Origin of the sequence: Halospina denitrificans (assembly GCF_004364635.1) — a bacterium.
Taxonomy (GTDB): Bacteria; Pseudomonadota; Gammaproteobacteria; order Pseudomonadales; family Oleiphilaceae; genus Halospina; species Halospina denitrificans.
Genome location: NZ_SOAX01000001.1, coordinates 227,146 through 281,390, shown reverse-complemented (window position 1 = coordinate 281,390; position 54,245 = coordinate 227,146). Strand labels below are relative to the sequence as shown.

The 54,245-nt window shown below is 60.6% G+C and carries 63 protein-coding genes and 2 pseudogenes (2 of these 65 only partly in view); 34 read left to right on the top strand and 31 right to left on the bottom strand.

All coding sequences use genetic code 11. The annotated features are described in order from the left end of the window. Positions 1-110, bottom strand: the start of a protein-coding gene (locus DES49_RS01360) for a putative bifunctional diguanylate cyclase/phosphodiesterase (RefSeq protein WP_133734586.1). The gene continues 1,894 nt to the left of window position 1, outside the view; 110 of the gene's 2,004 nt are visible here — the first part of the coding sequence; its start codon is at positions 108-110; the stop codon falls past the left edge of the window. Between the two features lie 12 nt (positions 111-122). Beyond that, a complete protein-coding gene (locus tag DES49_RS01355; protein ID WP_133734585.1) occupies positions 123-1,943 on the bottom strand; it encodes an ExeM/NucH family extracellular endonuclease in 1,821 nt (606 codons plus the stop codon). A gap of 315 nt (positions 1,944-2,258) precedes the next feature. Here DES49_RS01355 and DES49_RS01350 point away from each other — a divergent pair, with 315 nt between their 5' ends. Then, positions 2,259-2,720, top strand: a complete 462-nt coding sequence (locus DES49_RS01350) for a MarR family transcriptional regulator (protein WP_133735009.1) — start codon at positions 2,259-2,261, stop codon at positions 2,718-2,720. 2 nt (positions 2,721-2,722) lie between these two features. Then, positions 2,723-3,643: a L,D-transpeptidase family protein gene (locus DES49_RS01345; RefSeq protein ID WP_133734584.1), complete on the top strand. Its 921-nt coding sequence runs from the start codon at positions 2,723-2,725 to the stop codon at positions 3,641-3,643. Here the strand turns inward: DES49_RS01345 and yfbR are convergent. Beyond that, entirely contained in the window at positions 3,640-4,245 is a 606-nt protein-coding gene (yfbR, locus tag DES49_RS01340) for a 5'-deoxynucleotidase (RefSeq protein ID WP_133734583.1), read from the bottom strand. The two genes, DES49_RS01345 and yfbR, sit on opposite strands and share 4 nt — an antisense overlap. Then, entirely contained in the window at positions 4,235-4,993 is a 759-nt protein-coding gene (gene modA, locus DES49_RS01335; RefSeq protein ID WP_166645950.1) for a molybdate ABC transporter substrate-binding protein, read from the bottom strand. Before modA ends, yfbR begins: the two co-directional genes overlap by 11 nt. Positions 4,994-5,144: 151 nt before the next feature. Between modA and pdxH the strand changes: the two genes are divergently transcribed. The 7 genes from pdxH (at position 5,145) to DES49_RS01305 (ending at position 8,521) form a co-directional block, all read left to right on the top strand. After that, the gene (pdxH, locus tag DES49_RS01330; RefSeq protein WP_133734581.1) at positions 5,145-5,780 is read left to right on the top strand and encodes a pyridoxamine 5'-phosphate oxidase; all 636 of its coding nucleotides are present in this window, start codon (positions 5,145-5,147) and stop codon (positions 5,778-5,780) included. Next, complete coding sequence (locus DES49_RS01325) at positions 5,777-6,490, top strand: 4'-phosphopantetheinyl transferase family protein (RefSeq protein ID WP_133734580.1); 714 nt, start codon at positions 5,777-5,779, stop codon at positions 6,488-6,490. The genes pdxH and DES49_RS01325 overlap by 4 nt, the downstream gene beginning before the upstream one ends. A gap of 10 nt (positions 6,491-6,500) precedes the next feature. Next, positions 6,501-7,097 carry a DNA-3-methyladenine glycosylase I gene (locus DES49_RS01320; RefSeq protein WP_133734579.1) on the top strand — a complete coding sequence of 199 codons (597 nt, stop codon included), beginning with the start codon at positions 6,501-6,503 and terminating at the stop codon, positions 7,095-7,097. After that, positions 7,094-7,477: a fluoride efflux transporter FluC gene (locus DES49_RS01315; protein ID WP_133734578.1), complete on the top strand. Its 384-nt coding sequence runs from the start codon at positions 7,094-7,096 to the stop codon at positions 7,475-7,477. The genes DES49_RS01320 and DES49_RS01315 overlap by 4 nt, the downstream gene beginning before the upstream one ends. Next, the gene (locus DES49_RS01310) at positions 7,474-7,881 is read left to right on the top strand and encodes a fluoride efflux transporter FluC (RefSeq protein WP_133734577.1); all 408 of its coding nucleotides are present in this window, start codon (positions 7,474-7,476) and stop codon (positions 7,879-7,881) included. Before DES49_RS01315 ends, DES49_RS01310 begins: the two co-directional genes overlap by 4 nt. Positions 7,882-7,961: 80 nt before the next feature. Then, on the top strand, positions 7,962-8,072 hold the full coding sequence (locus DES49_RS15575; RefSeq protein ID WP_243864798.1) for a DUF6482 family protein: 111 nt from the start codon (positions 7,962-7,964) through the stop codon (positions 8,070-8,072). Continuing rightward, positions 8,072-8,521, top strand: coding sequence for a DUF3429 domain-containing protein (locus tag DES49_RS01305; protein WP_133734576.1), 450 nt, complete (start codon positions 8,072-8,074; stop codon positions 8,519-8,521). The genes DES49_RS15575 and DES49_RS01305 overlap by 1 nt, the downstream gene beginning before the upstream one ends. Positions 8,522-8,688: 167 nt before the next feature. On the opposite strand, the gene DES49_RS01300 is transcribed toward DES49_RS01305, so the two are convergent. From DES49_RS01300 to ectA, 3 genes are all read right to left on the bottom strand, one after another. Then, positions 8,689-9,762, bottom strand: coding sequence for a sigma-70 family RNA polymerase sigma factor (locus DES49_RS01300; protein WP_243864796.1), 1,074 nt, complete (start codon positions 9,760-9,762; stop codon positions 8,689-8,691). A gap of 209 nt (positions 9,763-9,971) precedes the next feature. Then, positions 9,972-11,408 carry an aspartate kinase gene (locus DES49_RS01295; RefSeq protein WP_133734575.1) on the bottom strand — a complete coding sequence of 479 codons (1,437 nt, stop codon included), beginning with the start codon at positions 11,406-11,408 and terminating at the stop codon, positions 9,972-9,974. A gap of 96 nt (positions 11,409-11,504) precedes the next feature. Next, positions 11,505-12,023, bottom strand: a complete 519-nt coding sequence (gene ectA / locus DES49_RS01290) for a diaminobutyrate acetyltransferase (RefSeq protein WP_133734574.1) — start codon at positions 12,021-12,023, stop codon at positions 11,505-11,507. A 222-nt stretch (positions 12,024-12,245) separates the two neighbouring features. Here ectA and DES49_RS01285 point away from each other — a divergent pair, with 222 nt between their 5' ends. Together DES49_RS01285 and DES49_RS01280 are read left to right on the top strand one after the other, a co-directional pair. Beyond that, a complete protein-coding gene (locus tag DES49_RS01285) occupies positions 12,246-13,616 on the top strand; it encodes a WS/DGAT/MGAT family O-acyltransferase (RefSeq protein WP_133734573.1) in 1,371 nt (456 codons plus the stop codon). A 74-nt stretch (positions 13,617-13,690) separates the two neighbouring features. Next, positions 13,691-14,488: a nucleoside phosphorylase gene (locus tag DES49_RS01280; RefSeq protein WP_133735007.1), complete on the top strand. Its 798-nt coding sequence runs from the start codon at positions 13,691-13,693 to the stop codon at positions 14,486-14,488. A 16-nt stretch (positions 14,489-14,504) separates the two neighbouring features. On the opposite strand, the gene DES49_RS01275 is transcribed toward DES49_RS01280, so the two are convergent. Together DES49_RS01275 and DES49_RS01270 are read right to left on the bottom strand one after the other, a co-directional pair. After that, positions 14,505-16,649 carry an FAD-dependent oxidoreductase gene (locus tag DES49_RS01275; protein ID WP_133734572.1) on the bottom strand — a complete coding sequence of 715 codons (2,145 nt, stop codon included), beginning with the start codon at positions 16,647-16,649 and terminating at the stop codon, positions 14,505-14,507. 57 nt (positions 16,650-16,706) lie between these two features. Beyond that, positions 16,707-17,312 carry a TetR/AcrR family transcriptional regulator gene (locus DES49_RS01270; protein WP_133734571.1) on the bottom strand — a complete coding sequence of 202 codons (606 nt, stop codon included), beginning with the start codon at positions 17,310-17,312 and terminating at the stop codon, positions 16,707-16,709. A gap of 144 nt (positions 17,313-17,456) precedes the next feature. On the opposite strand from DES49_RS01270, the gene DES49_RS01265 reads away from it, so the two are divergent. The 6 genes from DES49_RS01265 (at position 17,457) to DES49_RS01240 (ending at position 20,454) form a co-directional block, all read left to right on the top strand. Next, a complete protein-coding gene (locus tag DES49_RS01265) occupies positions 17,457-18,008 on the top strand; it encodes a carboxymuconolactone decarboxylase family protein (RefSeq protein WP_133734570.1) in 552 nt (183 codons plus the stop codon). Positions 18,009-18,033: 25 nt separating this feature from the next. Beyond that, complete coding sequence (locus DES49_RS01260; RefSeq protein ID WP_133734569.1) at positions 18,034-18,717, top strand: haloacid dehalogenase type II; 684 nt, start codon at positions 18,034-18,036, stop codon at positions 18,715-18,717. Positions 18,718-18,811: 94 nt separating this feature from the next. Then, positions 18,812-19,438, top strand: coding sequence for an RNA polymerase sigma factor (locus tag DES49_RS01255; protein WP_243864794.1), 627 nt, complete (start codon positions 18,812-18,814; stop codon positions 19,436-19,438). Next, complete coding sequence (locus tag DES49_RS01250; protein WP_133734568.1) at positions 19,432-19,689, top strand: anti-sigma factor family protein; 258 nt, start codon at positions 19,432-19,434, stop codon at positions 19,687-19,689. Before DES49_RS01255 ends, DES49_RS01250 begins: the two co-directional genes overlap by 7 nt. Before the next feature lie 141 nt (positions 19,690-19,830). Next, positions 19,831-20,091 (top strand): zf-HC2 domain-containing protein, encoded by a 261-nt coding sequence (locus DES49_RS01245; protein ID WP_133734567.1) that lies wholly within the window; start codon positions 19,831-19,833, stop codon positions 20,089-20,091. A 12-nt stretch (positions 20,092-20,103) separates the two neighbouring features. Beyond that, positions 20,104-20,454: a glutaredoxin family protein gene (locus tag DES49_RS01240; RefSeq protein ID WP_133734566.1), complete on the top strand. Its 351-nt coding sequence runs from the start codon at positions 20,104-20,106 to the stop codon at positions 20,452-20,454. A 92-nt stretch (positions 20,455-20,546) separates the two neighbouring features. On the opposite strand, the gene DES49_RS01235 is transcribed toward DES49_RS01240, so the two are convergent. After that, positions 20,547-21,410: a DUF547 domain-containing protein gene (locus tag DES49_RS01235; RefSeq protein WP_133734565.1), complete on the bottom strand. Its 864-nt coding sequence runs from the start codon at positions 21,408-21,410 to the stop codon at positions 20,547-20,549. A 172-nt stretch (positions 21,411-21,582) separates the two neighbouring features. On the opposite strand from DES49_RS01235, the pseudogene DES49_RS15785 reads away from it, so the two are divergent. From DES49_RS15785 to nrtS, 6 genes and pseudogenes are all read left to right on the top strand, one after another. Further along, positions 21,583-21,852, top strand: a pseudogene (locus DES49_RS15785) (transporter substrate-binding domain-containing protein); the annotation flags it as partial. A gap of 27 nt (positions 21,853-21,879) precedes the next feature. Then, positions 21,880-22,329 carry a hypothetical protein gene (locus DES49_RS15780; protein WP_424955214.1) on the top strand — a complete coding sequence of 150 codons (450 nt, stop codon included), beginning with the start codon at positions 21,880-21,882 and terminating at the stop codon, positions 22,327-22,329. Between the two features lie 671 nt (positions 22,330-23,000). Continuing rightward, positions 23,001-23,372 (top strand): annotated as a pseudogene (locus DES49_RS15565) (cytochrome C peroxidase); the annotation flags it as partial. 54 nt (positions 23,373-23,426) lie between these two features. Beyond that, positions 23,427-24,200, top strand: a complete 774-nt coding sequence (locus DES49_RS01220; protein WP_208296998.1) for a DUF6969 family protein — start codon at positions 23,427-23,429, stop codon at positions 24,198-24,200. Between the two features lie 22 nt (positions 24,201-24,222). Then, positions 24,223-24,636: a hypothetical protein gene (locus DES49_RS01215; RefSeq protein WP_133734563.1), complete on the top strand. Its 414-nt coding sequence runs from the start codon at positions 24,223-24,225 to the stop codon at positions 24,634-24,636. A gap of 11 nt (positions 24,637-24,647) precedes the next feature. After that, positions 24,648-24,890: a nitrate/nitrite transporter NrtS gene (nrtS, locus tag DES49_RS01210; RefSeq protein ID WP_133734562.1), complete on the top strand. Its 243-nt coding sequence runs from the start codon at positions 24,648-24,650 to the stop codon at positions 24,888-24,890. On the opposite strand, the gene DES49_RS01205 is transcribed toward nrtS, so the two are convergent. Continuing rightward, positions 24,891-25,427 (bottom strand): macro domain-containing protein, encoded by a 537-nt coding sequence (locus DES49_RS01205; protein WP_133735005.1) that lies wholly within the window; start codon positions 25,425-25,427, stop codon positions 24,891-24,893. 75 nt (positions 25,428-25,502) lie between these two features. Next, complete coding sequence (locus tag DES49_RS01200; RefSeq protein ID WP_133734561.1) at positions 25,503-25,709, bottom strand: DUF2905 domain-containing protein; 207 nt, start codon at positions 25,707-25,709, stop codon at positions 25,503-25,505. 81 nt (positions 25,710-25,790) lie between these two features. Here DES49_RS01200 and bluB point away from each other — a divergent pair, with 81 nt between their 5' ends. Beyond that, complete coding sequence (gene bluB / locus DES49_RS01195; RefSeq protein WP_133734560.1) at positions 25,791-26,447, top strand: 5,6-dimethylbenzimidazole synthase; 657 nt, start codon at positions 25,791-25,793, stop codon at positions 26,445-26,447. 3 nt (positions 26,448-26,450) lie between these two features. Beyond that, complete coding sequence (locus DES49_RS01190) at positions 26,451-27,347, top strand: haloalkane dehalogenase (RefSeq protein ID WP_133734559.1); 897 nt, start codon at positions 26,451-26,453, stop codon at positions 27,345-27,347. Between the two features lie 17 nt (positions 27,348-27,364). On the opposite strand, the gene DES49_RS01185 is transcribed toward DES49_RS01190, so the two are convergent. From DES49_RS01185 to DES49_RS01175, 3 genes are read right to left on the bottom strand one after another with little or no spacing between them, the layout of a single operon-like run. Next, on the bottom strand, positions 27,365-27,808 hold the full coding sequence (locus DES49_RS01185) for a YiiD C-terminal domain-containing protein (RefSeq protein ID WP_133734558.1): 444 nt from the start codon (positions 27,806-27,808) through the stop codon (positions 27,365-27,367). A 44-nt stretch (positions 27,809-27,852) separates the two neighbouring features. Further along, the gene (locus tag DES49_RS01180) at positions 27,853-28,290 is read right to left on the bottom strand and encodes an acyl-CoA thioesterase (RefSeq protein WP_133734557.1); all 438 of its coding nucleotides are present in this window, start codon (positions 28,288-28,290) and stop codon (positions 27,853-27,855) included. Continuing rightward, positions 28,290-29,423, bottom strand: a complete 1,134-nt coding sequence (locus DES49_RS01175) for an iron-containing alcohol dehydrogenase (protein WP_133734556.1) — start codon at positions 29,421-29,423, stop codon at positions 28,290-28,292. The genes DES49_RS01180 and DES49_RS01175 overlap by 1 nt, the downstream gene beginning before the upstream one ends. A 74-nt stretch (positions 29,424-29,497) precedes the next feature. Here DES49_RS01175 and DES49_RS01170 point away from each other — a divergent pair, with 74 nt between their 5' ends. Further along, on the top strand, positions 29,498-30,094 hold the full coding sequence (locus DES49_RS01170; protein ID WP_133734555.1) for a DUF938 domain-containing protein: 597 nt from the start codon (positions 29,498-29,500) through the stop codon (positions 30,092-30,094). On the opposite strand, the gene DES49_RS01165 is transcribed toward DES49_RS01170, so the two are convergent. Genes DES49_RS01165 through DES49_RS01150 form a run of 4 tightly spaced genes read right to left on the bottom strand, consistent with a single transcriptional unit; the run spans position 30,091 to position 33,951 of the window. After that, a complete protein-coding gene (locus DES49_RS01165) occupies positions 30,091-30,714 on the bottom strand; it encodes a YbhB/YbcL family Raf kinase inhibitor-like protein (protein ID WP_133734554.1) in 624 nt (207 codons plus the stop codon). The two genes, DES49_RS01170 and DES49_RS01165, sit on opposite strands and share 4 nt — an antisense overlap. Positions 30,715-30,773: 59 nt before the next feature. Further along, positions 30,774-31,751, bottom strand: a complete 978-nt coding sequence (locus DES49_RS01160; protein ID WP_243864791.1) for a CobW family GTP-binding protein — start codon at positions 31,749-31,751, stop codon at positions 30,774-30,776. Beyond that, positions 31,751-32,215: a cupin domain-containing protein gene (locus DES49_RS01155; RefSeq protein WP_133734552.1), complete on the bottom strand. Its 465-nt coding sequence runs from the start codon at positions 32,213-32,215 to the stop codon at positions 31,751-31,753. The genes DES49_RS01160 and DES49_RS01155 overlap by 1 nt, the downstream gene beginning before the upstream one ends. Next, a complete protein-coding gene (locus DES49_RS01150) occupies positions 32,212-33,951 on the bottom strand; it encodes a potassium/proton antiporter (protein WP_133734551.1) in 1,740 nt (579 codons plus the stop codon). The genes DES49_RS01155 and DES49_RS01150 overlap by 4 nt, the downstream gene beginning before the upstream one ends. 195 nt (positions 33,952-34,146) lie before the next feature. On the opposite strand from DES49_RS01150, the gene DES49_RS01145 reads away from it, so the two are divergent. From DES49_RS01145 to DES49_RS01130, 4 genes are all read left to right on the top strand, one after another. Next, positions 34,147-34,533, top strand: a complete 387-nt coding sequence (locus DES49_RS01145; RefSeq protein WP_133734550.1) for a hypothetical protein — start codon at positions 34,147-34,149, stop codon at positions 34,531-34,533. Positions 34,534-34,593: 60 nt separating this feature from the next. Next, the gene (locus DES49_RS01140; protein WP_133734549.1) at positions 34,594-35,307 is read left to right on the top strand and encodes a metallophosphoesterase; all 714 of its coding nucleotides are present in this window, start codon (positions 34,594-34,596) and stop codon (positions 35,305-35,307) included. Between the two features lie 24 nt (positions 35,308-35,331). Beyond that, the gene (locus DES49_RS01135; protein WP_133734548.1) at positions 35,332-35,847 is read left to right on the top strand and encodes a L,D-transpeptidase family protein; all 516 of its coding nucleotides are present in this window, start codon (positions 35,332-35,334) and stop codon (positions 35,845-35,847) included. A gap of 77 nt (positions 35,848-35,924) precedes the next feature. After that, complete coding sequence (locus DES49_RS01130; protein ID WP_133734547.1) at positions 35,925-36,221, top strand: Lpp/OprI family alanine-zipper lipoprotein; 297 nt, start codon at positions 35,925-35,927, stop codon at positions 36,219-36,221. Positions 36,222-36,297: 76 nt separating this feature from the next. On the opposite strand, the gene queE is transcribed toward DES49_RS01130, so the two are convergent. Both queE and queC read right to left on the bottom strand, forming a co-directional pair. Continuing rightward, positions 36,298-36,960, bottom strand: a complete 663-nt coding sequence (gene queE, locus DES49_RS01125; protein WP_133734546.1) for a 7-carboxy-7-deazaguanine synthase — start codon at positions 36,958-36,960, stop codon at positions 36,298-36,300. Beyond that, positions 36,960-37,622, bottom strand: coding sequence for a 7-cyano-7-deazaguanine synthase QueC (gene queC / locus DES49_RS01120; RefSeq protein WP_133734545.1), 663 nt, complete (start codon positions 37,620-37,622; stop codon positions 36,960-36,962). Before queC ends, queE begins: the two co-directional genes overlap by 1 nt. A gap of 339 nt (positions 37,623-37,961) precedes the next feature. Here queC and DES49_RS01115 point away from each other — a divergent pair, with 339 nt between their 5' ends. Further along, on the top strand, positions 37,962-38,216 hold the full coding sequence (locus DES49_RS01115; RefSeq protein WP_133734544.1) for a hypothetical protein: 255 nt from the start codon (positions 37,962-37,964) through the stop codon (positions 38,214-38,216). A 44-nt stretch (positions 38,217-38,260) separates the two neighbouring features. On the opposite strand, the gene DES49_RS01110 is transcribed toward DES49_RS01115, so the two are convergent. From DES49_RS01110 to DES49_RS01100, 3 genes are all read right to left on the bottom strand, one after another. Beyond that, on the bottom strand, positions 38,261-38,644 hold the full coding sequence (locus DES49_RS01110; RefSeq protein ID WP_133734543.1) for a response regulator: 384 nt from the start codon (positions 38,642-38,644) through the stop codon (positions 38,261-38,263). A gap of 116 nt (positions 38,645-38,760) precedes the next feature. Continuing rightward, positions 38,761-39,312, bottom strand: coding sequence for a hypothetical protein (locus DES49_RS01105; RefSeq protein WP_133734542.1), 552 nt, complete (start codon positions 39,310-39,312; stop codon positions 38,761-38,763). Between the two features lie 23 nt (positions 39,313-39,335). Further along, on the bottom strand, positions 39,336-42,857 hold the full coding sequence (locus DES49_RS01100; protein WP_243864789.1) for a response regulator: 3,522 nt from the start codon (positions 42,855-42,857) through the stop codon (positions 39,336-39,338). Positions 42,858-42,948: 91 nt separating this feature from the next. On the opposite strand from DES49_RS01100, the gene DES49_RS01095 reads away from it, so the two are divergent. Next, the gene (locus DES49_RS01095) at positions 42,949-44,079 is read left to right on the top strand and encodes a hypothetical protein (RefSeq protein ID WP_133734541.1); all 1,131 of its coding nucleotides are present in this window, start codon (positions 42,949-42,951) and stop codon (positions 44,077-44,079) included. Between the two features lie 184 nt (positions 44,080-44,263). Here the strand turns inward: DES49_RS01095 and DES49_RS01090 are convergent, their stop codons facing one another. The 3 genes from DES49_RS01090 to DES49_RS01080 all read right to left on the bottom strand — a co-directional run bounded on the left by DES49_RS01090 (position 44,264) and on the right by DES49_RS01080 (position 46,829). Further along, positions 44,264-44,542 (bottom strand): hypothetical protein, encoded by a 279-nt coding sequence (locus DES49_RS01090; protein WP_133734540.1) that lies wholly within the window; start codon positions 44,540-44,542, stop codon positions 44,264-44,266. Positions 44,543-44,626: 84 nt separating this feature from the next. Continuing rightward, complete coding sequence (locus tag DES49_RS01085; RefSeq protein ID WP_133734539.1) at positions 44,627-45,934, bottom strand: serine hydrolase domain-containing protein; 1,308 nt, start codon at positions 45,932-45,934, stop codon at positions 44,627-44,629. Between the two features lie 55 nt (positions 45,935-45,989). Next, the gene (locus tag DES49_RS01080) at positions 45,990-46,829 is read right to left on the bottom strand and encodes an ion transporter (RefSeq protein ID WP_133734538.1); all 840 of its coding nucleotides are present in this window, start codon (positions 46,827-46,829) and stop codon (positions 45,990-45,992) included. Positions 46,830-46,939: 110 nt separating this feature from the next. On the opposite strand from DES49_RS01080, the gene DES49_RS01075 reads away from it, so the two are divergent. Beyond that, positions 46,940-47,551 (top strand): TetR/AcrR family transcriptional regulator, encoded by a 612-nt coding sequence (locus DES49_RS01075; RefSeq protein WP_133734537.1) that lies wholly within the window; start codon positions 46,940-46,942, stop codon positions 47,549-47,551. Positions 47,552-47,585: 34 nt separating this feature from the next. Beyond that, complete coding sequence (locus DES49_RS01070) at positions 47,586-48,815, top strand: NADH:flavin oxidoreductase/NADH oxidase family protein (RefSeq protein WP_133734536.1); 1,230 nt, start codon at positions 47,586-47,588, stop codon at positions 48,813-48,815. A gap of 23 nt (positions 48,816-48,838) precedes the next feature. On the opposite strand, the gene DES49_RS01065 is transcribed toward DES49_RS01070, so the two are convergent. The 4 genes in view from DES49_RS01065 to DES49_RS01050 are tightly spaced (at most 6 nt apart) and all read right to left on the bottom strand, a layout consistent with a single transcriptional unit that may run on beyond the window. Continuing rightward, positions 48,839-49,741 carry an alpha/beta fold hydrolase gene (locus DES49_RS01065; RefSeq protein ID WP_133734535.1) on the bottom strand — a complete coding sequence of 301 codons (903 nt, stop codon included), beginning with the start codon at positions 49,739-49,741 and terminating at the stop codon, positions 48,839-48,841. Further along, entirely contained in the window at positions 49,734-52,805 is a 3,072-nt protein-coding gene (locus DES49_RS01060; RefSeq protein WP_133734534.1) for an efflux RND transporter permease subunit, read from the bottom strand. The genes DES49_RS01065 and DES49_RS01060 overlap by 8 nt, the downstream gene beginning before the upstream one ends. Before the next feature lie 6 nt (positions 52,806-52,811). Beyond that, positions 52,812-53,900, bottom strand: a complete 1,089-nt coding sequence (locus DES49_RS01055) for an efflux RND transporter periplasmic adaptor subunit (protein WP_133734533.1) — start codon at positions 53,898-53,900, stop codon at positions 52,812-52,814. Further along, positions 53,897-54,245, bottom strand: the 3' portion of a protein-coding gene (locus DES49_RS01050) for a TetR/AcrR family transcriptional regulator (protein ID WP_133734532.1). It continues 305 nt past the right edge of the window; 349 of the gene's 654 nt are visible here — the last part of the coding sequence; the start codon falls outside the window, past its right edge; its stop codon occupies positions 53,897-53,899. The genes DES49_RS01055 and DES49_RS01050 overlap by 4 nt, the downstream gene beginning before the upstream one ends.

Sequence of the window (54,245 nt, the reverse complement as noted above, 5' to 3'; positions counted from 1 at the left end):
ACCATCGCATAAAGCAATGCAATAAGCAGCGGCCCACGCCTGAGCAGCACCGGCCAGTGGCTGAGCGGATCGCGCGCCTCCTGTGCCTCACGCCGGGTCCGTTCCTTCATTGCAGCTCCCAATCAGTTGCCATCGGGGGCACCAAGGTCAATATCCACCCAGGTTGGGTCATGGTCCGAGGAGCGCCAGGGATCCCCGTCCTGGATAATTGATGTCGGGACGTCATGCCGGTTCTCCCTATCGTAATACAGCAGCGGTGGCTCGTCCGCGTTGATCGGAAAAACACCCGCTCTTTGAATCGAGTCCTTCAGGGCTCCCGTTGCTAGAATATAGTCGAGCGTTCCCGATTCTGCCCGGTATATATAGCCGCTGGCCGGCAGGGGACGATGACCACTGAGGACATTTCGGAACCCGGCTTCTCTCAGGTGTACCATCGGATCCTCGCGGGCATAGGCATTGAAGTCTCCCAACAACAGGACCCTGTCATCGCCGTGATCGGCCGCCAGGACCTCTACCCATTCAACCAGCCTGTTGGCCGCTTTAACCCTCAGGGGATTCCAGCATCCCTGGCCATCGTCCTGCGCCCGGTTTGCGTCGACGGCTCCCCCGCAGCGCTTGCTCTTGAAATGGTTAACGACCACCCAGAACGTCGCGCCCGTGCCCAGATGACGGAATCGCTGTGCCAGCGGAGGTCGGTTGTAGTGTGCAAAAGGGCCGTTGAGAAGCGTGTGCGCCTGCCCCAGAGGCTGAACGCGCTCTGCCCGGTAGAGCATTCCGACGGCAATGGCGTCACTTCCAAGGCGTTGACGCTCCGGCCTTGCGTAATCCCAGTCCCCTTCCAATCCTCCCGTCAGTTCGGCCAGGGCGCTGTCGCGTCCATAGCCATCGTTCTCGACCTCAATCACGCCAATCACATCCGCCGCCAAAGCGGCAATCGCATTAACCAGGCGCAGGTGCTGACGTTCAAACGCCTCGGGCTCGGAGGCGCCGCGCTCGGTGGGAAAACCGCCCCCGTGGCCATCGCCGTTGAAATAATTCTGCAGATTGAAACTCGCCACACGAATCCGGTTTTCCGGCGGCCGAACCAACGGCTCGGGCCGTGCATTGGCGGTCCTTACGGACGGCGGCTCCAGCGGCTGCAACCGCCAGTGCTCATAGCGATAATCCAGGATACCCTCAACGGCGGCCAGCTGGTCTCCCACCCTGAGACTCTGCCCAGCCCCAAATACGTCGCTGACCCAACCGGGCAGGGCCGGATCCCGCCGCTTACTGCCATCGTCGATGCGCAGCAGGCGTTGCTGGTTCTCTGCGGCCTGTTGCCTGGCTTTCGTACCGGGTCTGTGAACCTGCGTCGGGGTGTAGAGGCGTTCGTCCGCGACCGCAACAACCCCGTAACGACCCAACTCATAAAGCCCGGTAACCGCCAGTGGCGGTTCAAGGCGCAGCTTCATGCCCTGGAGTCGATGCCGTTCCCGCTCGGTCAAAGGGAGTTTGACGGTAACGGGCGCCACCTCCTCTCCACGCCCACAACGGGCACGCAGGCGTACATCACTGATCTGGGTCATGCCGTAATATTCACCGGCCTCGCCATCAAGCAGCAGACGTTCACCCGGGCTGACCTCCATCCCCGGGGCATAAACGAAGAGTCCACTGGACGCCTCACCGGAGTCCGATGCCCCCACACCCTCCTGCTGAACAAAAAAACCGCCCAGCTCCTCCTCGCCCGTGAAATCACCACTGACCACGCCACGTATCAGCACGCGCTCCCCATCCATAGGGGTCACCCCGGTGCGTCCCTGAACGTCGGTTATCGGGGTTGTGGTTGCCCGGCACCCGCTTTCAGCGGCATCGGGTAGTGGCCAGAACAGAAAGCTCAGAAGGTAGAAGCCGGCGACCGCCCCAATCACCGCGGGTACCCCCAAACGTTTCCGATTCTTCTTCATCCAAGGTGCTCCTGCCGTATTGCCGGCCTGTTTCCTGCGGGTACCCCTTATAGGGCCATGGCGGGGATCATTCTAGACTATTGGGTTAATTCGATGGGAACTATAGCGGATCTTCATCCTCCTGGTGCAGAATACCCCCGCTCCATGCCAGGGGATTGCCCAATCCCCTCGGAAAAGGCTCATTCCGGTTACATGAACCCCGGCATGCGGGGCTGCGTACGCAGTTAACAGGATGACACCTTTAACTTACTGTTCTGGCAACGGAAGATTGATAGTATGGTCGGCAGCCTTAATAAATGGAGCCCGGAGCGAATGATGCGCCGCCAATTCCCGTTCAGTGTCGCGCGCCTCGCGCGGCGCTGGCGCAAACTGCTCGATGAACGCCTCAAGGACCTGGGGGTAACCCAGGCCCGCTGGAGTACCATGGTCGCCCTTCACCGGGGTGGTGAAGGCGTCACTCAGAGGGAGTTGGCGGAGCTCATGTCGATTGAGAACCCCACCCTGGTGCGACTCCTGGATAACCTGGAAGCACAGAAGCTCATCGAACGCCGCCCCTGCGAGCAGGACCGGCGCGCGCGCCGACTGCACCTGACGCCCAGAGGCGAATCCTTCATCGAACAGCTGGATGCGCGGGCAGAAGGTCTTCGGGACCAGCTTCTGAAGGACATCACGGACAGGGAGTTGGAAACCTGCCTGGATGTCTTCGACAGAATTCTGGACAATGCGGATAAGGTTGGCCGGGAATCGGCCGAAAGTACCTCCTCCAATAACGGATAATCATGCGCCTGAAACACTGTGTCTGTCTGCTGCTTCTGGCAACCCTGCCGGGGTTGTCCCCCGCACAGAGTTTCGAATGGCAGGCCGGAGACCGGGTCATTGGCACCCCCACCTGGACCACGACGGAGTACGAGGACACTTTTGCCAGCATTGGCGAGGAACACGGCTTTGGGTTCCTCGAACTGGTACGCGCGAACCCGGAGGTCGATCCCTGGCTCCCCGGCGACGGCACCCGTATCCGGTTGCCGTCCAGACACCTCCTCCCCTCGGGGCCCCATGAAGGCATTGTCATCAACCTAGCCGAGTACCGTCTCTATCATTTCAGGGGGGGCCAGGTTGTCACCTACCCGGTGGGCATCGGCAACACGAACAACCCTTCCCCCCTGACCAGGACCAGCATCCGGATGCGCCTGGAATCGCCTGCCTGGTACCCGCCGGAGTCCATCCGCACAGAGGCCCGCAACGAAGGCAATCCACTGCCAGCAGTGATACCGCCGGGACCGGCAAATCCGCTTGGCCCTTTTGCGCTCCAGCTTGAGGAAGACGGTTACCTCATCCATGGCACCAACAAGCGTTTCGGTGTCGGGCAGCAGGTGAGCCATGGCTGCATTCGGATGTTCAACGACCACATCGAGGAACTGGTCTGGGAAGTCGAGAAGGGCAGCAGCGTGCGCATTGTCGAGGAACCGGTGAAAACCGCCGTCTCGAACGGTACCGTCTGGCTGCAGATCCATGGCCAGCGGGAGTCGCTGACCGAATCGGACCGTGATGAACTCTGGCGAAAGGCCGAGAAAGCGACCCAGAGGGTGCGCGACAGGCACCCGGGCGTCGAGATCAACCGCAAGCGGCTCCTGGAGGCCGTTGAGCAGGCAGACGGTATTGCCCGGCGTGTGGGGATGGTAACCGGAATCTCGCCCGGCTAGTCCTGGCTTCGGTCCAGGAGATAATCCAGGCTGGTTCCGTAATCCGGGGCAAAGACCTCCAGGAAATACTGCACTTCCGGAAGGCCATCCGATTCAAGACGTTCACGGATCTGGCTGGCCGCCTGTTCAAATTCCGTATTACCCGCACGCAGCTCGGCCTCACACTTGAGAAGCGCCGCCAGCCGATCAGCGGCCTTGACCAGTTCCCGGGTCTGGGGCTCCCATTCCTCTTCCCGGATATACCCATCAAAGGTCGCGCGCAGCGTCTCCGGCAGCAGATCCAGAAGCTCTTTCTGGGCCTTGTCTTCCACGTCCGCGAACGCATTGCGCATAACGCTGGAATAGTATTTCACCGGTGTGGGCATATCCCCGGTTATTACTTCCGCCGCATCATGGTAGAGGGCAACGGCGGCAACCGTGTCCGGATTGATCTCGCCGCCGAAACAGGTTCTCCGGATACTGGCCAGGGCATGTGCCAGAACGGATACCTCCCAGGAGTGGGTCGCCACATCCTCTTCAATGGCATTGCGCATCAGGCCCCAGCGCCGTATCCAGCGCAGGCGCCCGATATAGGCAAAAAACGGGCTGGTTTTACGACTCATCATCGTCCGGTAATGTGTAACCCGCGTTCCGGATGATCTCGTGTGCCGCTTCATCGTCACGGATAAAGTCGAGGAAGCGCTGGGCCGTCTCACTGCCATCCTCAAGCATAATGGCCGCGTGCCGCAGCTCATCGTGCATATCCTGCGGGATCAGCCAGTAGCGCGATTCATCAACTCCCTCCTGAGTGACCAGGCTCAACGGCACAAAACCGAGATCGACGGAGCCGCTGCGCATAAAGCTGAACGCCTGGCCGGCGCTCGTCGCTTCCACGGTGTCCCGAACAGCAAAGCGCGACCGGAAGAGCTTGTCCAGGACCTGCTCGGCGGCCCGTCCGTAAGCCGATTCACGGTCGTCGGGAACGGCGAGGGCTCGATAGGATTCCTCACGCAGCATGGTTTCCGGGTCTGACACGTCACCTTCAGGGTTCTCATCGGCCAGAAGGACCAGGCGCCCAATGCTGAAAACAAAGAGGCTCTCCGGATCACCGGCACCATCTTCCGCGACCTGTCTGGCATGCTCCATGTCGCCGGAGATAAAGGCATCAAAGCCGGTGCCCTGACGAACCTGTCGCGCCATGTTCGTGCTGCTGCCCGCAACCAGGACAATACGCTCATCCGTGCGCTCAAAGAACGCCTCCGCAAGCTCCTCGGCCGTGCTCTCAAAGCTGCTGGCCACGGCAATACGGGTCTGGCCATGGGCAAGCGTACTGAGCATCGCCAGCATCAGTACCGCTATCATTCGCTTCATTCGATCATCCTCGCAGGCCATCGGGTAAACAGCGGTCAGTATAAAGATGTGAGACCGGTATTGGGAGGGGCGCGCATCCCGGAACGGGTGCCGATTGCCCGATTCGTGTTATCGTTTCTTCATCTTTGATGCGGTCTGGAGGAGCCCAGTCTTGGATATCGGTGATATGCGCCGCGATTTTGAGAGCGTCGGTCTCGACAGGCAGGCGCTGGATGATGACCCCTTCCGGCAGTTCGAGAACTGGTTCAACCAGGCCGTGGAGGCGGGCATCGACGATCCCAACGCCCTCACACTGGCTACCGCCGACGCATCCGGAGCCCCCGGCGCCCGGACCGTTCTGCTCAAGTACTTTGATACCGAGGGCTTTGTTTTCTATACCAATTACGGCAGCCGTAAAGCCCGGGCCCTGGCGGAGAACCCGCGGGCCGCAATGCTTTTCCCCTGGGTACCGCTCAACCGCCAGATAACCATCGAGGGCCGTGTGGAGAAGGTCAGCCGCAAGGAGTCCCTGCGCTATTTCATGTCGCGGCCCGAGGGAAGCCAGCTGGGGGCCTGGGTCTCCCAGCAGAGTGCGGTGATCGAATCGCGCCAGGCCCTGGAAACTAAGCTGGAGCGCATGAAGGCCCGGTTCCGCGAGGGCGGGATCCCCCTCCCGGAGTCCTGGGGTGGCTACCGCGTGATTCCCGAAAGGATCGAGTTCTGGCAGGGGCGGCCCAGCCGGTTGCACGACCGTTTCGAATACCGGCTGGAAGATGGCCACTGGCAGATCAATCGCCTGCAGCCATGACGCCCGCAAGGCTCTACGTCCACTGCGGCGATCACCTCCCGGAAGCTTCCCGGCCCTATACACTCAATCCCATTGAGCAGGCCCGGGAAGAATCCCAGTCAGACCCGCTGAGACGCGACAGCTACCGACTCAGCCGGCTGCTCTGGCGCACTGGGGCCAGGGCATTCTGCAGGGCTGCCTGCCTGCCCGAAGTGGCGGAGAGCCAACTTCCAGCAAGTGGCAACCCCTGCGTTGCCGGCCAGCGTTTCCACAGCAGCCTCAGCCATTGTCGTGGACTTCAGGTCGTGGCTTTTCATTCCGGCCCCATCGGCGTGGACGCCGAACCTATGGCGCGCGGCGTCCCGTGGCAACGGCTTGCCGGACGCTGGTTCACGAGCGTCGAACAGCAATGGCTGCAGGAAGGCGCCGAGCCGAATGAGCGCTTCCTGTTGCTCTGGACCCTGAAAGAGGCCTGGATCAAGGCGACCCACCGGGGAATCGCCAGCAACCTCCAGGCCCTGACGCTGGAACCGGCGGCGGCCGGACCGGTTCTGAGGCTGGATCAAACGGCCAGCGGGTGGCGGGCATTCACGGCCGAATGCAATGGCATCCGGGTCAGCGTGATCGCCCACGAATCGGAGCTCCCCCAGTGGTGTGACGTGCCCGCCCCCGGTTCCGACGACTGTCGACTCAGGGACTGCGAATGGCGAGAATGGACGCTGGGCAACTGAAGGAGACCGCATGGGAACGGATGGACGCTGCCCCTGGTGTGGCAATCAACCGGATTACATTGAATACCACGACAATGTCTGGGGGCGCCCCGTTACCGCACGCGACGAGCTGTTTGAAAAGCTCTGCCTGGACGGCCAGCAGGCCGGGCTGAGCTGGCTCACCATACTGCGCAAGCAGGCAGGCTACCGGGCTGTTTTTGCGGACTTCATTCCCGAGACGCTGGCGGAATACACGCAGGCGGATATTGAACGCTGCCTGCAGGACCGGCGCATTGTGCGCAACCGCCGCAAGGCGGAGTCGATTGTCGGCAATGCCCGCGCCCTGCTCGCCATGGAAGCCGATGAAGAGAACTTTACCCGCTTTCTCTGGTCCTTCGTGGGAGGGGCGCCCATCATCAATGAATGGAACCGCATGGATGAAATCCCCACGGAAACCCCGGAATCCCGTGCCATGTCCCGCGCCCTGAAAAAGCGGGGATTCCGCTTCGTCGGCCCCACCATCTGCTATGCCTTCATGCAGGCGGTTGGCATGGTCAACGATCACCTGGTCACCTGCCCGGTGCGCGCGGAAACACTGGCCCTCAGCCGGCGGCTGCAGCCTTCATGATCGCCTTTGCCGCACTCGCCCTTGGTGGCGCACTCGGGGGCGCCTGCCGGTACCTGGCAACCCGCACTCTGGACCGGAGCCTGGGCACTCACTTTCCCTGGGGAACGCTGGTGGTCAATGTCTCGGGGGCCTTCGTGGCGGGCCTGGTGGCGGGGTTACTGCCCACAGGGAATGGGACAGGGTTTTTTGGGTTCCTGCTGCTCGCCGGGTTCTGCGGCAGCTACACCACCGTGTCCTCATGGGGCCTGCAGACGCTGGCGCTGGTTCAGCGCGAGTATTACCTCCGGGCGGCCGGTAATCTTGTGATCACAACACTGCTGGGGCTGGCGGCCGTTGCAGCCGGCCTCTACCTGGCCCGCTTCGCTGGGGGGGCTCTATGAGCCACCTGGTGACGCTGGCAGTAGCCCTGGGCAGCATGCTGGGCACGCTCCTGCGCTACAGCATCGATCTGGGACTCGCCAGTGCGCTTCCGGCCTTCCTGCCCTGGGGGACGCTGGGGGTGAACGTGGTCGGCTCGCTGCTGATTGGCTGGCTCGCAAGTGCACACTTCCCCGCCGGACACTGGATGAACCGGGTGGCATGGCGGCAGTTTCTTGTGACGGGATTCTGCGGCGGCTTTACAACCTTCTCGCTTTTCAGCCTGCAGACATTCACGCTTATTGAGGACGGTCACTGGGTCAGGGCCGGGAGCAATACGGCGCTGACCCTGGGTTTGATGATGGGGGCCGTAACGGCAGGCTATCTTGTCGCCCAGCGGCGCAACAAAAAGCAGCAGGGGATTTAGCCCTTCAGGCAAACGATCCCGATACGGCGTTCGTATAGACCCGATACAAAGGCGCTATTGGCCTTATCGGGAGCAAACAAATGCGAATGACAGTACGGGCGTTGGTGCATCAGTCGGCCTACAACGAGATGATCGGGTTGGATGAGTCAGCGATCGGTCCGCTTCAGCTTCAAACCGGGAGACAGGGCTGATGCTGGCGATCCGTCCGCTTGCGATTACCTTCGGGGTTGCCGGGCTGGTGCCCTTCATAGCGGCACTCCTGGTGATGGTGCTGTCGGAGACCATGAGCCTGATGGCGGCCCAGATTTTCTACCTCTACAGCGCCGGTATCATCGCGTTTCTCTCCGGTGTCTACTGGCCGGTGAGCATGCAGATTGAGACGCGCACCTATCCCATGTCGCCCATCACGGCGATGGCCCTGAGCCAGGTTTTTTTCATCAGTGCGGGGCTGGCTCTGCTGCTGCCCTGGAACTATCAGGCGCTGATTTTCCCGGTGCTCTTTGTGCTGATGTGTACAACGGACTGGGTTGCGATGGGCGGTTACTGGCCGCGCTGGTATCTGACGTTGCGGTTGGGGCTGACCACTGTCGTGGTAGCTTGTCAGGTGGCGGCTGGGGTCTGGTTGTTTATGGTTCATTGAGGGTGGTGAGACGGCGGGAAGAGGCCGGGGCGGCGGGGTGACTGTCCCGGGAACCGCTTTGAATACATCCATGTACGCTGCGCTTCCGCCATCCCTGGCTCCAGAGCTTCCCGGGACAGTCACCCCGCCGCCCCGGCCTCTTCCCGCCTGAATGGGTGGTTGCCGGCTTAGTTGCCGGCTACGTCCGCGAAGAAGGTGGCGTGTTCGCGCAGCTTCTTGAGGGCACCTTTTTCGATCTGGCGGACTCGTTCGCGGCTGATGCCGAGTTCTTCGGAGATCATCTGCAGGGTTTCGGGCTCGTCACGGTTGATTCCGAAACGCCGGCCTAGGATGTCCGCCTCGCGGGTGCGCAGGACATGGAACAGGTCCTTGAGTAGCCGCAGCCGATCCCGTTCGGCAAGTGCTGTCTCTTCCGAATCCGTGCTCTCGTCCGCGAGTGTGTCCCCGAGTTCCAGGTCCCCTTCACCGCCAATGGGCGTGGCCGTGGAGACCTCGGGGCGGGCGAAGCCCAGCAGTTCATCAACCCGCTCCGGCGTGGTTTCCGCCGCTTCCGCGAGCTCGTAGCGGTCCGGCTGTTCGCCGGTTTCGCGCTGGAGCCGGGCCTGGACGGCCTGCAGGCGTCGGATTTCGTCCACGACGTGATCCGGTGTGCGGACCACGCGGCGTCCGCGCTTGATGGCCCGTTTGACCTCTTCCGCAATCCACCAGTACGCGTAGGTGGAGAATTTGAAGCCGCGGGTGGCATCAAAGCGTTCGACGGCCTTGATCAGACCCAGGTTGGCTTCCTGGATGAGGTCCGGAAGCGGGAGGCCACGACCCTGATGGCCGCGGGCAATGTGGACGGCCAGCCGCAGGTTGCTCTGGATCAACTGGCGGCGCCAGCGTGCCAGGTCCTTGAGCGCCTCCCTGGCCCGCTCACTCAGCGGCGCCTGATTCTGCTCGATGCTTGCCAGGACCTCACGGATGGTCAGCGCTTCAATAGCCGGGTGCTCTGCTTCTTCAAGCAGTGTATTGAGTGTGTCGGTGAGAGCGGACACAAGCGCCTTTTCTTCGTCCTTGCCAAGCAGGGAGAAGCGGTGAGCGTCCCGGAAGTAATGACCGATAACCGAAGCCGGTTCCTGGTCTTCCAGCGTACCCGGATCTGCTGACGCTGGTTCCTTCCAGTCAACCGTCGAATCGGCCCTGACGTCGTCAACCAGTTCCTGGTCACGCTGCCCCATTGGTTCCAACAGCGTATCCATAATATTCACCCTGGTTGCTTGAAAATTCGTGGGGAGCAGCCTCACATCAACGTGAATGGCCGTCCTGTCTATATATACTTTATGCGGCCGTGGATGGATGACTCAATGAGGCAGGTCAGAAAAACAGGCGAAAACCCCGGCGCATGCTGCCCATGTGCCGGGGTTGCGGGACTTTAGTCGTACGCTATTGCCCGGATAGTGAGTGCCGATCAGGCGGCGACAATCGCGTATTCGTGCTTATGGGGTTCAATCAGCTTACCGTGCAGGGTGCTGATCGCCCGCTCGAAATCGCTCTCTTCCACGATGAACTGGATGTCCACCTGGCGCATGCACTGGTGCATGGCGAGCACCCCGATCTCCTCCTCGTGGAGTGCAGTTACCGCCGTGGCCAGCAGCCCCGGCACCTGCATGTCACTGCCGATGGCAGAGACGATCGCCACTTTCCGGGTGGAGATCTCGGCCGACGGGAAAACTTCTTCCAGCGCCTTCACGACCCGCTTGATGGTGCGCAGCGTGGCATCCACGTAGTGGGTAATGGTGTTGGCGTTGGTGTCCTTGCTGATGAAGTGAACACTGAAGCGTGAAAGAATTTCCAGGAACTTACGGTCGGCACCCGGCTCACCCAGCATATCCTGATCAAAGACCTCGATGCCGAAGACGTGCTTCTTGCCCGCGACGATCTCCACCTGGGGCTTTTCGCTGACGTAGTCCCGGGTGATCAGGGTACCGGTGTGCTCCGGCTCAAAGGTGTTCTTGAGGCGCAGCGGGATATCCGCCTGGCGCATGCCCTTGGCCGCCCGCGGGTGGATGGCTTCCATCCCCAGGTTGGCCAGCTGGTCCGCCACGTCGTAGTTGGTCCGGCCCAGGGGCACGACCTTTTCCTCATCGACGATCTTCGGGTCGGCGGAACTGAGGTGGTATTCCTTGTGGATCACCGCTTCGCGCGCCTCAGTCAGGCAGGCGATACGGCTGAAGGTCATCTCGCTGTAACCCCGGTCAAAAGTCCGCATCAGGCCTTCCTGGCACTGGGTATAACCCGTGACGATGGCCAGCTCCCGGCTCAGGTCCAGCTTGTCGAACGCCTGGGTGATCTTCTCGTCCAGAGGCAGCGTCTCTGAGTCACGCCATCCCGTCAGGTCCACGAGACGGGCGTTGTAGCCGGCATTCTGGAGCAGCAGCGTGGTATTGAAGGCGCTGTGGGCCTCACCGATACCCGCGAGCATTTCACGCACTGTGAGCAGGTGGTCTTCCAGCTGGAAATGGCCGTAGGAGCACAGCCGCTGCAGGTCCAGGAGGCAGTTACGCACGCCCTCGATCCGTTCGGCAATGAACTGGTCCGCCTGCTGGCTCAGCAGTTCGTCGCCGAACAGCTCGTCGTTGATTTCGCACAGGAACTTGGAGAGCTTGGTGAGCTCATCGCCCCAGGCCCAGTCCGAATCGGAATGGGAAAACAGGGCGTAGACACCGGCGTCACCCGTTTTCTTGTGCTCAAGAAGCCGGTCGGTGACGCCGCTGTAGGCCGAAACCACGAAGATGCGGTTGTAAATCTCTTCCTCGGTGCGATTGCCGAGGATGATGTTGTCGCGTACCGCGGCGAAGTCCGCCATGGACGTGCCGCCGATTTTCTCTACAGTATGATCTGACATAATCCCGTTCTTGAGTCCTGACTGACTTTACAGCCCCTTATGGGCACATCCATCGCCTGATTCCAGTGTAACGCCAAAATTGTTTCTTTGCCGACGCTATCCGGAACTTTTACCAAAAGGGCCAATCCGTAACAGAATCTCGGAGTCGTGGTGGCCACCAAAATGCGCCTCACGCTCAAAAAAGACGGAGCGTTCCGTCTCTGCCTGCATATCGCGCGCAAAGGACATAAACAGCCCCCAGGAGGCGTCGTTGTCCTCGGTGATGGTTGTCTCCATGAAACGGACATCCCGACAGGCGGGGCGCTCGACAATGGCCTTGAGCATACGCTTGGCAAGCCCGGTTCCGCGGGCCTTTTCATGCACCGCCACCTGCCAGACAAAGACCGCTTCAGGCTTTTCGGGTGGAATATAGGCGGAAATGAAGCCAACCAGCTCACCATCGAGCTCCGCCGCCACACCAGTTGCGGCAAAATGGGAGCACTGGAGCAGGTTGCAGTATATGGAATTGGGGTCGAGGGGCGGGCATTCCGCTATCAGGCGGTGAAGCCTGTAGCCATCCGTACTCCTCGGTTGGCGGAGCTCGATGGCGTCTGCCCTTGAGGTCTCGCTACTCATTCGGTATGCCCGTTCACTCAGGCATCGGAGCTGGGTCCACTGTTCTGCCTGGGCGCCTTTGCCGTTGATTTTAAAGGCTTTTAATGGCCTCAGTGAGCGATTCTGATAATTCTATTATAAAGTCTGGCTGGTGAAAATCAAACCAGCCCCTCGGGAATCGGAATTCAGCCATCGGCGACTGCTGTACCATCCGGGGTAACCAAGAATAAAAGGGGGGTGCCCGTGAAACCGTTAAGCCCGCTCGACCAGATATTCCTGTGGATGGAGAAACGCCAGCAGCCCATGCATGTGGGCGGGCTCCAGCTCTTTTCATTCCCCGAGGACGCGCCTGCGGATTATGTTGCTCAACTCGCCGAGGGACTCCGTGGCTACAGGAACGTCACATCGCCCTTCAACCGGCGGTTGATCAACCGGGTCGGTCAGCTGGCCTGGGTGGATGACGACGAGTTGGATCTGGAGCATCATTTCCGCTTCGAGGCGCTGCCCACACCAGGGCGTATCCGTGAGCTGCTCGCCTTCGTCTCGGCAGAGCACAGCCACCACATGGACCGCCAACGCCCGCTGTGGGAGGTCCACCTGATTGAGGGGCTCCAGGACCGCCAGTTTGCGATCTATACCAAGATCCACCATTCGCTGGTCGACGGTATCTCCGCCATGCGACTGGCCGGGCGCATGCTGTCCGACGACCCCCAACAGCGGAATATGCCACCGATATGGGCGCTGCCCCCGCGATTGCGGAAGGATAAGGACGAATCCCAGACATCCCTGTGGCACAGTGTTCTCGGGTTGCTGGATAAATCCGGAAAACAGATTGGCACCGTGCCCGCCGTGGCCCGGGAGCTTCTGCGAACCATCAGCGAGGCCCGCAAGGACCCGGCCTACCACTCTCTCTTTGCTGCTCCGCAGTGCGTCCTGAACAGCGGCATCACCAACTCGCGGCGCTTCGCGGCCCAGTCCTACTCCCTGGATCGGATCCGCGCCGTCTGCAGTGCCTTTGGCACCACTGTCAACGATGTCATCATGGCCATGTGCGCGGCGGCACTGCGCAGTTATCTGCTCAGCCAGGACGAACTCCCCGAGAAGCCCCTGATCGCCATGGTTCCGGTCTCCCTGCGGCGCGACGACAGCGAGGAGGGTAACCAGGTAGGGGTTATCCTGGCGTCGTTGTTTACCCATCTGAGCGATCCGGCGGAACGGCTTCTGAGGATTCATGAGGGCGTAAAGACCCAGAAGGAGCGCTACGCGGCCATGTCATCCGAGGAAGTCATCAACTACACCGGCCTGACGCTGGCACCAGCGGCATTTAACCTGCTGACCGGACTGGCGCCGAAGTGGCAGACGTTCAACGTGGTCATTTCCAACATACCGGGGCCCTCGGAACCGCGCTACTGGAATGGTGCCAGGCTGGAAGGCATGTACCCGGTCTCCATTGCCATGGACCGCTTGGCGCTGAACATGACCCTGACGAGCTACTGCGACCAGGTGGAGTTCGGCCTCACCGCCTGCCGCCGGACCCTGCCGAGCATGCAGCGGATGCTGGATTACCTGGAAGACGGGCTCAGGGAGCTTGAAGCGGCTGCCGGGCTTTTTTGACGATTCGAGGGCGAGGCTGGAGGGCGGTCGACTATACTTGGCGCCGAACGCACAGACCAGAACAGAGGTTGATGATGACAGAGTCCGCCGGCACCCCCCCGATTCTCCGTGACAAGCATTGGCACGAACCCTCCGCGTTTACGCCGGAAAGCCTCCTGAGGGAGGCGCGTCGCCAGAAACAGGCGTCGACATCACCGGTGCCGGAGGTGTGCATTCTCGATCCGGACGGGGATATTGTGCGTGGCAAACGGGCCGAGGGGCTGACCCGACCTCACACGGACTGGGTCTGCTACCACACCGAACTCGATGTAATCTCATTGGGCGGCCGGGACGTGGGCATCGTGGGATGTGCCGTGGGGTCGGCTTTCGCCGTTCTGGTGGCGGAGGAGCTCTTCGCCTGCGGCTGCCGTCTTCTGCTGAGCCTGACCTCGGCGGGCCAGCTTACGCCGGTTCAGCAACCGCCTTATTTTGTCCTGATCGACCGGGCACTCCGGGATGAGGGAACAAGCTATCATTACTGCCCACCATCGGATTACAGCCATGCGCCTGCCGATCTGGTCGCTGCATTTGAACAGGGCTCGGGCGAACTCCCGGCCCCGGTGGTCACCGGGGCGAGCTGGACCACGGACGCCCCCTTCCGTGAAACAGAAACCGCGATCGAAAAACACCGGGAAGAAGGTCTGCTGGCTGTGGAGATGGAGGCTGCGGCGCTGTACGCCTTTGCCGAGGCTCGCGGGTGTTCCGTCCTGTGCTTCGCGCATGTGACCAATCAGATGGGCCAGGAGGGGGATTTCGAGAAAGGTGAAGGCGACGGCGTGAGTGACGCGCTGGAACTCATCGAGCGCGCCGCTCAGCGCCTTCTGCCCCTTTAGGCGGGAGCGCCTGTCCTCACAGGCGCCGGCGGTGATACCGCCCCAGCCACTGGATCACCTTCTGCGGTGCGTGCGCCTTCTTCCATTCCCCGGCCGCGAACTTCACGCTCTCGTTCCAGGTCGGGTAGGGGTGGATGGTACCCAGGATCTTGTTCAAACCGATGTTGTGCTTCATGGCCAGGATGAACTCGGTGAGCAGCTCGCCGCCGTGCTCTCCCGCCACGGTGGCGCCCAGGATCCTATCCTTGCCCCGCGGCGTGATGACCTTGATGAAACCATGGTCCTCGCTCTCGGCAATGGCGCGGTCCAGGTCATCCAGGCCGTAGGTGGTGACCTCGTAGTCGATGCCCTGCTCCCGTGCCTCGGTCTCGTTCAGGCCCACGCGCCCCACTTCCGGGGAGGTGAAGGTCACCCAGGGCGTGACCGAATAATCCACGCTGAAGCGCTTGAACTGGCCGAACAGTGCGTTCACCGCCGCGTGCCAGGCCTGGTGCGCGGCCATGTGGGTGAACTGGTAGGGGCCGGCCACATCGCCGCAGGCGAAGATATTCGGATAGATCACGCTCAGGTCGTTGCCGGTCGGCACCGTGCCCTGGGGGCTGGTTTCAATATCGAGGTTCTCGAGGCCCAGCCCCTCGGTATTGCCCTTGCGGCCCACGGCCACCAGGACGCGGTCGAAGGGAATACGTACCGTCTCGCTGCCATGCTCGCAGTAGACGACCCGCTCACCATCCTCAACCGTGAAACGACTTGCCTTGTGGCCGAGGCGCACATCCACACCTTCCTCGCGGAATCGGTTCACGACCAGTTCCGAGACATCGGGATCTTCCCGGGGCAACAGGCGGTCGCCCTGTTCAATCTGCGTGACCCGGGTTCCGAGTCGGGCAAAGGCCTGGCTGAGTTCGGAGCCGATGGGGCCACCACCGAGCACCACAAGCCGGCCCGGCTGCTCCTCGATCTCCCAGAGGTTCTCGGAGGTCAGCGGCTCCACATCCTCGATGCCGGGAATCGGTGGCACAAAGGGCTTGCCGCCGGTGGCAATCACGATGGATCTCGCGGTAATCCGCCGCTTGGCGCCATCCTCGTCCACTTCGACTTCCCAGGGGCTGATGAACCGCGCCGAGGCCTGGATGCAGTCCACGCCGAGGCTGGTGAAACGCTCCACCGAGTCATGCGGCTCAATGGTCTTTATGACGCTGTGGATCCGCTTCATGACGGTGGCAAAGGGCACCTTCGGCTCCACGGCTTCGAGCCCGTAGCGGTCGGCCTGGCGCATGTTCTGCGCGATCTTCCCGGAGCGGATCAGCGCCTTGGAGGGGACACAGCCCGTGTTCAGGCAGTCGCCGCCCATCTTTCCCCGTTCAATCAGGGCAACCCTGGCGTTCACGGTCGCCCCGATGTAGGCGGAAACCAGGCCGGCGCTGCCCCCGCCGATCACCACCAGGTTGTAATCGAAAGTCTCGGGCCTGTCATACTTCGAATACAGGCGCTTGCGCTGGATACGGCCAATCACAAACTTGGCCACCAGCGGGAAGATCCCCAGCAGGACGAAGGAGGTGATCAGCTCCGGCGACAGGATATCGCCCATGCTCTCGATCAGGGCCAGCTGGGTACCGGCGTTGACGTAGACTGCCGTGCCGGGAAGCATGGCCAGCTGGCTGACCCAGTAGTAGGTCCAGGTTTTCATGCCGGTCAGGCCGAGCACGATGTTGATCACGAAGAACGGAAAGATCGGGATAAGCCGCAGCGTGGCGAGGTAGAAGGCGCCATCCCGGTGGATGCCGTCATCAATCTTCTTCAGGTAAGCCGCGTACCGTCGCTTCAGGGTGTCCCGGAAGAGAAAGCGAGCGACCAGGAAAGCCAGGGTCGCCCCAATACTCGAGGCAAACGAAATGATCAGCAGACCCCAGCCGAAGCCAAAGAGCGCACCACCGGCCAGTGTCATGACCGCCGCGCCCGGCAGGGACAATGCCGTAACGACTACGTAGACGACAAAAAACAGGGCGAGGCTGATGAACAGGTTCTCGGCAATCAGCGTGTTCAGTGTTTCCTGTTGCTCCTTGAGCACCTGAAGCTCGAGAAAACGCCCCAGATCGAACAGGAAAAAGGCGCCAATCAACAGCGCAATCACGCCGAGAACAATCTTCTTGCTGTTACTCATCCTTGGATTCCTTCTGATGGTCAGTAGCTTGCTGACGTAGGGACGCCACCGCAGGCATTACGTTACAGGCATGGCCTGGATCATATCCTCGGCGAGCAGTGTGACCACTTCGGCGTCCACGCGCCGTTGGGCGAAGGTACGCAGCCCCATGATCTGGGCCTGCCAGAGCCGGGCCAGGCGGGCGCAGTCGACGTCGGCGGCCAGCTCTCCTTGATCGCGGGCGGTCTCCAGGGTTGTGGTGAGATCCCGTTCAATCCGGTCAAAAAGGTCATTCACCGTGTCCTCCAGACCCGGCGTATCAACGGTGGCCTCAAGCAGCGTCTTGACCATCATACACGCCGGCACGGGCGCGGCCTCCTCGTTGTCCGGCTGCATGGTTGCTTCAACGGCAAGCTGCCTGAGATAAGCGGCCAGGCCGTCGAGGACCCGCTCGTGCGATGCCAGCACCTGCGTCATACCCTGATGAAGCTGTTCGTAATAAGCCATCAATGCCGCCCGGAACAGCGATTCCTTGCTACCGAATGCGGCATAGATGCTGCCCGGCCGCATATCGAGCGCCGTTTCCAGCTGTTTGAGTGAACAGGCGTGGTAACCCCTTTCCCAGAACAGATGGGCTGCGCGTCTGACGGTGGTTTCCGGATCGTGTCGTGTGCTTCTCGGCATACTGGATTACTGATTTTGAGTGTTCGCTCAATTATAACTTGAGTGATCGCTCAAATACAGTTAGCCTTGAAGTGGTTCTTGAGCAATCGCTCAAATCGTAGTCACCGAAATTATTCCATTGCGGAAATAGCAGGAGGTTCTTCCATGACCACATTCCAGCTTCACGACACAGACAGCGCTCCCAGGGATGCCAAGCCGATCCTTGAGGAATCCCAGAAATCCATGGGCATGATCCCGAACCTGCATGCTGTTCTCGCGGAGGCGCCGCAGACCCTTAAGGCCTATGGCACCCTGCATGAGCTCTTTACCAACACCAGCTTCAACAATGATGAGATCACCGTGGTCTGGCAGACCATCAACGTGGAGCACGAATGCCACTACTGCGTCCCGGCTCATACCGCCATCGCGAAACAGATGGGCGTATCCGATGAGATCTCGCAGGCACTGCGTAACGAGACCGCGCTCCCGGATGCGAAGCTTGAAGCGTTGCGGACCTTCACGAAGCAGGTGATCGCCAAGCGGGGCAACCTGGACCAGCCGGACCTGGAAGCCTTCTTCAAGGCAGGTTACGATCAACAGCAGGTGCTTGAGGTGATCCTGGGGCTCGCCCAGAAAACCATCAGCAACTACGTGAATCACATCGCGGAAACACCGCTGGATGAGCCCTTCCAGTCACTGGCGTGGAAGCGCTCATAACCCATGACTCCAAGGAGGGCCCGGAGTGGCACCTGTACTGGCATTTGACGTCTACGGCACGCTGGTTGATCCATCGGGTATGGTGGCGCATCTGCGGACGCATACTGGCGATGACGCGAAAACAGTCTCCGCCCTGTGGCGCCAGAAACAGGTCGAATACGCATTCCGACGGGGCCTGATGCGGCAGTACGCGGACTTCGGGGTCTGCACCCGCCAGGCCCTGGACTTCGCGTTCCGATCAGTGGGGCGGACCCTGGACGCCGGTACTGCCGATGCGCTGTTGCAGGCCTATCAGCGTCTGCCTGCGTTCGATGATGCCGTGCGTTCCCTCGCAGCACTGAAGCCCCATTACCGCCTGTTTGCCTTTTCCAATGGCACGCCGGAGGCGGTAGAGCGGGTACTCCACAATGCCGGTTTGCGTGATTACCTTGAGGGCATTGTCAGTGTTCACGAAATGGGTACCTTCAAGCCGGACCCCGCTGTGTATAAGCATGCACGCCAAGCCACAGGTGCTGGAGACGAGCCGCTATGGCTGGTCTCAGGCAACCCCTGGGACGTGATCGGGGCGCGCTCGGCGGGACTGGAAGCCGCCTGGGTGCAGCGCGACTCCGGAACGGTCTTCGATCCGTGGGGAATTGAGCCCAGCCTGGTTGTTCAGGACCTGACAGAATTGGCTGACAAGCTTCCGGCCAACGCCAGCAACACCTAACCGGGTCCGTGCCGATCCTTAATTCAGGGGACCGCGTTCACTTCTTACTCATACAGGCATAAGCCGTTATGCTCTACAACTATCCCGAAATACGATGAGCGAAGACATGGAGCAGGCAGCAACGGACGAACAGCAGTTGGTTGACCGTCTCCGCCAGCGTGACAGCAGGGCGTACCATGAGGCTGTCCAGCAGTTCTCTGGCGCCATGCTGGCAACGGCAAGAAGCATGCTTGACCCTGCCACGGCCGAGGATGTTGTGCAGGAAAGCTGGGTCGCAGTGGTTGACGCCATTGATGGGTTCGAGGGTCGGTCCGCGCTGAAAACCTGGCTCTGCACCATAACCGCCAACCGCGCCCGTAACCGGTTGCGTAAGAGCAAAAGGGAGACGCTGACGGATTTCCAGGCACCGCTCGACCCGAACCTTGAAAAGCGGTTCAACGAAGGCGGGGGCTGGATTCAGCCCACCCGGCCCTGGGGCTCCGAATCCGCGGATGAGCTTCTGTCCAACGAGGCACTCAAGGACTGCCTGGACAAGCACTTTGAAGCACTACCCGAAACACAGAGGGCCGTGCTGATGATGCGGGAAATGCAGCAGATGGAGGCGGATGACGTCTGTCGGATTCTGGGACTCAGCTCTGCCAATCTCAGGGTGAGCCTGCACCGCGCCCGGCAGAAACTCTTTACCATGATCGAAGGCTTCCGGGAGACGGGAGAATGCTGAAATGCCGCGAAGTAACCGCCCTGGCAAGTGACTGGCTGGACGGCGACCTTACCACTGCCCAGAAACTGAAGGTGCGCCTGCACCTTATGATGTGTCGCCACTGCCGTAATCTGGTGGATGGGCTCGCCACGACCGAACGCATTATCAGGGACCGGCTCGACGCGGAGCTGCCTATTCCGGCGGAACTGCAGCAGCGAACAACCGAAGCCATTGAGGCTCGACTGCGCACGGACCAGAGTGGCAGGAACTGAGGTCGGACCGCCTTGATGACCTCCCGCCTGTAACAACTCCAGATCCACCGTGTCCTTCAGATATCAGCCAGTGTGGCACAGGCGGCACCCTGGACTGAGCCGTATTCAATGCAACAGGCAGGGCTGCAAGCGGGACACCCTATGCTCAAATGTCGCGACATCACCCTGGTCGCCAGCGATTACGTTGATGGTCGACTCCGCTGGCGTAAGCGATTGGCCGTGATCGTTCACCTCATCATGTGCCCCCTCTGCCGGCGCTTCATGGCCAACTTCCGGCTGGTGGTCAGGGTTATTCGCGGCCACAACCCCCCACCGCCTGAGCCCGGGCAACTGGAGAGCTTTCAGGGAGCCATAGACCAGGCCCTGAGGAATCAGTTTCCGAATGATACACACAATGACTGAAGGGGTGACGCCATGATGGGACTCCGAATGAATCGCCGGGCACTGATTCCGGTCGCGGTGATGATGCTCGCCTGGCTGTTTCCTCTGATGGCCACTGCATCGGACAACCTGGTAATGCTCTCGATCGACTTCTGCCCTGCCTGCGAAGCCGCAAAGCGGTATTTCAAGGAGAACGGGATCGAATACACGGAATACAACCTCAACGAATCCAAGCGGGCCAGGGAGGCTTACGAACGTCTCAATGGACGCGGCACGCCAGTACTCTTCATCAACGGCAAATCCATGAATGGGTTCCATCCACAACGCTTCCGCCAGTTCTGGATGGAGGCCACGGGTGAAACTCTTCCCCAATCCCAAAGATGATTGCTATAACCCCGAAGCGTGGGTTATCGGTCTGACGTCCGGGGAAAGGCGCGTGCCGGGCATGCTAACGCCGGCCTATGCCGGCGTTTTCCCTATTGAAACGCCGGAAAATTGTCCGGACGGTTAAGGGACCAGTCGTACTCGATGTACTCAATGGACTCCGTCTGCTTCACCTTTTGCGCGACGGCTTCATCCGCCCACTCTCTGATGAATCCCCGCACCGATCCCCCCTCATCCACAAAGTCCTGCTCATACCACTTGAACAGCTCCGTCAGAAGAAGGGTGTCGCCTTCCACGCGGAGATGGTGATGCGTGTTGAAGGCCAGTCGGGTATTTTCCGTCATCAGCTCCTCAATATTGTCGCTGGTGTAGATATCCTCACGCAGCGGCGGGCAGCCGACCGAGGCGCAGTTCACCGTGAAATGCACCCGTGCCTCTTTCCATCCCTTTTCCTCGAACTCCGAGCCCAGCAGTATTTCCTTCTCGATCTGGTTCAGGCTGTAATCCTGACCTCCTATATCAAAGTTATCGCGCTCGAAAACCGAGTCCGTGAAGGGATTGTAGCGGCCGCCGTAATCCCAGACGGAATCCACCAGCTTACCGTCCTGGCGCTCGGTCAGAATCTGGTGAATCATGAAATAGTTGTAGGCATTGTTCCAGAATGCGAGCGCTTTCTCCCGACTATCCAGAACAGACACATCAAACTCCGCCAGGCGCTCGGACTGGGCGTCAAGCAACACCTGGGTCTGCTCATCGGCCAGTGCAGCCTTATAGTCAAAAGCTGAGACCAGACCACCAGCAGATGTGCGTCTCTCCTGTAGGTAATGCTCCAGCAGTTTCTGATAGTCACTGAAGACCTCCCCTGCCGTGGTGGTCTCAGTCGCCGAAAGACTGGACGCGGCCGTAACAATCAGCAGTGTTGCTGCCATTCGTCCGGTAAACGAGTCGCGTTTCATGGTGTGCTCCCTCGATGGTAAAAGTAGGGGGACAAACATCCAGTACCCTGAATAAGACAGTCAATACACCCCGTCGTTACACCGCTTTCATTGGCGACAAAGACGTTCATTTTACAAAACGGGAACCTGAAGCCACTATTCACGCAGTAATTAATGGAAGGAAGAGGCCGAGATCATCGTAAAGTACGCTGTTCCGTGGTTATTACTGACCCTGATTCTGCTCAGCAGTATCCAGACGCCGGCGGCGGACCGAAACCGGACGCTGGAGGGCGCCTATATCGAGTTCCCTCCGCTCAGCTATACGAATGACAGGGGTGAACCGACCGGCAGCTATATAGAAAAGGCTGATCAGCTCGCTGCAAAAGCCGGCTACGACATCCAGTGGCAGAGACTGCCCATCGACAGAATCTACCTCTACCTCGAACAAGGCAACATCGATGTCTGGCTTGGCTCCTCCGAAGTTCCGGAGTTGTCGGACTGGACCCGGGAACCGGACTTCACCTTTCAGCCCATCCGGCTCAATGCCTACTATACGGATAATACGGCTGCGATTGAGAACCTGGAGGATCTAAAGGGAAAGTCCCTTATCCTGATCCGTGGCTATACCTACCTGAACCACCTGACACCCATCACAGAGGCAGCCCAGACCCGTGTTGGCAAAGCGCCGGACCACGAGGCAGGCGTGCGGATGCTGAAAGCGCAGCGCGGTGACTACCTTCTGGATTTTGAGAACCCGGTGGAGAACGCCCTCATGAGCGAACCGCTTCCGGGCATTAACAAGCATCTCCTGATGCAATGGGACACCAGCCTCGTATTCTCAAAGCATACCGAGCATCTTGACCGGATCATCCGGGACTTCGAGGCCGCCTGGCAGGCAAATAACGGCGTTGGTTCCGCCGCAACTACTGACCCTGATTAAGATGCTCCAACCCCTCAGCAGCAACACCGTCAAAAACGTTTTCCCTTCTCCCTCCTAACACCTTCGTTCAACCGATAGCTTCCAAGAGGAACAAACAACCGACCCTCTTACCGCCCCTGGAAAGATTCAGGGGCGATCGTGTAACGCCATCTCCGGATCGTTGTCTATCTACTGATGTCCTTCCACAGGACTTACACCGGAAGGATCCCAACAAAGCACAAAAACCACTAAAAACGGAGAAGACCCATGGCTCAGCCCCCGGCAACCCCCAATCCCAGAGCCCGCAAGCCGTTGAATCGCTATGCCCGAGCAGCGGTCCTGCCGATGGCAATAATGAGCGCTTCCTTTGGCACCGGAGCGCTTGCCGCATGCTCGCCCTGCAAGGGCCGCTGCAAACCCTGTGCGGCACAAAGTGCCTGCAAGGCGAATCCCTGCGCCAGCAAGAACCCTTGTGCAAGCAGGAATCCTTGCGCCAGTAAAAATCCCTGTGCGAGTAAGAACCCGTGTGCGACCAAGAATCCCTGCGCCGCCAAATGTGGCCCCTGTAACCCCTGCGCTGCCAGAAAGAAGGTTACGCGGCCCGACGACTACGCGAAGTTCGAGGGCAACCCCTGTAAGCTGATGGAAAGGGCAGGAAGCTCTTTTCGGACAAGAGTCTCAGCAGCAATGGCCTTTCCTGTGCCACCTGCCACTCCGACGGGGCGGGCTACAATGCCACTTTCGCCAAGTCCTACCCGCACCAGGTCGCCATGGGCGCCAACCAGTTCGGTATGGATGAAGTGCACCTGGATGAAATGATCCAGATCTGCATGGTCCAGCCCATGCAGTCGGAGCCCCTGGAGTGGGGCGGGGAAGACCTTGCTGCCCTTGTGACCTTCATGGAGAAGGAACAGGCGAAGTACCAGAAGGCGAATCCATGCGCGGCGAAAAACCCCTGTGCCATGAAAAAGAAGTGCAATCCCTGCAATCCCTGCGCGGCAAACCCCTGTGCCTCGGTGAATCCAGCAGCAAAGCGCCGGCCCGCCGAAGTGGCTGCGCACTGAGTGATGGCCCGGCCATTGGCCGGGCCGAATTCAGCCCGATAGAGGCAAGCCGTTATGATTGAGCTGAAAACACCACAAGCCGCCGACCTGGATGACCTGACCCTGAAGGACCTGATCGAGGCCGGGGCGGAACTGGATGCCTCCACCAGGGCACTGACCAGGGGTGGCATCAACGTGGTGGGTGAAATCCTTCGCGGACAGGGGACCTTCTACGAGATGGATCATTATCCGGAAGGCGACGTCTACGATGCGGACCACCACTCGCAGTATTACTATCACGCCCACCGTGAGGATGCTGAGGAGCACGGCCATTTTCACACCTTCCTGCGTGGTTCAGCCCTGCCGGAGGACATGATCCCGGCGACGGGCTTCCAGGAAACACAGCCCTGGCCCCGGGGCGAGGATGCCGTGGCACACCTGGTCGCGGTTTCCATGGACGCCTGGGGAAACCCGGTCGGACTCTTTGCCACCAACCGGTGGGTCACGGACGAAACCTGGTTTTCCGCCGAGGATGTGATCCGCCAGCTGGGTCGCTTCCAGGTGGACCATGCGTGGCCGTCCTGGGCCGTTAATCTTTGGCTCTCCGCATTGATCCGGCTTTACCGGCCGCACATTGAACAACTACTGCGCCATCGTGATGCCGTGATCGCGCGACGTCACCTGGAGGCCCCGCAGACTGATGTCCTTGAGGACCGGTCCCTGGAGATCACCGGCCAGCTTTTCATAGATCCGGAGCAATGGAAGCAGGCGCTGGCCGAGGAGTCGCGCAGTCGCCATCTCCCAAGCCCTGAAACCCCATCACGGCGGGAAATGCACATACCACACTGACAACCGATAAAAGGAGCAAGTTATGACCGAAACGACAGACAGGCGCTTACCCGTGGCACTTCTGGCACTGCGCCTTGGTGTCTTCATCGTCATGATCATGTGGACCCTGGACAAGTTCGTGCAGCCGCAGCATACCGCTGGCGTATTTGAGAATTTCTACGGCCTCAGCGGGTTCGGTCCCAGCATTTTCATGGTGCTTGGCGCGCTGCAGCTGATACTGGTGTTCGCTTTCCTGTTCGGCGTCGCCAAGCGCTTCAGCTATGGTCTGGTCTTTCTGCTGCACGGCGTCTCGACACTGTCGTCCTACGCGCAGTACCTGGATGCCTTCAACAACCTGCTGTTTTTTGCCGCCTGGCCCATGCTGGCTGCCTGCTTCGCGCTTTACTATCTGCGAGACCAGGACACCCTCATGACGTGGGACCAGCTGCGCAAATAATGAAGGAAAGGATGACTCACGGATGCAGCGAGGCCCTGCGCCTCGCCCTGACCGGCGGGACCCCGGCGCGCGCTGCCTGGGTGGCCGCCGTAGTGGGTACCATTCTGGTAGTCATCAACCAATGGGAGGCATTGCTGGGAATGCAGGCACTGTCCATTCCCAAGCTGGTGCTGACTTATGTAGTGCCCTATCTGGTTTCCACTTATACAGCGGTTTCAAAGGACCTCAGAGGTCGCAATATAGAACCCTGGTGATCAGGCGTTAAAGATGCTTTCAAACACGCCCTCATGGAGCATCCGGTCCTCGTCGCTGAACAGGACCCAGCGGACCCGTCTTACGGACTCAAGCTCGCCGGTTTTCGCCAGCACCGCGCGCGACGCCACCTCAGCCGCACGCTCCATGGGAAAGCCAAAGGCACCGGTGGAAATCGCCGGAAACGCAACCGACTCAAGGCCCGCCTCTTCGGCCAGATCCAGCGCGCCGCGATAACAATTGGCGAGAAGGGTATCAGCAGGCTCATCAACGCCGTATACGGGGCCCAGGCAATGGATGATATGGCGATTGGGCAGGTTGGGCGCCGACGTCATGACGGCCTCGCCCGGCTTGATGGGCGCCAGGGGTGCCGTTTCCGCCTCAAGCTCGGGACCGGCGGCACGGTGTATGGCCCCGGCCACGCCGCCGCCAATACGGAGTTCGGCATTGGCGGCGTTCACAATGGCGTCAATATCGTCCTGCTGCGTGATGTCGCCCCTGGTGAGTTCAATCTCGATCCCGTTGGCCTGGAATGCCATGGTCATCTCCTGTTTCTCGCTTCGGGCTTGGCTGCCCATTATTGGCGGTTGCTCCCCGGAGCGTAAAGAGCCTGGCTAGCGCGAGAACAGGTTCAGAACCAGGGTAAGGACCAGGCTCACAATAATCATCGAGGTGATTGGAATGAACAACTGGCTGTGCTCGCCTTCCGCGCGGATATCCCCGGGCAGCCGGCCAAACCAGCTCAGAAGCCAGGGCGCGTAGTGCAGCACCAGGCCTATGGCGACAAGGGCAATACCCGCAATAATGAACCAGCGCGACACCGGCAAGCCTCCGTGACAACCCTGAAAGATGAGCCTGTTTGCTTTATCCTGCGACTTTTAATATCGGAATTGCAAAACATCATGTCCACCGATCATGCTTTCAGCACCGATGAGATCAACGCGGTCTACCGCGCCATTGCCGAACGCCGGGATATGCGCCACTTCCTGCCGGAACCGGTAGCGGAAGACACCCTGCTGCGGCTTCTCCAGGCCGCCCATAATGCTCCCAGCGTCGGGCTGATGCAGCCCTGGCATTTCATTCGTGTAACGGACCCGGAGCTGCGTCAACGCATTCACGCGATGGTGGACAGCGAACGCGAGCGCACCGCCGAGGCTTTGGGCGAGCGCGGCAATGACTTCATGAAGCTCAAGGTTGAAGGCATCCGCGAATCTGGTGAACTGCTGGTGGTGGCGTTACGCGGCGGACGCGAGAAACACGTCTTCGGCCGCCGCACCATGCCGGACATGGACCTGGCCTCCGCGGCCTGCGCCATCCAGAACCTCTGGCTTGCCGCGCGCGCCAAGGGGCTGGGCATGGGCTGGGTCTCGCTGTTCGACCCGGATGAACTTGGAACCCTTCTCGATATCCCCGAAGACGGCAGGCCCATTGCCGTGCTCTGCCTGGGTCATGTCGAGGCTTTCTACGATCGCCCCATGCTTGAACAGGAAGAGTGGACAGAGGGCCTGTCGCTGGAACACTTTGTTTCCACCAATCACTATCGACCCATCGAGGAATAGACCATGACAGACAGGATTCTGCGCACTCCCGACTCACAGTTTGAGCGGCTCCTGGACTACCCGTTCGAGCCCAACTACATGGATGTGGGCGGTCCCCGCATGCATTACGTGGATGATGGCCCCACGGACGGCGACCCGGTTCTCATGCTCCATGGCGAGCCCACCTGGTCCTATCTGTACCGCCACATGATCCCCGTCTGCTCGGCGGCCGGTCATCGCGTCATCGCACCGGACCTGATCGGCTTCGGCAAGTCAGACAAGCCTTCGCGGGTTTCCGACTACAGCTACCAGGTCCACATGGACTGGTTGGGCGAATTCATTGAGCGGCTCGACCTCAAGCGCATTACACTCGTCTGCCAGGATTGGGGCTCACTGCTCGGCCTGCGTTATGCGGCGGAGAACCCGGAACGCTTCAGGGCCATCGTGGTCGGTAACGGCATGCTCCCCACCGGGGACCAGACCATGCCGAAGGCCTTCCAGCTCTGGAAAGCTTTCGCGCTCTACAGCCCGGTATTTCCAGCGGGGCGGATTGTGGACACGGGCAGCTTCCGCAAGCTCAGCCCCGACGAACGCCGGGCCTATGATGCGCCCTTCCCCTCCAGGCACTACAAGGCCGGCGCGCGCGCTTTCCCGGCACTGGTACCGGCGACGCCGAATGACCCGGCCACGGAAGCCAACCGCCGTGCCTGGAAATCCCTGGAGAAATGGGAGAAACCCTTCCTCACCACGTTCAGCAATGGTGATCCCGTTACCCGTGGCGGGGACCGTTACATGCAGGAGCGGATCCCGGGCGCCAAGGGGCAGCCCCATACCACGCTCAAGGGCGGGCACTTCCTGCAGGAGGATTCGCCGGTTCCCTTTGCCCGGGCCGTGAATGACCTGATTGCACGGCTGGATTAACGGAACCGGTAAACGGCTCAGACCACCAGGGCGACGAAATCGCCACTGAGCCGCCCCGCAACCTCGTTGTCGAATTCCAGCACGGAATTGACGGCGATGCGCGAACGGCCGCGGCGCTGCAGAGTCTTGCGGAAAAGCTCCCAGCGCTCCGGCGCCGCCAGCTCGGCCCTCGCGGTAAACGCGCCGTTGATGGGCCGATCGTATTCCATGGTATTGCGCTGGATGACCAACTGCGCCGTCAGTCCCGCATCACGAACACGCAGATGCAGCAGCGACCAGGCAGCCAGTATGGCCACAGCCGAAGCGCTGCCACCGAAAACCGTTGCCCTGTGGTTGATATTGGGCTCCAGTGGTGCCCTTACGGTGACCGAATCCACGGAAGCTTCAACCACCGAGACGGCCATCGCTTTGGACAGGGGAATATGCTCGTGCAGGTAGGACTCAAGTTCTGCTGGGGACATCGGTCACTCCATAACAGGGAACAGACGGAACTGGCACCGGGCGCTCATCCCCCGGGCAGACATTCAAGCGCGGCACGGATCGGCTCGGGGATGGACGCCGGTCGGTCATTATCGCGGGTTACGAACACGTGGACAAATTGCCCCTGGGCGAGGGCGGATCCATCATCGGCCCGAAAGATCCCAACCCCATAGGTGACCGAGCTGTTGCCCAGCCGCTCGACACGCAGCCCAACCTCCACCGGGTCCGGATAGGAAACGGCCCGGAAGTACTGACAGCTTGAACTGACCACATACGCAATCACGGGGCTGTTGTGGATGTCCAGGTTGCCTCCCTCAATAAGATAGCGGTTCACGGCCGTGTCGAACCAGGCGTAATAGGTCACGTTGTTCACATGACCGTAAAGGTCATTGTCGCTCCACCGGGTGGTAATCCCCTGGAAGGCCCCATAGGCCTCGCGGGGTAACGGCTCTGAACGGGCCATCAGAAGGCCTCCCGGTAGATGGCCAGGGCATCGCCTTCGGTGACGTCCCGGGGATTGTTCACCAGGAGGCGCTGTTGTTTCATGGCGTCAGAGGCAAGCGTGGGCAGGAAGTCCTCGGCAATATCCATATCGCGCAGGCGCCGGGGAAGTTCCACCGCCTGGATCAGATATTCCATGCGCTCAATCAGGCCCCCGGAGGCGCCCTCGGCCTCAACAAGCGGCGCCAGCTCCGCATAGAGTGGTGCCGCCACTTCCGAATTGAACCGCAGCACCTGGGGCAGGACCAGGGAGTTGCTGAGTCCGTGGGGAATATGGAAGTGCCCGCCCAACGGGTAGGCCAGGGCATGGACCGCCGCGACCGGCGCATTGGCAAAGGCCTGCCCTGCCTGCAACGCGCCCAGAAGCATGGCGGAGCGGGCCTCGATATCATCGCCATGATGCACGGCGCGAACGATATTGCCGGAGAGCTTACTCAGCGCCGACCGGGCCAGGGCATCGGAAATCGGGTTCTTGCGGACTCTGCTGGTGTAGGCCTCAATGGCGTGCACCATGGCGTCAATGCCGGTGGCTGCCGTGACATGGGGCGGCAGCCCCAGGGTCAGTTCCGGATCAAGGAGTGCCAGGTCCGGCAGCAGGATGGGGGAAACGATGCCGGATTTGGTGGTTTCGCCCGTGGTAACGATGGAAATGGGTGTGACCTCGGAACCGGTACCCGCCGTCGTGGGCACCTGGATCAGCGGCAGTCGTTTGCCCCGGGCACTGCCCACGCCATAGAGGTCTTCAAGGGCCTGGTCACAGTGCCCGGAGGCCAGCAGTGATACCACCTTGGCCACATCCATGGAGCTTCCGCCGCCAAAGCCGACAACCAGTTCGGCGCCGCAGGCCCGGGCCTGCTCCACTGCAGCCCTTATAGTCGTGTCCGGCGGATCGGCTTCCACCTCGCTGAATACTTCAACACCGATACCGGAAAACCCCGAAAGGGCCCCCTCCAGCAGCCCCGCCCGGATAATCCCGGGGTCCGTGACGACCAGCACCGTGCCGGCAACACGCTCACCGCAAAGCGCCGCCAGCCGTTTCGCCCCACCGGCTTCATGGACGATGCCGGGCGTGGTATTGAAGGTGAAATCCTGCATGCCAGCCCCCGATATCCGCGTCTTGTTCTGTTAGGGTACGACCTGAATCAAACCATACCGTGGAAGCCCCCGAGATGAAACCGATGCCCTTTTCCCAGTCCTGTGAGAACAACAAATGGCCGATCCTGAACATCCTGAAGCGGGTGTTCACGGAGCCGGCCCTGATCCTGGAGATCGGAACGGGGACCGGGCAGCACGCCGAACTCTTTGCCCGGGAGCTGCCACATCTGCAGTGGCAGCCAACGGATCGGCCGGGGGAACACGAACTCTGCCAGCAGCGACTGCAGGAAGCGCAATTGCCGAACGTCGCCAGACCACTGCCTCTGGATGTGCTCGACCCGGAGTGGCCGGTATCAGGGGCCGACGGCGCCTTCTCCGCGAATACGCTGCACATTATGGGGTGGGATGGCGTGGAGGCGCTGTTCGCGGGCCTTGGCAGGCGGCTGCCCCATGGCGGGTGCTTCTGTGTCTACGGTCCCTTCAACGAACAGGGCCGCTTCACCAGCGACAGTAATGCCCGCTTCCACGAACACCTTCAATCCCAGGACCCGGCCATGGGCATCCGGGATATCGACGACCTTAAGACGTTGGGCGAGGGCACGGGGCTGATCCTCAGGGAGCAATGCCCCATGCCGGCGAATAACCAGCTACTGATCTGGGAACGGCGTTAACGCAGGTCCGGATTCAGGGTGTAGGTCGCCATTACAGACGCCTCATCCAGGACGTGGCCCTCCATCGCCTTCTCTACATCCGCGCCCCGGAACTCATCACCCAGATCGAGCCGATCCGTATCCAGGGCAAACACCGTGAAGATATAGCGATGGACAATCTCGTCGTTCCAGGGCGGGCAGGGGCCATCGTAACCGGCATAGGTTCCCGCCAGTTCCGCGCTTCCGGCAAGGAAATCCGTGTAATCATTGATGCCGTTCTTACCCAGTGAATCGCTCCAGGGCTTCTTGCCGCCAGGAACAACCTCAGTCGATACCTGTCCTTCCTCGATCCGGTTCACCGACGGCGGTACATCCACCAGGAGCCAATGATAGAAGTCGACCCGCGGAATCTCTCTGGAAACCGTCTTGCCCTCCTGGTTCACATCGTCGGCGACGCTCGGTACGTCCGGATCCTTGATCATGACCACGAAACTTTTTGTGCCCTCAGGGACGCCGGACCAGGTCACCTCCGGGTTCAGGTTGTTGCCCAGCTCCATGTGATCCACTGGGTTGTAGACCCCGAATGCGAATTTTTCGGGAATCGGTTGACCTTCGGTAATGCCTTTAACGGCGATGTCCATTATTGCCTCCTGTAACGGTGCAGGTTCAGTGCCATTGAGCCTTGGAAGGCCCGATCAATTCAACCCCTCAGCGCGACTGTCCGTAATTGGTCATCGAGCGCCTCGCCATCCAGCGGCTGGTCGCTGATGATTTCAAGCCGGTTTTCGGTGTTGGGCTCAACCGGTGTGGCGCTCAGTGAGTCACCCGCCAGGTTCAGCGCCATCCAGCCCTGATCCGTATGAACCACTCCCTTGATACGCAGCCAATGCCCGCCATGGCAGAAATCCACCAGGGCGTCATAAGCGAATTGCGTCTCGGGGGTTACCCGCCAGCCACAACTGTAGTGAGCATCGCCCGTATTGATGAAACGCTGCCAGGGCTCATCCTCAAGAGACACCCTCTCAGGCACTTCCCCGTCGTGGTGATGGTGATGCGCGCCAGCGTCGGTGGCGGGGCGTTCCGAGTGCGACGCCGTCAACCACTCGAGCTCGATACGGCCGTAGCGGGTCTCCTCGATGCGCGCCTTGGGCGGATCAAAAGCCCCGGCCCAGCTCCGGAACCGCGCCAGGTCCTCCTCCTCACAGAGATCGCACTTGTTGGCAACCAGCACATTCGACACCGCAGCCTGGTCGCGGAAGTGGACATTGTTTACCACCTTCTCTTCCGAAAGGCGGCGGGGATCCACCAGACAGAGACTCGACGCCATGGAGAGAACGCCCTGGTAGGACTCCCCGGTCAGGGTCTCGATCACCTGGGAGGGGTGGCCCAGGCCGGTGGGCTCAATCAGGAGACGATCCGGCTTCTCGCGACGGATCAGCCAGTTCAGCGCGACCTGCATGGGCAGCCCGGCCACACAGCACATGCAACCGCCCGGAACTTCCTTAACCGCAATGCCTTCGGCCTCCATGATGGCACCATCCACACCCACCTCACCGAACTCATTCACCAGCACCGCCCAGTGCTCATCCGCCGGCTTGCGACGGAGCAGGTCCAGGATGGCCGTGCTCTTGCCAACCCCAAGAAAGCCCAGGATGAGATGGACCGGGATCGGGGCCATCACCGCGAAAGCCTCCGGATCAGGGCCTCATCTTCCGGGAATTCGCGCATCAGTTCCCGGGGATCCCCCCACTCAAAGTCTTCAAAATCAAACCCGGGACTGACGGTGCAGCTCACGAGAACAAAGCCGGTCTCCGGGGCGGGCTCCGCCGCAAACCAGGTATTGGGCTCAATGGTCAGTGTCAGCTCGCTCTGGCTGCCCAGCTTGTGGCTCGCAATCCCTTCCGGGCCGGCGCAATGGACAATCACCGGTCCGCCCGCGTGCCAGTGCCAGAGTTCATGGCTGCACAGCCGGTGCCAGGCGCTGTAATGGCCTCGCTCCAGCAGGTAATGGATCGCCGTCATGGTCGGACGCTCCCCGTTGGCCGTGCGCACGGTTACCGGGCTGGCGAAGAATCGCCGGTAAAAACCACCCTCGGGGTGAGGTTCAAGACCAAGCTCGGTTTTCCAGTGCTGCGCGTTCATGCGGACTCCTTATTTCGGGGGTGGGGCGGGCTGTGCAGATTCAGCCCGACACGGGTCACTTCATCGCCATCGACCGACTTGGCCACCAGCTTGATCGGGCCCATGCGCAGTTTATCACCCACAACCGGGTGACCGTGTTCCTTGCGGAAACAGGCGGAGAGGCTTTTGTCCGGTTCGTACCGGGAAATATCAATGCCGTAGAACAGTTCCACGTCGCCCACGGTCGCATCGCCATTGAGAACGAACTCGCCGAAGAACTGCCGATCCTCCAGTGGGCTCTTGCGCGGACGGGTATCAAAGACCTTGCTCAGATCTTCCAGCATGGCCGGAGACGCCATAACCGCGACCAGATCGCCGGCGCGCAACTCCGCAATTTCCTCAACCCTTGCCAGCTCCCCCTCCCGGAATACGCCGGAGCAGATAACCCCCGGCGGCAACTTCAGCTCGGCGACGGGCAGGGGCTCGGCCCAGCGTTCCCCGCGCAGTTCAAAGACCATGAGCTCATGATCCCCTGTGGTGGGCAGATCCAGCGGCAGACGCCGCCGTGGTTCGGGCCCAATGGGCACTTCCAGCTTGAGCCTGTGCGCCAGCGGCGCCAGTGTGGTGCCCTGGACCACCAGCGACACGAGAACCACGCAGAAGGCGATGTTGAACAACAGATGGGCATGCTCAACCCCGGCCATAACCGGAAAGAGCGCCAGAACAATCGGGACCGCGCCCCGCAGCCCAACCCAGCCGATAAAGACCTGCTCCCTGAAGTGAAACCCGAAAGGCCAGAGCGTCAGGAGCACGGCCACCGGGCGTGCCACAAGAATAAGGATGGCGGCGATCGCCAGTCCCGGCAGGAAGACCCCCGCCAGCTCGGTGGGGGTGGCCAGAAGCCCGAGAATCAGAAAGAGTGCCATCTGGGCCAGCCAGGCCAGGCCATCGTGCATCTGCAGCACGGCCGGCAGCATCCGGATGCGCCGGTTGCCGAGAATGACACCGGCGAGATAGATGGCCAGAAAACCACTGCCGCCCAGAGCATTGATGCCACCGAAAACCACCAGCCCGCCGGCGGCCACAAGCAACGGGTAGAAGGCCGGAACCAGCTGCACACGATTGATGATCGCCGCAAGGACACGCCCGCCAATCCAGCCACCGACAACCCCCAACCCGAACTGCTGGACAAACAGCATCAGGGTTTCGAGCACGGGGCCATCGCCCGCGTTCATCGCGAGCGACAGCAGAACCAGGGTGAGGAAAATGGCCATCGGATCATTGCTGCCGGACTCGATTTCCAGCGTGGCGCTGACCCGGTCATTGAGGTGCAGGCCACGCCCCTGCAGCAGTGAGAACACGGCGGCGGCATCCGTGGAGGACACAATGGCGCCCATGAGCAGGGCGATCGTCAGCGGCAGCTCAAACAGCCAGTAGGCGGCGAGCCCCGTAACACCGGCTGTCAGCAGGACGCCTATGGTGGCCAGCCCCAGGGCCGGACGCAGTCCGACACGGAAGCTCGCCGCCCGGGTCCGGAGCCCGCCGTCCAGCAGGATCAGCGCCAGGGCCAGGTTGCCGACGAGGAAGGCGGTTTCAAAATCATCAAACTGGAGGCCACCCAGTCCATCCTCGCCAGCCAGCATGCCGATCCCCAGGAAGAGCAGCAGTATGGGCATGCCGATGCGACTGGACAGTGGACTGAGCAGGATACTCAGGCTGAACAGCAGGCCGATGAACAGCAGCAGGTCAGTAGCCAAGTCCTGTCGTCCCCCTGAACAGCATGAATGTTGCGGAATGCGACAGCATCCACATCGGTTTTACCTGACTTTAAAGATGGAGGATGCAGAATCGAAACATTTCCGTTTCAATGGCACGGATAGTACGCTTATGCGTCTAAGCTCATGGCTTACCCTATTTAATGTGCCTGTTTATTGTATCCGGAGAAACCCCCTATGACCGCTGAGGTTATTGTTCTGGACACCACCTTTGCTGTCCATCAACTCAAGAGCACGGACCTTATACCGCCGGAAGTATTCCGGACCCCCTACTACTGGATTGGACGCACCGGTGGTTTCCTGTCACTGATCTGTGACCAGACACTGGAATTGAAGGCCACTGACAGCAGCACGGGATGGCAGTGCCTGTACATCATGACCGGGGATCCCGTGCTTCCGGAACTGGCACAGGATCTGCGCAACAGTGGCATTGCTTTCGTGCCGCTCCCCTCCGGCGACGGCGCTTACGGGCTCGTGCCCGAAGACCAGCTCCAAAAGGTTCGCCAGCAGCTCAGCGCCGCTGGTTACCGGGTGAAGGACCCGGCAGGAGTCGGTTCCTTCTGAACGCTCTGGCTGTTAGGTTACGGGCATCCGGGATGAAACCGATGCGGTACAGGCAGACGCATGCATCACCTTGCACAGCACCGCCACTTTCGCCGTAACCAGCGCGGTCGGGATTTTGTCGTCAGTGACCTTCATGGTCAGATCGACCGGCTTGAACAGCACCTGAGGAAGCAGCACTTCAAAACGGGCGAGGACCGCCTGTTTGCGCTGGGAGACCTGATTGACCGCGGCGACCATAGCGCGGAACTGATCCAGCTTCTTGAGGAACGCTGGTTCTTCAGTGTCATGGGCAATCATGAGCTCATGCTGCTGGACGCGCTTTCGAATCCCCGCTGGCGCCCGATCCACGAGCACAATGGCGGGGCCTGGTTCTACCGTCAGCCCGCACCCGAGAAAACCTATCAGGCCAGATTGCTGCACCAGCACCTGGCACTCGCCGTTACCGTGGAAACGGCGCGGGGCCCTGTTGGCATTGTTCACGCCACGGCCCCCTCGGACTGGCGGACGATCCAGGAAGTGCCTCTCGAGGATGATCAATGGAACGAGCTGGTCTGGGATCGTCACGATTACCAGCAGGCCCTGCGGTCCCCGGAAATGATCCCGCCCGTCCGCCATGTGACACGGGTGGTTCACGGGCACGTCTCCTGTGAACAACCGATTTCCGCGTCAAACCGCATCTGGATTGATACACTGTACAGGGGTGGAGATATTACACTGATGCCCCTGCCGGCACTGGCCGGGCTTTCCGGCCATTCACGTTCAAGCGCCGGTTGAGAGCAACAACCACTGGAAAGTGCCATGTTCAGACGCTGCCTGCTGATCCTCATTACTGCCCTCGCCATACAGCCTGTTGCGGCGGACGTCCAGCCCGTGAAGCTGGAGTCCGTGGACTCCGTGGACAAGGTTCTGGTGCTCAAGAGCGAACGCGAACTTCACCTCATCCGCAATGGCGAACGGGTCCGAAGCTACCGGGTATCACTGGGCCAGGAGCCGGAAGGCCACAAACTGTCCGCCGGCGATAACCGTACCCCGGAGGGGCGCTATATCCTCGACTGGCGCAACCCCGGCAGTGACTTCTACAAGTCCATCCATATTTCCTATCCCAACGAAGAGGATCGGCGCCAGGCCGAGTCCTGGGGGTTGGAGCCGGGCGGCAACATCATGATCCACGGTCTTCCCAACGAGGCGGATAAGTGGTCCTTCGCGTTCCCGGGGCTGGACTGGACGGACGGCTGCATCTCCGTCACCAACGAAGCCATGGACGAAATCTGGACCCGGGTTACAACGGGTACACCTATTGAGATCAGGCCGTAAAAAAACGGTTTTCACACATTGTGACTTTGCTACACTGATCCGGGTCATTAATAACCCGACCAAAAAAGGGGACAAACATGAAAAAACTGACGCTCGCAGGAATTGCCATGGCTACAGTAGTGGCAACTGGTTGTGCTTCCCAGCAGAATGGGGACGCGATGGACACTGCTGACGACGCCATGGACACCGCTACCGATGCCCAGAATACGGCTGACGGTGCACAGAGCAGTGCGGACAGTGCCCAGACACGGGCCGACGAAGCCTACGATCTGGCACAGGAAGCTCTGGAGCGTGCAAAGAACGCCGAGCAGTCGGCTGAAGAAGCTAACGAGCGTGCTCGCCGGATGCTCGATCGGGCAACCGGTAAAGAGTAAAAAGGCGGACTCAGGAAAGCGTCGTATTACGCTTTCTTAACGCTTAAAGCCGGCCCACAAGGCCGGCTTTTTTGATTCAGTCAATTCCCACCATCTTATGCATCTGGACACTCAGACGCCATTGCGGGTGAGCCAGACAGAACTCAATCGCTTGCCGGGTATTGGCATCCCTGAATGCATCCGCGCCGCTGATGACCTGCGGTGAGGCCATGGGGGCAATAAACCGCTCGGATGCACGGATGTGGTCATAGTCAGCCGGATCCTGACCCTCCTGGGGATAGACCAGCTTCAGCTCATCGCATTCCTCAATCACGATGGTCGTCCCCGCTTTTGGACTCATGCAGAGCCAGTCAATTCCCTCGGGGGCGGGAAGTGTTCCGTTGGTTTCAACCGCCACGCTGAGTCCCTGGGCATGAAAAGCCTCGACCATGGGTCCATCAAGCTGCAGAAGCGGCTCCCCCCCCGTGCAGACCACGAGGGGGTTTTCAGCGTCCGAGAAAGAGCCCGGCCAGAAAGCGGCCACATGACGCGCCAGCGCCTCAGGGGTCTCAAACTCACCACCATTCTGGCCATCCGTGCCCACAAAATCGGTATCACAGAACTGGCATACGGCCCGGTGACGATCCGCTTCCCGCCCGGTCCACAGGTTGCACTTGCTGAACCGGCAGAATACGGCCACGCGCCCGGCCTGGGCGCCTTCACCCTGGAGCGTCGCAAACACCTCCTTAACGCGATACATCAACCCAGCTCCTTATAGGAAAGCGGATCCGAAAGACCGTTGAGGGAAAAGGCCTCAAGACGCTCGACGCAGGCACCGCAGCGCCCACAGGCCTGTTCCCGGCCGTTGTAGCAGGTCCAGGTAGCACGGTAGTCGAGGCCCATGGAAAGCCCCTCCGCAAGGATCTCCCCCTTGCTCATCTGCATGAACGGCGCCTCCACGCGCACGGGCTGGTAGTTGGCAACCCGGGCCAGCTGGTCCATCCGCTCGATAAAGGCCGGACGACAATCCGGGTAGATGGCATGATCGCCCCCGTGGGCCCCGTACCACACCGCTTCCGCCTCCAGGCTGACTGCCTGGCCAATCGCCAGAGACAGGAGAATCATGTTGCGGTTGGGGACCACGGTCGCTTTCATGTTCGATTCTTCATAGTGCCCCTCGGGAACGTCCACTTCATCGGTCAGGGCCGATCCGCCGAGCAGTGACTGGATGGAGCCGATATCCACCACCTGGTGGGGCACCGCGAGCTTCCGGCAGACCTCGCGGGCACAGTCCAGTTCCCGGCTGTGGCGCTGGCCATAGTCAAAGGACAGCGCATGCACCTCCCAACCCTCGTGCAGCGCCTTGTGCAACAGGGTGTAGGAGTCCATGCCTCCGGAATAAATCACCACGACGGTGCCCATGGAAAACCCTTACCTTTCATGTAAAAGTGTTATTGTATCAGGTAGCCAGTGGTTTCCGGCCCTTGAAAAAGCGGCGTTTCGGAATACACTGGATGGTATGGAAGGTAATGGATCCGTATTCATGATGATGAATGTTTCCCGACATCTCAGCTCGGACATCAAGGCACGAAAAAACCGGCTGCCAGCAGCGGGTTCCTGACGGTTCTGTCACCGGAGGGGCCCGTAGCGGTCGCCTCCGGTTCTCCTGTGGTCTGCTTCATTCCACACAAGCCCGGAGGCGATAGTCTCCGGGCTTTTTTGTCTGTAGTCGATCAACCACGGCAGACAGGAGGGGTCACCATGACACAGAAACACCACAGGGCATCGGGCACCAACGCACCCATCCGCCGGCCAGGGCGGTTACCGTTTCTGGATGCCATCTGCAAACGGCTCAACCAGCGCGTGAATCTGGACGATGAACGCTCTGTGCTGGCGCTCTATGAGCGGGGCTGGATTTTCTACGGGGTTCTGGGCACGCCCAGTGACGCGGAAAGCCGGTATATCCGGTCGCTGGCCGCGCGCTATCAATCCTGGATCCAGAAGCAGGTTGCCTGAACGGCGAAGGCGAACCCTGCCGTGGTGGACCCACGGCAGGGGGTTCAACCCCCGGGGTTGTGCACCATCATGTAGTTGTTCACCACATCCTGGATCTTTTCCCGCGAGTAGGGTTTCACCACATAGCCATTGGCGCCGGCCGTAATAGCGCGCTGGATGCTGTCAATGGAATCATCGGCGGTTACCAGAACCACGTGCTGCTGACGGTTATGCGCCTTGATGTCCTTCATTACCTCATGGCCATCCCGGTCGGGGAGGCCAAGATCGAGCATCACGATCTGGAATGAGTCCTTCTGGAATTCCTCCAGCCCGGATTCCGCATCCCCGGTCTCCACAACCCGGGTTGCGCCAACCGCATAGAGCATTTCGCTCAGCATCTGCCGCATAGTGGGCTCATCTTCAACCACCAGGACATTGAGATCCGTCATTGGCCATCCTCGATTGCTTTGCAGTGCAGTCTGCACTTTATTGGTTCAGCCACCCTAGCATAGCAGCCGAGCAGTATTTGTCCGCCCCTGAGGCGGAATTTTCGCCGATCTTCAGGTTAGTCGCCGTGCTCAGTCCGCTTCTCTGGCAGATCCAGCGTCCGCTCAACCGGCGCCTGCTGGGCACCATCCCGGGTCCCGTCCTCCGCCGCAGCGTCCGGAAACAGCTCGTAGTCCGGACGTGTCAGAAGGTTACTGATACTGATCGCCGTCGTGTAGAGCGAGATTGCGATAATCAGCAGGATGGGCTGGATGAAAGCCACCATTTCGGGAACTTCCGGGGAGGCCGTAATCAGCATCAGTAACAGGATGGAAGGACCAAGCACCAGGAGCAGCGTAAGCGCAATGAAGAAGACGATGCGCTCCCGGAAAGCGTTGAGGTTACGGTCGGTAATCAATCCCAGCACGAACTTGCCAAGCGCCAGCCCACCCAGGATAGCCGACGCCGTGGAGAGGTCGGGACTCAGCAGTATAGCCCCGGCATTACCCTCCCAGGCCCGCGTCAGGCCGATTACCACGAACGGAAACAGCACGAATATGACGTCGGCGTAGGTGCCGTACATCAGGTTGACGGTTTCCCGCATGCTTCGGGGGTCATGCTCAAGTGTCATAGGCCCATCCTGTATCGGGTCGATTAATGACGGCTGTCCAGCGCCTGCCGGATCAGCGACTCCAGTTCAGGGTACGTGTTGACTGCATAGGTCATATCCTGGCGCTTCAGCGCGCGCTCAACTTCAGCGGCTTTCTCGGTAATTAACGGATAGCCCATGGCACCCGCCGTTCCCTTGATCTGGTGGATCTGGCGCTGCAGTGCCATCCAATCCTCATTATGAATAGCCTGCTCCATTTCCTGAAGTCGCGCCGGAAGCCCGTCCAGGAACTGGTCCACCAGGTACTCAATATCCGGATCCATGGCGATTTCGGAGGCATCACTGTACCCCGACTCACCCAGGTGTTTCTGCAGCAGGAGCTGCAACTGACCGGAGTCGATCGGCTTGTAGAGAACTCCGTCACAGCCCGCCTTCTGCAGTTCGTCCACCTCCGTCTCATCACCGGCGGTGAATGCGATGATGGGGCGACGGAAACCGGTCTGTCGCAGCATGCGCGTCGCCTCGGGGCCATCCATTTCAGGCATGTGGCTGTCCATCAGGATCAGGTGAACCGTTTCGGACATGGCGGTGCTGACCGCTTCGGAGCCCGTCTCACGCTTGATAACGTCCACCCCGTAGCGCCTGAGCAAGCGCTCTACCAACCGGCTGTTGTCCTCATTGTCCTCGGCCACCAGGACGGTGCCCTGGAACTGGTGGTTGGCCTCCGTGCGCGCCTCGCCCCTGACGGTAAGATACCGGGCCAGGGCCTCGTAGAAGCGGCGCTTGTCGATCGGCTTGGCCAGATAGTCATCGCAGCCCGCCTCCCTGTAATCCTGGAGATCCTCGGCCATGACATTGGCGGTCAGCGCCAGTATCGGCGTATTGACGCCCGCCTCCCGGATGGCTCTGGTGGCGTCGCGGCCGTTCATCACCGGCATCTGGATGTCCATCAGGACCAGATCGAAGGCCTCCTTGGTGGCCAGCTCCAGTGCCTCGGCGCCGTTGCCCACATGCACGACTTCAGCGCCGGTCCGGGTGATCAGGAGGTCTACCAGCTTGCGGTTCACCTCATTGTCCTCGGCACAGAGAATGCGGCCGGAAAGGTGAGGGGCCTGCAGCATCGGCAGCTGTCGCCGACGCTGGGTCATCTCCGAGGCGTCGCGGATCAGGTGGATACCTTCGAGGGAGCCGATGTCGATGCTCACTTCGAATTCGCTGCCCTCGCCCCAGGAGCTGCTTACGGTAATATCGCCGCCGAGCAGTCCCGCGAGATGCTTGGAAATGCTGAGCCCGAGCCCGGTTCCGCCATACTGGCGGGCGGTGGCGGCCGAGCCCTGGGCAAAGGGATCAAAGAGCCCCGCAATCTGGTCGGGCTTCATACCGATACCGGTATCCACCACGCGCGCATACAGTTTCTGGCTGTCACGATCGCAACGGATCGCAATATGGATACTGCCGCTGTCCGTAAACTTGAGAGCGTTACCACAGAGGTTGATCAGGATCTGGCGGAACCGGGTCGGGTCCGTGCGGATGGTCTCCGGCAGCGGGTACTCGCACTGGATGAAGAATTCCAGGCCCTTCTCCCGGGCACGCGGCGTAAAGAAGGCGCGGACCTCGTCCAGCAGTTCCGGCAGATTGACGTTCAGGAACTCCACATCGAGCTTGTTGGCGTCAATCTTCGAGTGATCCAGGATGTCGTTGATCAGATCCAGAAGGTGGCGCCCGGAGCGGACCACCGTCTCCGCGCTGTTGCGTTTTTCGGCCTCGCTCAGATCCGGCTCCATGAGGGTTTCCCCATAGCCGATGATGGCCGCCAGCGGAGTCCGGATCTCGTGGCTCATGTTCGCCAGGAACTGACTCTTGGCGGCAGCGGAATTGCGGGCGATCTCCTTTTCCAGGCGCTCGTTCTCCCGCTCCTTTTCAATCTCGTGGCGCTGGCGGCGTTCGGTCACGTCCACAAAGGTTCCCTCCAGGTGGCTGGGGTGGCCCTCCTCGTCATAGATGGTGCGTATGGACACGTTGGCCCAACGCTCCTCACCCTGGCGGGTCAGGAAGGTGCCCTCGACACCGTGCACCTCGCCCTCTTTCTCGAGCTGTCGGATAACCCAGTGGCGAATGCTGGACTGCGCGAAACAGGCGCTCAGGGCATCCGGAATCTGGTTGACCATCCCGTCCACGCTGGGATAACCCAGAATGCGCGCCATGGACGGGTTGGCGTCCAGGAAGCGACAGCCCGTCGACATCTGGAAGATCCCCTCCATGGCGTTCTCGAACAGGGCCCGATACCGGTGAAGGTTGGCCACGGCCTGCTGGTTCCACTCAATGGCCTCGCGCTGGACCACCTTGATGCGGTTGGCAAAGGCCAGTGACAGCAGGATGTTCTGGGTCACGAACCCGATCTGGGGCGTATGCCGGGCGAATCCTTCAAGCGGCAGGTACCCCATGACCGCCGTGCCGTAAAAACCTACCCCGGAAAGCGTACACAGCCAGGAGATGAAATAGATCCCGGCACTGGGAAGCTGCTCGCGCCAGGCCCTGAAGCTGACCGCGATCATAACCAGCGCCAGGATCACCGATCCGATCACCGTCCATTCCATGGCGGCGTGGTAGCTGCGGAAAAGACTCAGGACAAAGGTTGTCGCCGAGGCATAAAGACAGAGCCTGAGCACCTGATCAAGCCAGGGCGCCCGATGACGGGTATCCAATAGCTCGCGGGCCATCAGAAGCCCGAAGATCCAGGTGAACTGTATGAAGATGTGCAGGTAATCCTTGTGGAGCCACCCCTGGAGCTCACCGAAAACCTGCATGCCATGGACCTGCTCGGTCATGACAAAAAGCATGGCGAAGAGAATGTAGGTCACATAGAACACGTACCCCCACTCACGCACCACCATGGTGACAAAGACGTTGTACGCGAAGAGCGCGAAGAGCGCGCCCATAAAGAGTCCCTGGATCCATTCATCCACCGAGACCTTTTCGATATACCGATCCAGTTCCCAGACGTGCAGTGGCAGCCGCATCGTGTTCTTGGTTTCGATGCGAAGGAAAAGCGTCACTTCCTCACCGGCGTCCAGGTCGAGCCGGTACACCGGATTGGGCACCGCGAACTCCCTCCCCGACCAGCTCTCGTTGTAGCGATGGCGATGCTCCCCAATGACTTCGCCATTGCCGTCCACCACGAACAGATCCGCTTTATCGACCAGCGGCAGAGACAATTCCAGCACCCAGTCCTCAACCGGATCGCCCCCATTCTGATACGCAACGGTGCGCCGTACCCAGAATACCGACTCGGTGTAGCCGTAGTTGAGAATACCGGAGGTATGATGGTTGAATTCCGGCGCATCCGGACCGAGCAGGTCCTGGAGAGTCAGCTCGTGGCTGGAGTCCTGGTAGTAATAGAAACAGCTGGTGATGTTATGGTGGCCCTGCCCATCGCGGATCACCAATGGCTCGCCCGTACACTCCTCACTGGCGCCGGCCACCAACGGCGCCAGCGTCAGGGCCAGGAACACCAGTAGTCCGGTAAACCACCGCTTCGGGCGGCCAGTGCGAGCGCTTAGGTGCAAAACTGTGATCTCTCCGGGCGCGGTGGAAGCAGTAAAGCATTATGATGCAAATTGTCACTTACCGGAACAGTATGGTTGTAGGACCTGATTCATGAAAATGCCGGATTGTTTCGAAGCGTATCGCATCCTCCCCCTGCTCGCCGCAGTGCTCCTGGTCGCCGGTTGCGACAGCGGCGTCTCCACTGGAGGCAGCAATAACAGCTGCACTTCAGGCTTCTCCCAGCCCAGTGGGTTCGAGCAGGAATTCAACACCTTCACCATTGGCGAGGACACAACGCAGAACCCGGTCGGAGCCACTCTCGATAAGACCATGTTCCGACAGTTCTTCCTGGCGTCACGCCCCGCGGATGATGAGCCCAACGACGATGCGAGGAATCTCTACGAATTCATGGTGAGCGAAACCGATGCCTTCGCGGACCTCGACGAGGCATTCGTCGATAAGCCCATAGACAAGGACGACGATGGGCAACCAACCGAGTACCAGAGTGTACGCAATGGCTTCGACCTTTTCGAAGCCATGATCATCGCCTCGGAGCAGTTCGAATCGCTCCAGACCGCCCGCGACGCCATGGCGTCCTGCGCCCGGGATACCCAGCAAGCCTTCGCGGAGGACGAGGACGCTCTCCCCGGCAGCATCGTCGTGCGCAACATAAGGGTCAAGCAAGAAGGTGAAGAACCGGACGAGTGGGGCTTCCAGGTCAACTACGCCCACAACCCCGAACCACTGGATTTCGCCACCCCCTTCGGCGCCAACGTCGGCAGGGTGCTCTTCACACCGGACAGTTTTGTCCGCACGCTTTACGACTATGAGGACTTTACGGGCAGCGGTGCCGCCAGCGGCTTCAAGCAGCCCGCCGTGCTGGTAGCCGGCTTCAATGCCAGCCTCAACGATAACGATAAGAACAAGGACCGAGCCTCGATCGTCTTTGAGTCATTTCCCTTAGATGATACCCAGGATGACCGTGGCCAGGAGCGCGGCGAAACGGATCGCTGGTCGTGGAGTTTGGAAGAAGGGACCGACCAGTTCGTCGTTAACGAGGGTGACGAGCCAGATCGCTGCATCCGGGTAACCATCGACTACAGCGATGAAACCAGCTCGGAACGGATTAACGTGCAGTTTTCCAAGGAAACGTGCCCGCGGATTACAGAAACCGAAGAGTTCAAGAAAAACAGGGAGTTTAGCTACACACCAGAAAATCCGGATGTTTCTCAAACCCGCTAGTAGCGAACGGCACCCAACTTAATCGGCAGCGGTGGGGATCACTATTCAGGATGCTCTTTCGCCAGGGATGGCGAAAGCGCAGCGTACAGGGATGTATTCACAGCGTATCCTGAATAGTGATCCCCACCGCTGCCAGGCATCCAATCTCGCAGTCTTGGGACTAAAAAAGAAACGAAAGGATCCGTTAACGACACCCGCAATGGGTATCCATCCCCCACCGCTCCATAAAATCCTGCTTCTTACGGATCATGCGCTCATAGGTACTGATGATGGTAGGACTGTGGAGGGAAGGCGACTCACGAAGCGCGCTTACCCGTTTTTCCAGACTGACCAGCTCTTCACAGAGACGCTCGTGAAGATGCTCATGAACACTGCTGAACTGATCCAGTGCCACATCGGGTGCTGTTGGTTCCGGCTCTGATCGCCGGTGGCGGTGTCTAACTTCCTGTTGTTCCATCTCCATGATGTCACCCTTCCCTGATTGACGATTTTCGCGCATTTTCCCTGTTTCGGCAGTCCATTGCAACAAGAAGTGAACGCATTTTCACTATATGACCGATGCCGCCTGCCTATTCCCAAGAGGGCGTTGCGTCTCGGAAAGCACCGGAAAGCTCCGACAGACCTGGTGCACAAAACCCGCAAGGGCCGGCAGATGATGACCCACAATAGGAATGCCGGTATTGATCAGTGATACAGAGATATCCCGTGCAGGATCCGCCCAGCACCACTTATTGATCAGCCCCACATGCCCGAAGGCCTCACTCGAATGCTGGCCCCAGAGACCGACCGGATCGGCACCCAGCATGAACCCCGCGCTGAAGCGCATCGGAACCATCATGGTACGATCGAGCTGCATGGACCCAGAAGCCTGTATGGCCCCCACCACCGTGCTCTCCGCGCAGATCCGCCGACCATTCCAGGTGCCGCCATTGAGCATCATCTGGAAGAAGCGCCCCATCTCCTCAGAGGTGCCACAGAGATTGCCCGCCGGAATAACCGCCTCCTGGAAGCGTGGGTCATTGCTCACCTCGGCCACCGTATCAATATCACCGCCCAGGGCGCGGCGCACAATCCATGACATCGGGAAAACCAGTTTCGGGCCGGTGGCGTAATTCCAGGCCAGATCCAGGAGCTGGTCATGGTTGATGCCATAGGTGAAGTAGCGCATCTCCATGGGTTGGCGCAGGCGGCGATCGAGCAGAGTATCAATGCTCTCCCCGGTAACCCGCCGGACCAGCTCACCCAGTACATAACCGCCGGTGATCGCATGGTAGGCCACCTTGCTGTCATCGGCCTGTATGGGGCGGGCGTCGCAGAGAAGATTCCAGATGCGCTGCTCGTCCCAGAGCGCTTCGATGGGGGTATCCGAGGGTAGTCCGGGAATACCTCCGCGATGGGACAGGATCTGGTGGATGGTGATGTGTTTCTTGCCGTTGCGAGCGAACTCCGGGCAGTAATAGCTGACCGGTTCCAGCAGGTTGATCAGCCCATCCTCGGCCAGGATATGGATCAACAAGGCCGTGACCGCCTTGGAAGCGGAAAAGTAGCAGACCGGCGTCTCCGTGGTCATGGGGACTTTGGGGCCATCCGGCCTGTCATGGGGGCCATTGCCCTGGGAATGGCCCAGGGCGCGCTGCAGAAGCACTTCGCCACGATGCCTGAGCGTAATCTGGATGCCGGGGTGGGTACCGGTACGATACAGCGCCTGTACCCGCTCCCATACGGCCTCCACCGCGCGAGGTTCGGCACCAACCCTGGCCGGTTCAGTTTCAAGCTCGTCGTCAATCTCCGTAACGCGATCAAGGTTCGCGGGAATCCGGCTGCTCTGGAGCGTTCTCCGAAGCCATTCGTTCATAGGCCCTGCTCTCCTGATTGTCCATTGCTCGTTGCGCTCACAGTATGGCACGGAATCACGGATCCGGCTTATTCCCGGACGATTCCAGCCTTGCTTCAATCCGGTCAAGCTGCGCCTGCAACGCCTGCATGTTCTCGTGGATGTGGTGCACTTCCACGGCCTCGCCTTCGCCCTTTTCCTCATCCACGAGCCGGGCTTCCTTTTCCATCACCTGGAGCACGATACCGATCATCATGTTGAGGAAGACAAAGGCTGTGAGGAATATAAAGGTGAGATAGTAGATCCAGCTCCAGGGGTAGAGCTCCTGGGTCTCATACATCACATCCGTCCAGTCCTCGAAGGTGGCGATGCGGAACAGGGTGAGCATCGAGCGCGCGATATTGCCCCACAGGAACTCATTGATATGGGCGAACAGGAAGCTGCCAATGGCCCCGTAGATGTAGAAGATGATGAACATCAGCAGCACCACGTACCCCATGCGCGGAATCGCCTTGAACAGCGACGCCATGAGAATACGCAGCTCGGGGATCAGCGACACCAGGCGCAGTACCCGGAAGATGCGCAGCAGCCGCGCCAGCAGCACCATCTCGGAATCATCAATGGGAATAAGGCTGGCCACGACAATGCAGAAGTCGAAGACGTTCCAGCTGTCCCGGAAAAAATCCCGGAGCCGGGGTTCCGCCGCCATCCGGATCAGGATCTCGATCAGGAAGAAGATCGTCACCGCCCAGTCCAGAACCCCCATGATGCGGTCGAAGCGGCTGACCTCCTCATAGGTGCGCGCACCGATCAACAGGGCGGATACCAGGATAATGGTGATGACCGCTGCCTCGAAAAGCCGGTTTCGGTGCAGGGCTTCGAGGCGCTGCTTCATGTAGCCCGCTGAGGTTTTCATGGCTCCTGCAACTCCTACCACTCGGATGAGCAGGCATTATCCATAATTTGACTTCATCACCATACGCCGGTAGGGTAAAAATCACTCAATAGACGACCGGTCTAGTTGGCATGGCAAATACGCAACGTAATCCCAACCTGCGCCAGGAGCTTCTGGACGCGGGCATGAAACTGCTCTCCGAGCAGGGCTATCACGGCACGGGCCTCAAGGAGATCCTTGAGCGGGTCCAGGTGCCAAAGGGTTCCTTCTACCACTACTTCAGCAGCAAGGAAGCCTTTACGGCGGAAATCATCACCGATTACACCGAAACCCTGCTGGCGCTGATGGATCAGCATGTGGAGGGTACGGAGTCATCTGCGCGCGAAACCATTCGTCACCTGTACCGCATGATGGTGTCCGAGTTTGAGCGTCGTGGCTGCATCCGTGGCTGTCTGCTGGGCAACCTTGCGGCGGAGATTGGCGCATCCAGCGAGCGTTGCCAGCATGCACTGCAGCAGGGTTACCGGGCCTGGCGCCAGCGCTTTATACCGCTTGTCGAAAAAGGCCAGCGCAACGGCGAATTCCGCGACGACATCCCTGCCGGGGCACTCGCCGATATCTACTGGAACCACTGGGAGGGCGGCATACTGCGCATGAAGCTTGAGGGCCAGGCCGATATTCTCCGCCAGGACCTGGACTGGCTCCTGGACTGCCTGATGGCGCCGGCCCCTCCCAACATCTGATACCGATTCCTTCCCCGATCACCGAGGAGCACCTATGACCAGCACCCCCGAACTCAACACGGAACTGCGCCTCAAGCGCGGTGCGCCGATCAAGAACCGCCTGGCCAAATCCGCCATGAGCGAACAGCTTGGAAATGGCGAGCACAACCCGGACCAGCGCCTGTTCCGGCTTTACCGGACCTGGGCGGAAGGCGGCATCGGCCTGGCCATGACCGGCAACGTGATGATCGACCGCAATGCCCTGGGTGAGCCCAAAAATGTGGTCCTTGATGAACAGAGTGACTTCGATGCCTTCCGGCAATGGGCCAGCGAGGGCCAGGTCAACGCCACCCGGCTGTGGATGCAGATCAATCATCCCGGCAAGCAGATTCCCCGGTTCCTGAGCCGCGAGCCCGTGGCACCCTCGGCAATTCCCCTGGGACGTGGCCTGGAAAAGCTTTTCGCAACACCGCGTGAGCTGGCCGACACTGAGATCCGCGACATCATCAGCCGTTTTGCCTTTGCCGCGGGCAAGGCGAAGGAAACCGGATTCTCGGGCGTGCAGATCCATGGTGCCCATGGCTACCTGGTCAGCCAGTTCCTGTCGCCACGCCATAACAAGCGCACGGATGAATGGGGCGGCTCACCGGAGAATCGCCGTCGCTTCGTTCTGGAGGTCTATCAGGCCATCCGAGACACCGTGGGACCGGATTTTCCCGTCGGCATCAAGCTCAATTCGGCGGACTTCATGAAGGATGGATTCAGTGAAGAGGAATCCATGGACGTGGTCCGCGCCCTGTCCGAGGCCGGAATCGACTTGATCGAAATCTCAGGCGGAACCTATGAGGCACCGGCCATGACCGGCTTCAAGGCCAAGGCTTCGAACGAGCGGGAAGCCTACTTCCTGGACTACGCGGACGCGGTACGCCGGCATACCGATGTGCCGCTGATGGTTACCGGGGGTTTCCGCTCCGGCAGTGCCATGCAGCAGGCGCTGGAGTCCGGAGCCACGGATCTCGTCGGCCTGGCCCGCCCCCTGGCGGTGGATCCGGCGCTGCCGCAGAGCCTTCTGAAGGATGCCGGCGCGAAACTCGCCATCAAGCGCCCGACCACGGGACTGCGCAACCTGGATAAGGCGCTGATGCTCGACATCACCTATTACGAATCCCATCTGGCGCGTCACGCCAACGGCAGGAAACCCAAGCCCGGCCTGAGCCCCTGGATTACGGTGGCCAGCACCTTCGGCGCCATGGGCCTGAACGCCTTCAAGCCCCGCAGGGCCTGATCCGGAAACGGCTGGCGTTGGCTCTACCCTTCGACGGAGCCCGCCAGCCCCAGCGTATGGTCCGCCAGCAGATCCACCAGGTCCTCCGGCAGGTCGTGGCCCATGCCCTCAACCCAGTGCAGGCGTGCGCCGGGAATCATCCGATGCAGACGGCGCGCCGAGTCCGGGCGTATCAACGGGTCCGCGGTGCCATGAACAATGATGGTGGGAACGCGGATGCGGCTCGTGACCGGTGACAGATCCCCCGTTGCAAGCACGCCGCGCATCTGGCGCATGATGCCCAGGGGGCGATAGCTGCGCTGGTAATTGTTGCGGATCCGTTCCATGGTGGCCTCCTGGTCCCGGGGGTAGGCGGGGCTCTGGATGCGCTTCCAGAGTTCCAGCCCCCGGGCGACGACGGCCTCCTCATCGTGACCCTTGATATTACCCCCCTGGAGCCACCAGATCACATCGGCCCTCGGCATGCGAAGACGCGGGCTGTTGTTCGAGGACATCACCAGCGTAAGGCTGCGCACGCGCTCGGGGTGATTCGCTGCCAGAATCTGCCCGATCATCCCTCCCATGGAGACACCCTTGATATGGGCAGAGCGGATGTTGAGGGCATCCATGATCCCCAGCGCATCCTGGGCATGGTCATAGAGAGTGTAGGGCGCGTCGATCCGCATCCCGAGCCGGAACTGTGCCATGGCCTTGAGCGGATGGCCCCGGAGCGGCGCATCGACTTCCGAGGATAGTCCGATATCCCGATTGTCGTAACGGATTACCCGGTAGCCTTCCGCCGCGTAGCGTTCGAGCAGGGGCTCCGGCCAGAAGGTGAGCTGAGCGCCCAACCCCATGATCAGAAGCAGGGGCTCACCGGAAGGGTCGCCGCGCTCCTCGACACAGAACTCCAGGCCGTTGCTTTTGACCATGCGGGTTTCAGGCATCACTTCGACCTCCAAGACGTTGACCGATGGCATCACCGAGCACAAGCAGAACGGGTGTCACCAGCAGGGTGAGCACGGTCGCAAAGCCAAGACCGCCGGCGATGGCGCTGGACAGCTGGGTCCACCACTGGGTGGATGGCGCATTGATGCCCAGTGAGGGTGTCAGCAGGTCCACGTTCACGCCCAGGACCATGGGCATCAGCCCCAGGATCGTGGTGATGGCCGTCAGCAGCACGGGGCGCAGGCGCAGGCACCCGGTTTCCAGGGCGGCCTCCCTGGCGGGTAGACCATCCTTTCTCATCACATTATAGGTATCGATAAGGACAATGTTGTTGTTGACCACGATACCGGCCAGGGCAATGATCCCCATGCCCACCATGACAATACCAAAGGGCTGGGCATTCAGCAGCAGGCCCATAAGTACCCCGGCGGTGGACAGCACAATGGCGGAAAGGACCAGAACGGCCTGGTAGAGGCTGTTGAACTGGGTAACCAGGATGGTGAACATCAGGAAGATGGCCACCATGAACGCCGAGGAGAGAAACTGCGAGGCTTCCTGCTGATCCTCGTTCTCGCCCGCATAATCCACCCGAACGCCCTCCGGCAGGGTGGGTATCGCCTCGCGGAGCGCCTCCAGCCGTTCATTGACCTGTTCACCCTGGGCAACATCGGCCTTGATGGTGACAGTGCGCTGGCTGTCGACCCGGTGCAGCGTGCCCGTCTTGGGCGCGGGCCTCAGCGTTGTGAAATTGGTGATCGGCACCTGGCCACGCTCGGTATTCAGGGTGAGGCGCTCAAACTGGTCAAGGTTGCGCCAGAATTCGGGCATCCGCACCAGAATATCCACTTCATCGCGCACATCTTCGGGCCGATAGGTCGCCAGAACCAGTCCGTTGGTGACCAGGCGAACCGCGTTGCCCACACTGACCACATCGGCGCCGAATCGAGCGGCCGCGTCCCGGTTCACATCAATTTCCCATTCGATGCCGGGAAGGCTGCGATTGTCCTCGACATCCATGAAACCACCCAGCTCGCCCATGGTCGCGCGGATGCGGTCGACGGCGGTATCCAGCCCCCCCGAAGTGGCCCCCCTGACCTTGAGTTCGATGGGTTTGCCCTGTCCAGGCCCCTGCTCCTGCTGCCGGAACTCGAGGACAATGCCGGGAATGTCGGCGGTGCGCTCACGCAGGTCCGCAATAATGGTATTGGCCGGGCGGCGCTCATCCCAGTCCCGGAACTGGAACTGGATGGTTCCGATCACATCCGGCGCCATCTGGTTACCGGGGTCCGTCATGGAGCGCGCATAGAGCGCTTCCACTTCCCTGAGACCCTGCAGGCGGCGTTCAACTTCCCGCACGATCCCGTCCTGCTCCCATACGGACAGGTCGCCCCGGGCCCGCACCTGGACCTGGGCCGAATCCGGTTCAACACTCGGGAAGAATTCCACGCCGTGATTGAAACGTGCGTAAGCCCCGTAGATCACGGCAATAACGGCAAGCATGATCAACAACGTGCTTCCCGGGAACGTCAGCGCGCGATCCAGCACCCGCCGGTAGGCGTTACCGAAAGCGGAAGGAACGGGCTCCCCCGCGCCGGATCGACCACCACTCACGCCACCGAGAACAGGAAGAAAGATCAGCGCCATGGCGAGTGACATCAGCAGGCACAGGATCACGGTGATGGGCAGGAACTTCATGAACTCACCGACCACACCGGGCCAGAACAGCAGTGGGATGAAAACCGCCAGGGTGGTGGCGGTCGAAGCGATAACCGGCCAGGCCATGCGGATCGCCGCCTCGGCCCAGGCCGTTCCCGGCGACTGCCCTTCCAGCAGGTTACGGTCGGCCAGCTCGGATACCACGATGGCTCCATCCACCAGCATGCCGGCCACCAGGATCAGGCTGAACAGTACGACGATGTTCAGCGTGTAACCCAGAGTCCATATCAACAGTATCCCGGAAAGAAATGCCCCCGGAATGGTGAGCCCCACCAGCAGGGCGGAGCGCGGCCCCATGGCGGCGAGGATAATGATCAGCACCAGCACGATGGCGGTGAGCACATTGTTGAGCAGGTCCCCGAGAATATCGGTCACGTCCTCGGACTGATCCATGATGGTGCGGACGGTGACCGCCTCGGGAAGGCGCGATTCCGCGCGGGACATCAGGTGCTGGACTTTGCCGACGGTCTCGATGATGTTGGCGCCGGCACGCTTGGAGATCTCGAGGACCACAGCGGGCTCGCCATTGATCCGTGCAAATCCCTTGGGATCCTTATAGGTGCGCTGGAGCGTCGCGACATCCGCGAAGGTAACGACGGAACCATCGGCCACCTTCAGCGGCATGCTCATGACGTCCTCAAGGGTCTCGATGACGCCGGGCACCTTGATGGTCATGCGCCCGGAGCCGGTATCCAGGCTGCCAGCCGCCACGAGCTGGTTATTGCGTGCGACCCGGGTTCCCAGTTCATCGTAATCAATGCCGTAACTGTCCAGGACCTGGGGGTCGACGACCACCTCCACCATGTCTTCCCGGTCGCCGGCGATCTCCACTTCGAGCACCTCGGGGATGCCTTCAATCTCATCCTGGAGCCGGCGCGCCATGGTGATCAGCTCTTCCTCCGACAGGGGACCGGAGAGGCCGATGGACAATACCGGGAAAAGCGCCACATTGACTTCGTTGACCCGGGGTTCATCGGCCTCCGAGGGCAGGTCGTTGCGGGCAATGTCGACCTTTTCCCGGACGTCCTGCAGCGCCTTATCGGAATTAAAGCCGGCGTCGAATTCCAGCAGTATGGAAGCATGGCCCTCGGAAGCGGTGGCACTCATCTCCGTGACTCCCTCCAGGGAGCGCAGTTCCTGCTCCATGGGGCGGATCAGCAACCGTTCCGCATCCTCCGGGTTGACCCCCTCCAGGGTCATGGAGACGTAGATCATGGGGATGGCAATATCCGGATTGGCCTCCTTGGGGATGTTCTGGAAGGCCACGATCCCGCCAACGACCAGGAACAGCAGGGTCAGTATAGTGGTCCTGGACCGGTTCAGCGCGGCGTAGATGAGCTGGCGCATGGCGATCTAGCCCTCGCTGCCATCATTGGCCCGAACCGGCACCACGGTCTCCCCGGGCCTGACGAAACCAGCGCCCCGCGTTATCAGCTGGATCCGAAGAGGCAGACCCGCAACCCAGGCGCCGTCATTATCCGTGCTGAGCAACCGGACCCTTGAGAAACGGACCTGATTTTCCCCGTTAACATGCTTCACACCAAGCTTGCCCTGTTCATCCAGGTTCAGATGAGCTGGCGAGAGACGCGTCGCCAGCACCTCATCCAGCCCGATTCGCAGCGTTGCTGTAGAGCCCGCCACGCGCAGCTGGCCCGGGTTATCCAGTTCCGCCTCAATGCGGAAGCTGCGGGTCTGCGGATGGGCCGCGCTGGCGATAAAGGTCAGCGTCCCCGTAAGCTGGCGCCCATCCAGAAGCACAACGCGCACAGGCTGGCCCCTCTCAAGCCGACCGGCCTGTTGCTGGGGAACCCGCCCCGTCGCCTTTAACCGGTCTGTCCGGACCAGTTCCGCCAACGGATCGCCAGGCTGCACGTCATCTCCCAGCTCAACCGGGCGCTCGTTGAGCACTCCATCGAACGGGGCCGGCGGGCTTGAGTCCTCCATCCCAAGGCGCGCCGTCCTGACTCGTGCCCTGGCAGCGGCAACATCCGCCTTTCGGGCCAGGAATTCGGACTGGGAGGCCAGGTTCTCACCGCGCAGACGGGAGGCACCACTGAGATCGGCTTCGGCGCGTTCGAGTTCCGCCCGGGCCTGTTCGAGCTGTTCGCGCCGGCTCTCTTCGGAGAGCTGGATCACGGCATCACCCTCGGACACCGAATCACCGAGCGCGACCGGGATCGCCTCAACCGTCCCGGCAACCTTTGATGTCAGGGTCACGGCCCGCCAGGGTTCAAGCTGTCCCTGAAGCACGACTTCCGGTTGATACGGAGTGGCCTCTCGAATCCCGACCTCGACACGGGCGGGCTGATCGGTGCCGGCCTCGAATGGATCCTCCATGGACTCGCGACTCTGGCGGATGTCGCCGCTCGCCAGCCAGATGACGAGCCCCAGAGTGAGTATGACGGCCAGGGCAACGGGGCCCCGGGGTAAGCGATTGATCATGGTGACGCCTCCGGGCCGGGATCCGGGAATCGGCCCAGAAGTCCGGCGGTGATGAACTCGACCACATGCTCGGAATAGATCTCGAGGCTGGGTGTTGCATGACGCTCCAATCCCAGCCCGCCGGCAGCGATACGCGCCATAACGCCCTGGAATACCGCGTCCACGCCCCAATAAAGGGACTCAGGCGACTTTGGGGGGATCTCGCCTGCGGCGACGGCCGCCTCCACAAGGCGATGGAAGAGCGCATTGTACTGTTCATCCAGGGCCTGGAATGCGCCGCGCTGGGATTCGTCAAGCCGGCTCTGGAATTCCGGTCGATCACAGTGCAGGCACAGCTGGACCTCA

Coding starts and splice junctions, on each gene's coding strand:
- DES49_RS01355 (WP_133734585.1), bottom strand. CDS start 1,943: ATGAAGAAGAATCGGAAACGTTTGGGGGTACCCGCGGTGATTGGGGCG.
- DES49_RS01350 (WP_133735009.1), top strand. CDS start 2,259: ATGCGCCGCCAATTCCCGTTCAGTGTCGCGCGCCTCGCGCGGCGCTGG.
- DES49_RS01345 (WP_133734584.1), top strand. CDS start 2,723: ATGCGCCTGAAACACTGTGTCTGTCTGCTGCTTCTGGCAACCCTGCCG.
- yfbR (WP_133734583.1), bottom strand. CDS start 4,245: ATGAGTCGTAAAACCAGCCCGTTTTTTGCCTATATCGGGCGCCTGCGC.
- modA (WP_166645950.1), bottom strand. CDS start 4,993: ATGAAGCGAATGATAGCGGTACTGATGCTGGCGATGCTCAGTACGCTT.
- DES49_RS01325 (WP_133734580.1), top strand. CDS start 5,777: ATGACGCCCGCAAGGCTCTACGTCCACTGCGGCGATCACCTCCCGGAA.
- DES49_RS01320 (WP_133734579.1), top strand. CDS start 6,501: ATGGGAACGGATGGACGCTGCCCCTGGTGTGGCAATCAACCGGATTAC.
- DES49_RS01315 (WP_133734578.1), top strand. CDS start 7,094: ATGATCGCCTTTGCCGCACTCGCCCTTGGTGGCGCACTCGGGGGCGCC.
- DES49_RS01310 (WP_133734577.1), top strand. CDS start 7,474: ATGAGCCACCTGGTGACGCTGGCAGTAGCCCTGGGCAGCATGCTGGGC.
- DES49_RS15575 (WP_243864798.1), top strand. CDS start 7,962: ATGCGAATGACAGTACGGGCGTTGGTGCATCAGTCGGCCTACAACGAG.
- DES49_RS01305 (WP_133734576.1), top strand. CDS start 8,072: ATGCTGGCGATCCGTCCGCTTGCGATTACCTTCGGGGTTGCCGGGCTG.
- DES49_RS01300 (WP_243864796.1), bottom strand. CDS start 9,762: ATGGATACGCTGTTGGAACCAATGGGGCAGCGTGACCAGGAACTGGTT.
- DES49_RS01295 (WP_133734575.1), bottom strand. CDS start 11,408: ATGTCAGATCATACTGTAGAGAAAATCGGCGGCACGTCCATGGCGGAC.
- ectA (WP_133734574.1), bottom strand. CDS start 12,023: ATGAGTAGCGAGACCTCAAGGGCAGACGCCATCGAGCTCCGCCAACCG.
- DES49_RS01280 (WP_133735007.1), top strand. CDS start 13,691: ATGACAGAGTCCGCCGGCACCCCCCCGATTCTCCGTGACAAGCATTGG.
- DES49_RS01275 (WP_133734572.1), bottom strand. CDS start 16,649: ATGAGTAACAGCAAGAAGATTGTTCTCGGCGTGATTGCGCTGTTGATT.
- DES49_RS01270 (WP_133734571.1), bottom strand. CDS start 17,312: ATGCCGAGAAGCACACGACACGATCCGGAAACCACCGTCAGACGCGCA.
- DES49_RS01265 (WP_133734570.1), top strand. CDS start 17,457: ATGACCACATTCCAGCTTCACGACACAGACAGCGCTCCCAGGGATGCC.
- DES49_RS01255 (WP_243864794.1), top strand. CDS start 18,812: ATGAGCGAAGACATGGAGCAGGCAGCAACGGACGAACAGCAGTTGGTT.
- DES49_RS01250 (WP_133734568.1), top strand. CDS start 19,432: ATGCTGAAATGCCGCGAAGTAACCGCCCTGGCAAGTGACTGGCTGGAC.
- DES49_RS01245 (WP_133734567.1), top strand. CDS start 19,831: ATGCTCAAATGTCGCGACATCACCCTGGTCGCCAGCGATTACGTTGAT.
- DES49_RS01240 (WP_133734566.1), top strand. CDS start 20,104: ATGATGGGACTCCGAATGAATCGCCGGGCACTGATTCCGGTCGCGGTG.
- DES49_RS01235 (WP_133734565.1), bottom strand. CDS start 21,410: ATGAAACGCGACTCGTTTACCGGACGAATGGCAGCAACACTGCTGATT.
- DES49_RS01220 (WP_208296998.1), top strand. CDS start 23,427: ATGATTGAGCTGAAAACACCACAAGCCGCCGACCTGGATGACCTGACC.
- DES49_RS01215 (WP_133734563.1), top strand. CDS start 24,223: ATGACCGAAACGACAGACAGGCGCTTACCCGTGGCACTTCTGGCACTG.
- nrtS (WP_133734562.1), top strand. CDS start 24,648: ATGACTCACGGATGCAGCGAGGCCCTGCGCCTCGCCCTGACCGGCGGG.
- DES49_RS01205 (WP_133735005.1), bottom strand. CDS start 25,427: ATGGCATTCCAGGCCAACGGGATCGAGATTGAACTCACCAGGGGCGAC.
- bluB (WP_133734560.1), top strand. CDS start 25,791: ATGTCCACCGATCATGCTTTCAGCACCGATGAGATCAACGCGGTCTAC.
- DES49_RS01190 (WP_133734559.1), top strand. CDS start 26,451: ATGACAGACAGGATTCTGCGCACTCCCGACTCACAGTTTGAGCGGCTC.
- DES49_RS01185 (WP_133734558.1), bottom strand. CDS start 27,808: ATGTCCCCAGCAGAACTTGAGTCCTACCTGCACGAGCATATTCCCCTG.
- DES49_RS01180 (WP_133734557.1), bottom strand. CDS start 28,290: ATGGCCCGTTCAGAGCCGTTACCCCGCGAGGCCTATGGGGCCTTCCAG.
- DES49_RS01175 (WP_133734556.1), bottom strand. CDS start 29,423: ATGCAGGATTTCACCTTCAATACCACGCCCGGCATCGTCCATGAAGCC.
- DES49_RS01170 (WP_133734555.1), top strand. CDS start 29,498: ATGAAACCGATGCCCTTTTCCCAGTCCTGTGAGAACAACAAATGGCCG.
- DES49_RS01165 (WP_133734554.1), bottom strand. CDS start 30,714: ATGGACATCGCCGTTAAAGGCATTACCGAAGGTCAACCGATTCCCGAA.
- DES49_RS01160 (WP_243864791.1), bottom strand. CDS start 31,751: ATGGCCCCGATCCCGGTCCATCTCATCCTGGGCTTTCTTGGGGTTGGC.
- DES49_RS01155 (WP_133734552.1), bottom strand. CDS start 32,215: ATGAACGCGCAGCACTGGAAAACCGAGCTTGGTCTTGAACCTCACCCC.
- DES49_RS01145 (WP_133734550.1), top strand. CDS start 34,147: ATGACCGCTGAGGTTATTGTTCTGGACACCACCTTTGCTGTCCATCAA.
- DES49_RS01140 (WP_133734549.1), top strand. CDS start 34,594: ATGCATCACCTTGCACAGCACCGCCACTTTCGCCGTAACCAGCGCGGT.
- DES49_RS01135 (WP_133734548.1), top strand. CDS start 35,332: ATGTTCAGACGCTGCCTGCTGATCCTCATTACTGCCCTCGCCATACAG.
- DES49_RS01130 (WP_133734547.1), top strand. CDS start 35,925: ATGAAAAAACTGACGCTCGCAGGAATTGCCATGGCTACAGTAGTGGCA.
- queE (WP_133734546.1), bottom strand. CDS start 36,960: ATGTATCGCGTTAAGGAGGTGTTTGCGACGCTCCAGGGTGAAGGCGCC.
- queC (WP_133734545.1), bottom strand. CDS start 37,622: ATGGGCACCGTCGTGGTGATTTATTCCGGAGGCATGGACTCCTACACC.
- DES49_RS01115 (WP_133734544.1), top strand. CDS start 37,962: ATGACACAGAAACACCACAGGGCATCGGGCACCAACGCACCCATCCGC.
- DES49_RS01110 (WP_133734543.1), bottom strand. CDS start 38,644: ATGACGGATCTCAATGTCCTGGTGGTTGAAGATGAGCCCACTATGCGG.
- DES49_RS01105 (WP_133734542.1), bottom strand. CDS start 39,312: ATGACACTTGAGCATGACCCCCGAAGCATGCGGGAAACCGTCAACCTG.
- DES49_RS01095 (WP_133734541.1), top strand. CDS start 42,949: ATGAAAATGCCGGATTGTTTCGAAGCGTATCGCATCCTCCCCCTGCTC.
- DES49_RS01090 (WP_133734540.1), bottom strand. CDS start 44,542: ATGGAGATGGAACAACAGGAAGTTAGACACCGCCACCGGCGATCAGAG.
- DES49_RS01085 (WP_133734539.1), bottom strand. CDS start 45,934: ATGAACGAATGGCTTCGGAGAACGCTCCAGAGCAGCCGGATTCCCGCG.
- DES49_RS01080 (WP_133734538.1), bottom strand. CDS start 46,829: ATGAAAACCTCAGCGGGCTACATGAAGCAGCGCCTCGAAGCCCTGCAC.
- DES49_RS01075 (WP_133734537.1), top strand. CDS start 46,940: ATGGCAAATACGCAACGTAATCCCAACCTGCGCCAGGAGCTTCTGGAC.
- DES49_RS01070 (WP_133734536.1), top strand. CDS start 47,586: ATGACCAGCACCCCCGAACTCAACACGGAACTGCGCCTCAAGCGCGGT.
- DES49_RS01065 (WP_133734535.1), bottom strand. CDS start 49,741: ATGCCTGAAACCCGCATGGTCAAAAGCAACGGCCTGGAGTTCTGTGTC.
- DES49_RS01060 (WP_133734534.1), bottom strand. CDS start 52,805: ATGCGCCAGCTCATCTACGCCGCGCTGAACCGGTCCAGGACCACTATA.
- DES49_RS01055 (WP_133734533.1), bottom strand. CDS start 53,900: ATGATCAATCGCTTACCCCGGGGCCCCGTTGCCCTGGCCGTCATACTC.